The sequence below is a fragment of the Planobispora rosea genome (assembly GCF_014648175.1).
Taxonomy (GTDB): Bacteria; Actinomycetota; Actinomycetes; order Streptosporangiales; family Streptosporangiaceae; genus Planobispora; species Planobispora rosea.
In genome coordinates this window covers 57,421-114,799 of sequence record NZ_BMQP01000002.1, presented here as the reverse complement: position 1 = coordinate 114,799, position 57,379 = coordinate 57,421, and the positions used below count along the sequence as shown (strand labels likewise).

The 57,379-nt window shown below is 71.6% G+C and carries 49 protein-coding genes and 1 riboswitch (2 of these 50 running past the window's edge); of the genes, 17 read left to right on the top strand and 32 right to left on the bottom strand.

The window, feature by feature from the left end; translation table 11 throughout:
- Positions 1-96 carry the 5' portion of a sensor histidine kinase gene (locus IEZ08_RS02360; protein WP_068922948.1) on the bottom strand. The gene continues 1,233 nt to the left of window position 1, outside the view, so the window shows 96 of its 1,329 coding nt (coding positions 1-96); its start codon is at positions 94-96; its stop codon lies off the left edge, out of view.
- A gap of 272 nt (positions 97-368) precedes the next feature.
- On the opposite strand from IEZ08_RS02360, the gene lon reads away from it, so the two are divergent.
- From lon to IEZ08_RS02345, 3 genes are all read left to right on the top strand, one after another.
- Positions 369-2,753 (top strand): endopeptidase La, encoded by a 2,385-nt coding sequence (lon, locus tag IEZ08_RS02355; RefSeq protein ID WP_068922949.1) that lies wholly within the window; start codon positions 369-371, stop codon positions 2,751-2,753.
- A gap of 301 nt (positions 2,754-3,054) precedes the next feature.
- Positions 3,055-5,844: an ATP-binding protein gene (locus IEZ08_RS02350; protein ID WP_189241559.1), complete on the top strand. Its 2,790-nt coding sequence runs from the start codon at positions 3,055-3,057 to the stop codon at positions 5,842-5,844.
- 134 nt (positions 5,845-5,978) lie between these two features.
- Positions 5,979-7,172 carry a cytochrome P450 gene (locus IEZ08_RS02345; protein WP_068922951.1) on the top strand — a complete coding sequence of 398 codons (1,194 nt, stop codon included), beginning with the start codon at positions 5,979-5,981 and terminating at the stop codon, positions 7,170-7,172.
- Between the two features lie 228 nt (positions 7,173-7,400).
- On the opposite strand, the gene IEZ08_RS02340 is transcribed toward IEZ08_RS02345, so the two are convergent.
- Positions 7,401-8,666, bottom strand: coding sequence for a serine hydrolase domain-containing protein (locus IEZ08_RS02340; RefSeq protein WP_084779990.1), 1,266 nt, complete (start codon positions 8,664-8,666; stop codon positions 7,401-7,403).
- Positions 8,667-9,347: 681 nt separating this feature from the next.
- On the opposite strand from IEZ08_RS02340, the gene IEZ08_RS02335 reads away from it, so the two are divergent.
- The 6 genes from IEZ08_RS02335 (at position 9,348) to IEZ08_RS02310 (ending at position 16,265) form a co-directional block, all read left to right on the top strand.
- On the top strand, positions 9,348-10,415 hold the full coding sequence (locus tag IEZ08_RS02335; protein WP_084779991.1) for a methionine ABC transporter ATP-binding protein: 1,068 nt from the start codon (positions 9,348-9,350) through the stop codon (positions 10,413-10,415).
- The gene (locus IEZ08_RS02330; RefSeq protein ID WP_068922952.1) at positions 10,412-11,068 is read left to right on the top strand and encodes a methionine ABC transporter permease; all 657 of its coding nucleotides are present in this window, start codon (positions 10,412-10,414) and stop codon (positions 11,066-11,068) included. The genes IEZ08_RS02335 and IEZ08_RS02330 overlap by 4 nt, the downstream gene beginning before the upstream one ends.
- Before the next feature lie 112 nt (positions 11,069-11,180).
- Positions 11,181-12,023 (top strand): MetQ/NlpA family ABC transporter substrate-binding protein, encoded by an 843-nt coding sequence (locus IEZ08_RS02325; RefSeq protein WP_068922953.1) that lies wholly within the window; start codon positions 11,181-11,183, stop codon positions 12,021-12,023.
- A gap of 275 nt (positions 12,024-12,298) precedes the next feature.
- The gene (locus tag IEZ08_RS02320; RefSeq protein ID WP_189241558.1) at positions 12,299-12,907 is read left to right on the top strand and encodes a hypothetical protein; all 609 of its coding nucleotides are present in this window, start codon (positions 12,299-12,301) and stop codon (positions 12,905-12,907) included.
- A 142-nt stretch (positions 12,908-13,049) separates the two neighbouring features.
- Positions 13,050-14,585 carry an acyl-CoA synthetase gene (locus IEZ08_RS02315; protein WP_189241557.1) on the top strand — a complete coding sequence of 512 codons (1,536 nt, stop codon included), beginning with the start codon at positions 13,050-13,052 and terminating at the stop codon, positions 14,583-14,585.
- A gap of 189 nt (positions 14,586-14,774) precedes the next feature.
- Positions 14,775-16,265 carry a S1C family serine protease gene (locus IEZ08_RS02310; RefSeq protein WP_229802866.1) on the top strand — a complete coding sequence of 497 codons (1,491 nt, stop codon included), beginning with the start codon at positions 14,775-14,777 and terminating at the stop codon, positions 16,263-16,265.
- A gap of 142 nt (positions 16,266-16,407) precedes the next feature.
- Here the strand turns inward: IEZ08_RS02310 and IEZ08_RS02305 are convergent, their stop codons facing one another.
- The 8 genes from IEZ08_RS02305 to IEZ08_RS02270 form a co-directional block, all read right to left on the bottom strand.
- Positions 16,408-17,145 (bottom strand): ABC transporter permease, encoded by a 738-nt coding sequence (locus IEZ08_RS02305; protein WP_068922956.1) that lies wholly within the window; start codon positions 17,143-17,145, stop codon positions 16,408-16,410.
- 13 nt (positions 17,146-17,158) lie between these two features.
- A complete protein-coding gene (locus IEZ08_RS02300; RefSeq protein ID WP_189241556.1) occupies positions 17,159-18,064 on the bottom strand; it encodes an ABC transporter ATP-binding protein in 906 nt (301 codons plus the stop codon).
- Between the two features lie 72 nt (positions 18,065-18,136).
- Positions 18,137-18,457 (bottom strand): winged helix-turn-helix domain-containing protein, encoded by a 321-nt coding sequence (locus tag IEZ08_RS02295; protein ID WP_068922957.1) that lies wholly within the window; start codon positions 18,455-18,457, stop codon positions 18,137-18,139.
- Positions 18,454-19,080 carry a hypothetical protein gene (locus tag IEZ08_RS02290; protein ID WP_068922958.1) on the bottom strand — a complete coding sequence of 209 codons (627 nt, stop codon included), beginning with the start codon at positions 19,078-19,080 and terminating at the stop codon, positions 18,454-18,456. The genes IEZ08_RS02295 and IEZ08_RS02290 overlap by 4 nt, the downstream gene beginning before the upstream one ends.
- Before the next feature lie 134 nt (positions 19,081-19,214).
- Complete coding sequence (cydC, locus tag IEZ08_RS02285) at positions 19,215-20,909, bottom strand: thiol reductant ABC exporter subunit CydC (RefSeq protein ID WP_189241555.1); 1,695 nt, start codon at positions 20,907-20,909, stop codon at positions 19,215-19,217.
- Positions 20,906-22,606 (bottom strand): thiol reductant ABC exporter subunit CydD, encoded by a 1,701-nt coding sequence (cydD, locus tag IEZ08_RS02280; protein ID WP_068922960.1) that lies wholly within the window; start codon positions 22,604-22,606, stop codon positions 20,906-20,908. Before cydD ends, cydC begins: the two co-directional genes overlap by 4 nt.
- A gap of 39 nt (positions 22,607-22,645) precedes the next feature.
- The gene (locus IEZ08_RS02275) at positions 22,646-23,404 is read right to left on the bottom strand and encodes a cytochrome d ubiquinol oxidase subunit II (protein WP_189241554.1); all 759 of its coding nucleotides are present in this window, start codon (positions 23,402-23,404) and stop codon (positions 22,646-22,648) included.
- A gap of 10 nt (positions 23,405-23,414) precedes the next feature.
- The gene (locus IEZ08_RS02270) at positions 23,415-24,608 is read right to left on the bottom strand and encodes a cytochrome ubiquinol oxidase subunit I (RefSeq protein WP_068922962.1); all 1,194 of its coding nucleotides are present in this window, start codon (positions 24,606-24,608) and stop codon (positions 23,415-23,417) included.
- Between the two features lie 111 nt (positions 24,609-24,719).
- On the opposite strand from IEZ08_RS02270, the gene IEZ08_RS02265 reads away from it, so the two are divergent.
- Positions 24,720-25,049 (top strand): helix-turn-helix transcriptional regulator, encoded by a 330-nt coding sequence (locus IEZ08_RS02265; RefSeq protein ID WP_141703863.1) that lies wholly within the window; start codon positions 24,720-24,722, stop codon positions 25,047-25,049.
- Between the two features lie 84 nt (positions 25,050-25,133).
- Here the strand turns inward: IEZ08_RS02265 and IEZ08_RS02260 are convergent, their stop codons facing one another.
- Positions 25,134-25,820, bottom strand: coding sequence for a permease prefix domain 1-containing protein (locus IEZ08_RS02260; RefSeq protein WP_068922963.1), 687 nt, complete (start codon positions 25,818-25,820; stop codon positions 25,134-25,136).
- 243 nt (positions 25,821-26,063) lie between these two features.
- Between IEZ08_RS02260 and IEZ08_RS02255 the strand changes: the two genes are divergently transcribed.
- Positions 26,064-28,424: an ExeM/NucH family extracellular endonuclease gene (locus IEZ08_RS02255; protein WP_189241553.1), complete on the top strand. Its 2,361-nt coding sequence runs from the start codon at positions 26,064-26,066 to the stop codon at positions 28,422-28,424.
- 89 nt (positions 28,425-28,513) lie between these two features.
- Here IEZ08_RS02255 and IEZ08_RS02250 read toward each other — a convergent pair whose 3' ends face one another.
- Positions 28,514-29,344: a metallophosphoesterase family protein gene (locus IEZ08_RS02250; RefSeq protein ID WP_189241552.1), complete on the bottom strand. Its 831-nt coding sequence runs from the start codon at positions 29,342-29,344 to the stop codon at positions 28,514-28,516.
- A gap of 218 nt (positions 29,345-29,562) precedes the next feature.
- On the opposite strand from IEZ08_RS02250, the gene trxA reads away from it, so the two are divergent.
- Complete coding sequence (gene trxA, locus IEZ08_RS02245) at positions 29,563-29,931, top strand: thioredoxin (protein ID WP_068922966.1); 369 nt, start codon at positions 29,563-29,565, stop codon at positions 29,929-29,931.
- A gap of 126 nt (positions 29,932-30,057) precedes the next feature.
- Here trxA and IEZ08_RS02240 read toward each other — a convergent pair whose 3' ends face one another.
- The 6 genes from IEZ08_RS02240 to IEZ08_RS02215 all read right to left on the bottom strand — a co-directional run bounded on the left by IEZ08_RS02240 (position 30,058) and on the right by IEZ08_RS02215 (position 36,187).
- On the bottom strand, positions 30,058-31,389 hold the full coding sequence (locus IEZ08_RS02240) for a class II 3-deoxy-7-phosphoheptulonate synthase (RefSeq protein WP_176728458.1): 1,332 nt from the start codon (positions 31,387-31,389) through the stop codon (positions 30,058-30,060).
- 11 nt (positions 31,390-31,400) lie between these two features.
- Positions 31,401-32,282 (bottom strand): AfsR/SARP family transcriptional regulator, encoded by an 882-nt coding sequence (locus IEZ08_RS02235; protein WP_189241551.1) that lies wholly within the window; start codon positions 32,280-32,282, stop codon positions 31,401-31,403.
- A 74-nt stretch (positions 32,283-32,356) separates the two neighbouring features.
- The gene (locus IEZ08_RS02230) at positions 32,357-33,430 is read right to left on the bottom strand and encodes a CU044_5270 family protein (protein WP_068922967.1); all 1,074 of its coding nucleotides are present in this window, start codon (positions 33,428-33,430) and stop codon (positions 32,357-32,359) included.
- 179 nt (positions 33,431-33,609) lie between these two features.
- Entirely contained in the window at positions 33,610-34,149 is a 540-nt protein-coding gene (locus tag IEZ08_RS02225) for an RNA polymerase sigma factor (protein ID WP_141703865.1), read from the bottom strand.
- Between the two features lie 110 nt (positions 34,150-34,259).
- The gene (locus IEZ08_RS02220; RefSeq protein WP_068922968.1) at positions 34,260-34,886 is read right to left on the bottom strand and encodes a peptidase inhibitor family I36 protein; all 627 of its coding nucleotides are present in this window, start codon (positions 34,884-34,886) and stop codon (positions 34,260-34,262) included.
- A gap of 74 nt (positions 34,887-34,960) precedes the next feature.
- On the bottom strand, positions 34,961-36,187 hold the full coding sequence (locus IEZ08_RS02215; protein ID WP_189241550.1) for an FAD-dependent oxidoreductase: 1,227 nt from the start codon (positions 36,185-36,187) through the stop codon (positions 34,961-34,963).
- Positions 36,188-36,361: 174 nt separating this feature from the next.
- Between IEZ08_RS02215 and IEZ08_RS02210 the strand changes: the two genes are divergently transcribed.
- Entirely contained in the window at positions 36,362-36,868 is a 507-nt protein-coding gene (locus IEZ08_RS02210; protein WP_068928691.1) for a GNAT family N-acetyltransferase, read from the top strand.
- 105 nt (positions 36,869-36,973) lie between these two features.
- A complete protein-coding gene (locus tag IEZ08_RS02205) occupies positions 36,974-37,249 on the top strand; it encodes a hypothetical protein (RefSeq protein WP_229802865.1) in 276 nt (91 codons plus the stop codon).
- Positions 37,250-37,327: 78 nt separating this feature from the next.
- Here the strand turns inward: IEZ08_RS02205 and IEZ08_RS02200 are convergent, their stop codons facing one another.
- The 12 genes from IEZ08_RS02200 to IEZ08_RS02145 form a co-directional block, all read right to left on the bottom strand.
- Positions 37,328-38,302, bottom strand: coding sequence for a phosphotransferase family protein (locus IEZ08_RS02200; protein ID WP_068922971.1), 975 nt, complete (start codon positions 38,300-38,302; stop codon positions 37,328-37,330).
- 99 nt (positions 38,303-38,401) lie between these two features.
- Positions 38,402-39,298 (bottom strand): aldose 1-epimerase family protein, encoded by an 897-nt coding sequence (locus IEZ08_RS02195; protein WP_068922972.1) that lies wholly within the window; start codon positions 39,296-39,298, stop codon positions 38,402-38,404.
- A 69-nt stretch (positions 39,299-39,367) separates the two neighbouring features.
- Positions 39,368-40,375, bottom strand: coding sequence for a LacI family DNA-binding transcriptional regulator (locus IEZ08_RS02190; protein WP_084780966.1), 1,008 nt, complete (start codon positions 40,373-40,375; stop codon positions 39,368-39,370).
- A 35-nt stretch (positions 40,376-40,410) separates the two neighbouring features.
- Entirely contained in the window at positions 40,411-41,835 is a 1,425-nt protein-coding gene (locus tag IEZ08_RS02185) for a GH1 family beta-glucosidase (protein WP_068922974.1), read from the bottom strand.
- Positions 41,832-42,713 carry a carbohydrate ABC transporter permease gene (locus IEZ08_RS02180; RefSeq protein ID WP_068922975.1) on the bottom strand — a complete coding sequence of 294 codons (882 nt, stop codon included), beginning with the start codon at positions 42,711-42,713 and terminating at the stop codon, positions 41,832-41,834. The genes IEZ08_RS02185 and IEZ08_RS02180 overlap by 4 nt, the downstream gene beginning before the upstream one ends.
- Positions 42,710-43,690, bottom strand: a complete 981-nt coding sequence (locus IEZ08_RS02175; protein ID WP_068922976.1) for a carbohydrate ABC transporter permease — start codon at positions 43,688-43,690, stop codon at positions 42,710-42,712. Before IEZ08_RS02175 ends, IEZ08_RS02180 begins: the two co-directional genes overlap by 4 nt.
- 80 nt (positions 43,691-43,770) lie before the next feature.
- Positions 43,771-45,111: an ABC transporter substrate-binding protein gene (locus IEZ08_RS02170; RefSeq protein WP_068922977.1), complete on the bottom strand. Its 1,341-nt coding sequence runs from the start codon at positions 45,109-45,111 to the stop codon at positions 43,771-43,773.
- An 886-nt stretch (positions 45,112-45,997) separates the two neighbouring features.
- Entirely contained in the window at positions 45,998-46,804 is an 807-nt protein-coding gene (locus tag IEZ08_RS02165) for a calcium-binding protein (protein ID WP_189241549.1), read from the bottom strand.
- 256 nt (positions 46,805-47,060) lie between these two features.
- On the bottom strand, positions 47,061-47,792 hold the full coding sequence (locus IEZ08_RS02160; protein WP_068922979.1) for a CHAP domain-containing protein: 732 nt from the start codon (positions 47,790-47,792) through the stop codon (positions 47,061-47,063).
- A gap of 16 nt (positions 47,793-47,808) precedes the next feature.
- Positions 47,809-47,949: riboswitch (cyclic di-AMP (ydaO/yuaA leader) on the bottom strand.
- A gap of 222 nt (positions 47,950-48,171) precedes the next feature.
- Positions 48,172-48,999 (bottom strand): aldo/keto reductase, encoded by an 828-nt coding sequence (locus IEZ08_RS02155; RefSeq protein WP_229802864.1) that lies wholly within the window; start codon positions 48,997-48,999, stop codon positions 48,172-48,174.
- Positions 49,000-49,004: 5 nt separating this feature from the next.
- Positions 49,005-49,583: a TetR/AcrR family transcriptional regulator gene (locus IEZ08_RS02150; protein ID WP_068922981.1), complete on the bottom strand. Its 579-nt coding sequence runs from the start codon at positions 49,581-49,583 to the stop codon at positions 49,005-49,007.
- A 15-nt stretch (positions 49,584-49,598) separates the two neighbouring features.
- Positions 49,599-50,471 (bottom strand): oxidoreductase, encoded by an 873-nt coding sequence (locus IEZ08_RS02145; RefSeq protein WP_189241548.1) that lies wholly within the window; start codon positions 50,469-50,471, stop codon positions 49,599-49,601.
- Positions 50,472-50,680: 209 nt separating this feature from the next.
- Here IEZ08_RS02145 and IEZ08_RS02140 point away from each other — a divergent pair, with 209 nt between their 5' ends.
- Both IEZ08_RS02140 and IEZ08_RS02135 read left to right on the top strand, forming a co-directional pair.
- Positions 50,681-51,721 (top strand): hypothetical protein, encoded by a 1,041-nt coding sequence (locus tag IEZ08_RS02140; RefSeq protein WP_189241547.1) that lies wholly within the window; start codon positions 50,681-50,683, stop codon positions 51,719-51,721.
- The gene (locus IEZ08_RS02135; RefSeq protein ID WP_229802863.1) at positions 51,718-53,037 is read left to right on the top strand and encodes a DUF6716 putative glycosyltransferase; all 1,320 of its coding nucleotides are present in this window, start codon (positions 51,718-51,720) and stop codon (positions 53,035-53,037) included. Before IEZ08_RS02140 ends, IEZ08_RS02135 begins: the two co-directional genes overlap by 4 nt.
- 321 nt (positions 53,038-53,358) lie before the next feature.
- On the opposite strand, the gene IEZ08_RS02130 is transcribed toward IEZ08_RS02135, so the two are convergent.
- Together IEZ08_RS02130 and IEZ08_RS02125 are read right to left on the bottom strand one after the other, a co-directional pair.
- Positions 53,359-54,702, bottom strand: a complete 1,344-nt coding sequence (locus IEZ08_RS02130) for an alpha-2,8-polysialyltransferase family protein (protein WP_189241546.1) — start codon at positions 54,700-54,702, stop codon at positions 53,359-53,361.
- A 70-nt stretch (positions 54,703-54,772) separates the two neighbouring features.
- On the bottom strand, positions 54,773-55,702 hold the full coding sequence (locus tag IEZ08_RS02125; protein ID WP_068922986.1) for a glycosyltransferase family 2 protein: 930 nt from the start codon (positions 55,700-55,702) through the stop codon (positions 54,773-54,775).
- 522 nt (positions 55,703-56,224) lie between these two features.
- Here IEZ08_RS02125 and IEZ08_RS02120 point away from each other — a divergent pair.
- Positions 56,225-57,379 carry the 5' portion of an RtcB family protein gene (locus IEZ08_RS02120; protein WP_084779994.1) on the top strand. The gene runs 399 nt beyond the window's last position, so 1,155 of the gene's 1,554 nt are visible here — the first part of the coding sequence; its start codon is at positions 56,225-56,227; its stop codon lies beyond the right edge, outside the window.

Below are 57,379 nucleotides of genomic sequence, written 5' to 3'. Positions count from 1 at the left end.
CGGACCGGCCCTGCCGGTCCACGCGGACGCGACGAGCGCGCGGGCCAGCCGGGCGAGAGGCCGCAGCCGTGCCCGCCGGGCGGGGGGAGAAGCCATCCGGCCAGTCTAGGGAGGTCGCCGGTCATCCGGATCACACCGTGGAGGGATCTCCCGCCTCCCTCCGGAGAGGGTCTCCCGTCCTCGGCGGGAGCCTCACGCCGGGGACGGTCGGAAACCCGTCCTCCGGGCGCCTCCTCAGGGCCTCCCCTGAAGCCTTCTCATACGACGATTACACAATTACGATCGCTCACAGCGAAACAGCTCAAGTCTGGGAACATCTAGGGACTCCTGTTAATTGAGTCTGTATAACTCAACCCCCTGGAGTGCAGATGAGTGAGAGCTTGATCCTCCCGGTCCTTCCGCTCGACGACGCGGTCGTGCTTCCGGGGATGGTCGTTCCTCTGGACCTGTCCGACAACGAGGTGCGCGCCGCCATCGAGGCCGCCCAGGCACTCGACGACAACAAGCCGTGGGTCCTGCTCGTTCCCCGGATCGACGGCAGGTACGGCCCGGTCGGCGTCCGGGCGATCGTGGAGCAGGTCGGCAGGCTGCCCGGCGGCGAGCCCGCCGCCGTGGTGCGCGCCGTCGACCGCGTCCGCGTGGGTGCCGGCACCACCGGTCCCGGTGCGGCGCTGTGGGTGCAGGCCACCCGGATCGACCCGGTCCCGGCGAGCGAGCGGGCCGAGGAACTGGCCAAGGAATACAAGGCGCTGACCACCACGATCCTGCAGAAGCGGGGTGCGTGGCAGGTCGTCGACGCCGTCAACCAGATGAACGACCCGTCGGTGCTGGCCGACAACTCCGGCTACGCCCCCTGGCTGAGCACCTCGCGCAAGGCCGAGATCCTCGAGACCCCCGACCCCGCCGACCGACTGGAGAAGCTGGTCGAGTGGGCCCGCGAGCACCTGGCCGAGCTGGACGTGGCCGAGACGATCCGCAAGGACGTCCAGGAGGGCATGGAGAAGCAGCAGCGCGAGTTCCTGCTCCGCCAGCAACTCGCCGCGGTCCGCAAGGAGCTCAGGGAGCTCAACGGCGACTCCGCCGAGACGGAGGAGGACGACTACCGCGCCCGCGTCGAGGCCGCCGACCTGCCCGAGAAGGTGCGCGAGGCCGCGCTCAAGGAGGTCGACAAGCTGGAGCGGACCTCCGACCAGTCCCCCGAGACCGGCTGGATCCGCACCTGGCTCGACACCGTCCTCGACATCCCGTGGAACGAGCGGACCGAGGACTCCTACGACATCACCGCGGCCCGCGAGGTCCTCGACGCCGACCACACCGGCCTCGACGACGTCAAGGACCGCATCATCGAGTACCTGGCCGTCCGCGGCCGCCGGGCCGCCAAGGGCCTGGGCGCGGTGGGCGGGCGCCGCAGCGGCGCCGTGCTCGCGCTGGCCGGCCCTCCCGGGGTCGGCAAGACCTCGCTCGGCGAGTCCGTCGCCCGCGCGATGGGCCGCACGTTCGTCCGCGTCGCCCTCGGCGGCGTCCGCGACGAGGCGGAGATCCGCGGCCACCGGCGTACCTACGTCGGGGCGCTGCCCGGCCGGATCGTCCGCGCCATCCGCGAGGCCGGTTCGATGAACCCGGTCGTGCTCCTCGACGAGATCGACAAGGTCGGCTCCGACTACCGGGGCGACCCGACCGCCGCGCTGCTGGAGGTGCTCGACCCGGCGCAGAACCACACCTTCCGCGACCACTACCTGGAGGTCGAGCTCGACCTGTCGGACGTGCTCTTCCTGGCGACCGCCAACGTTCTGGAGGCCATCCCCGGCCCGCTGCTGGACCGCATGGAGGTCGTCACGCTCGACGGCTACACCGAGGACGAGAAGGTCGCCATCGCCCGCGACCACCTGCTCCCGCGCCAGCTGGAGAAGGCCGGTCTCACCGCCGACGAGGTGACGGTCGAGGAGGAGGCCCTGCGCAAGCTCGCGGGCGAGTACACCCGGGAGGCCGGTGTCCGGTCCCTGGAGCGCTCGATCGCCCGCGTCCTGCGCAAGGTGACCGCCAAGGCCGCGCTCGGACAGGACGCGCTGCCGGTGTCCGTGACGGCCGGCGACCTGGTCGGCTACCTCGGCCGCCCGCGCCACGTGCCCGAGTCCTCGCTCCCGGAGTCCCGGCAGCGTACGGCGGTGCCGGGCGTGGCCACCGGGCTGGCGGTCACCGGGGCGGGCGGTGACGTCCTGTACGTGGAGGCGTCCCTGGCCGACCCGGAGACCGGCGACACGGGCCTGACCCTGACCGGCCAGCTCGGCGACGTCATGAAGGAGTCGGCCCGGATCGCCCTGTCCTACCTGCGCTCGCGCGGCGCGGAGCTGGAACTGCCGGTCTCCTCCCTCAAGGACCGCGCGGTGCACGTGCACTTCCCCGCCGGGGCGGTGCCCAAGGACGGCCCGTCCGCGGGCATCACGCTCACCACGGCCCTGGCCTCGCTGCTCTCCGGCCGCCTGGTCCGCAGCGACGTGGCGATGACCGGGGAGGTCTCCCTCACCGGCCGGGTGCTGCCGATCGGCGGGGTCAAGCAGAAGCTGCTGGCGGCTCACCGCGCGGGCATCACCACGGTGCTGATCCCGGCCCGCAACGAGCCCGACCTGGACGACGTCCCCCAGGCCGTCCGCGACGAGCTCACCATCCACGCGGTGAGCGACGTGCGGGAGGTCCTGGAGATCGCGCTCGCCCCGGCCAAGGTCGCCGAGCCCGCCGAGCCCGCCGCGGCCTGACGTCCCGCAGGGCGTCCCGACGTCTCACGGGAACGACGTCTCACGGGAACGGCCTGACGTCACGCGCGGACGGTCTGACCGCCCTGTGAGAACGACCCCCTCGAGGGGTAGGCAGGAACGGCCCGTCCTCCCCGGCGCGGGGGAGGACGGGCCGTCCGTGATCAGGCCCGTTCACCGCCCGGCCGCCTGACGACGCCCGGTGGGCCGCGTGGGGGAGCTGATCGCCGCCCGCCGACCGCGGCTGCGTAATGTGGCTGGTAGACCCGGATATGGGGGAAGAATCTCGGGGGAGATGAGATCCGTGGCGGCAACGAATCACATCCAGGACGTCCAGCGGCTGCGGACGCTGCACGCCACCGGCCTGCTGGAAGCGGACGAGGTGCCGCCGTTGGATCGGGTGACCCGGCTGGCGGTCCGGTGCCTGCAGGTGCCGGCGGCGATGGTGTCGCTGATCGACGCCGACTGCGAGGTCGTCATCAGCGCGGCCGGGTCCGCCCGTCCCAAGCGTCCCGGGCGGACGCCCTTGGTACAGACACTGTGCCGGCAGATCGTGGTCACCGATGCGCCGCTGACCGTGCCCGACACCCACGCCGACGCGCGCTGGCGGGAGATCGAGGCCGTCCGTGACGGACGGGTCGCCTCCTACGCCGGGATGCCGCTGAGGGCCGGCCGCGACCAGGTGCTGGGCGTGTTGTGCGTGATCGACGCCGAGCCCCGGCAGTGGAGCGGCGAGCAGCTGAGCGCCTTGGAGGATCTGGCCGCGCTCGCGGAGGCCGAGATCGCCGTGCGACTGGCGCGGGTCACATCGTCCGAGCCGTCTGAGCCGTCTGAGTCGTCTGAGTCGTCTGAGCCGTCCGAGCCGTCTGAGCCGTCTGAGCCGTCTGAGCCGTCTGAGCCGTCTGAGCCGTCCGAGCCGTCCGAGCGGCACGAGGGTGCGCAGGCGGTGCACGACATCGGTGACCGCTCCCGGGAGCGGCGCCGCCTCGAAGATCAACCCGTGTTCTGGCGGGCGCTGGTGGACAGCCTGAACGTGCGGGTCGGCGCCTGTGACAGCGACGGCCGGGTGATCGTGGTCAACCAGCCGCTGCGGCAGGTCTGCAACCAGAGCTCAGACCTGCATGTCCTGGAGATGGGCGAGGCCTTCGGGCTGCTGGCCGCCGACGGGCGCACGCCGCTGCGCGGCGCGCAGGTGCCGCTGGCGCGGGCGCTGGCCGGCGAACGTGTCGACGGCCAGCAGGTCGTCATGCGACCGCCCGGTGCCGCCGCGCGCCGGTTCACCGTCAACGGCCGGCCGATCGACACCCCCGACGGGCGGCGCCTGGGCGCGGTGGTGACCTTGGACGACATCACCGACCGGCACCGGGCCGAAGTGCTGCGCTCGGCGCAGCACGCCGCGGCCCGGGTGCTGGCCGACGCCGCCTCCAGCCAGGAGGCCGCCGACGGCGTGGTCGCCGCCGTCACCGAGGCACTGGACTGGGACTGCGGTGAATACTGGCAGGTCGATGACGACCGGAGCGGCATCACCCGGATCGGTTCCTGGAGCAGACCCGGCCGGGACCTGTCGGCCTTCACCGGTGACCGGCCGGTCACGTTCCCCCGCGGGAAGGCGCTGCCGGGGCTGGCCTGGGAGCGTGGTGAGCCGATCTGGATCACCGACCTGCAGGACGACCCCTGCGAGTTCTCCCGCAGGCAGGGCGCGCTGGAGGCCGGCCTGCGCTGCGTCCTGGCCCTGCCGGTGTGCAGCGGCGGCCACGCGCTGGGCGTGCTGCTGTTCGCCGCCGGCCATTCCCAGCCGCCCGACGACGACCTGGTCGAGCTGCTGGACGGGGTGTGCGCCCATATGGGCCGCTATATGGAGCGCCGCCGCGCCGAGGAGCTCACCGTCGCCCTGGCCGAGAGCCGCCGCCAGTTCGACCGGATCGTCAACCAGCTCACCGACAAGGCCTGGACCGTCGAGATCCGGCCCGACGGCACCGCCCGCCCGATCTATGTCAACACCGAGCACACCACCGCGTTCGGCGGACGGCTGCACCTCGATCCCGACGACGACTTCATCGCCGTCATGCTGCGTTTCGTCCACCCCGACGACCGCGACGCCTTCCTCGCCTACTGCGCCGAGCTCATCGCCGGCGACCAGGCCCAGCTGGAGTACCGGCTCATCGGCATGGACGGCGTCACCCGCTGGATCTGGAGCCGGGGCGCCCCCCGCCGCGAAGGGACGCGGCTGCTGGTGGACGGCATCTCCAGCGACGTCACCGAACGCCGCCAGATCGCCGAGGAGCGGGAACGCCTGCTCGATCAGCAGCGACAGCAGATGAAGCGGCTCCGGCAACTGGACGCGATGAAGGACGACCTGATGGCGGTGGTCAGCCACGAGCTGCGCAACCCCGTCGGCATCATCCGCGGCTACGCCCAGATGCTCGGCGAGGCTCCCGGCCTGCCGGAGGAGTACCGGGAGTTCATCGGGGCCATCGACCGCAAAAGCGAGCACCTTCAGCGCCTGGTGGACGACCTTCTGGATCTGGCCCGGCTGGAGAGCGGCCAGGTGAGCGTCGATGCGCGTCCGATGTGGCTGACCGGGCTGATCCGCCAGGCCGTGGATGAGCACCGGGCGGTCGCGGCGGCCAAGGGGATCACCCTGCAGATGGAGCTGCCGCACCACCTGCACGTGCACGCCGACCCGTTGCGGCTGCGACAGGTACTGGACAACCTGCTGTCGAACGCGATCAAGTACACGCCCGACGGGGGCACCGTCACCGTCACCGCCGACCATGACACCGACACCGGCACCGGCACCGGCACCGGCATGGAGGAGAGCCGGCAGGACGGACGCGAACGCGACAGGGCGGTCCTGGTGACCGTCGCCGACACCGGTATCGGCATCCCGGCCGAGCAGTACGGGCAGCTGTTCTCCCGGTTCTTCCGTTCCTCCACCGCGCGGGCGGCCAAGATCAAGGGCACCGGGCTGGGTCTGGCCATCACCAAGGTGATCGTGGAGGCGCACGGCGGGACCGTGACCGCCGCGCCGCGTGAGGGCGGTGGCACCGTCTTCACCGTCCGGCTGCCGGCCGAGCCGTCGGCATCGCAGTGAATCCGGCCGCCTCGGCCGTCGCAGGGCGCCTCGGCCCCTCGCTCCGGCACCCACCGATTGCCAATCCCAGCGCATGATCACGAAGATGGTGTTGTTCGGAGCCATCCGCTGACATGTCGTACAGAAGGCACTCGATGACCACCGAGATCGACATCTACCACCCCTCGCTGTATGAGATCGGGGTTCCCTGGGACCGCTACGCCCGGCTCCGGGAGAACAGCCCCGTCCACCGGCACGCCGAGCCCGGAGGGCCCGGGTTCTGGGCCGTCACCCGGCACGCCGACATCCAGCATGTCTCCCGGCATCCGGAGGTCTTCTCCTCCTACGCGGGCGGCATCATGGTGCCGGACCCGACCGAGGAGCAGCTCTCCCGGAACCGGCTCATGATGCTCTTCCAGGACCCGCCGGAGCACACCGCCACCCGCGGCATCGTCAACCGGGGCTTCACCCCCCGCATGATCGGCAAGCTCGAGGAGCACATCCGCGAGATCTGCCACGGCCTGGTCGGCGCCGCCCTGGAGCGCGGCTCGGCGGACTTCGTCGCCGACATCGCCGCGCCGCTCCCGCTGTACGTGATCTGCGAGCTGCTCGGTGCGCCCCCCGAGGACCGGGAGAAGATCTTCACCTGGTCGAACGCGCTCATCGGCGCCGACGACCCGGAGTTCGCCACCGGTGACCTGACGCCGATCTTCGAGCTGCTCAACTACGCCTCCGCCCTCGGCGCGCAGCGCCGTGCCGAGCCGCGCGACGACATCGTCAGCAAGCTGGTCGCCCCCGGCGAGGACGGCACCAGCATGGACGACCTCTCCCTCGGCGTGTTCGTGATGCTGCTGGCCGTGGCGGGCAACGAGACCACCCGCAACGCCGCCTCCGGCGGGCTCCAGGCGTTCTTCGACCACCCGGACCAGTGGCGGCGGCTGCTGGACGACCGATCGCTGCTGCGCACGCTCCCCGACGAGGTCGTCCGCTGGGTCTCCCCGGTGATCACCATGCGCCGCACCACGCTCACCGACACCGAGCTCGGCGGCCAGAAGATCCCGGCGGGGGAGAAGGTCGTCCTCTACTACCCCTCGGGCAACCGTGACGCGGACGTCTTCCCCGACGCGGACACCTTCGACATCGGCCGCGACCCCAACCCGCACATCGGCTTCGGCGGCGGCGGCCCGCACTTCTGCCTCGGCGCCCACCTGGCCCGCATGGAGGTCCGGGTGCTGTTCGAGGTTCTGGCCGAGCGTGCCCCGGACATCGCCCCCGCCGGGCGGGTGCGCCGCCTGCGCTCCAACTTCGTCAACTCCATCAAGGAGATGCCGGTTCGCCTGGACGGATGACGCATATGGACGAATCATCACGTCGATTGACCGGATGATTCGTCCACATCGTCATGAGCTCCGTGCTGTACGGCACCCCGCGGCTGGAGGCCGTGGATCACCCCGCTCCGCGACCCCTACCGCTGACGCGCCCCCGGTCGGAAGGCCGCGGCACCGGCCCTGTTCCGTATCGGCCGTGTTCCGTCAGTCCGCCGGTGGAGGGCGTGCGGCAGAGGGGGTGGGCTCCGCTCACTTCCCGCAGAGGGCGCGGTCGACCAGTTCGGTGGCGGCCTTCTCCTGAGCCAGTGTGCGGGAGTCGCCGAACTGCGAGGACATCGCCAGCACGACGCTGCGCCGGCCGTCGGCGGTGACGCCGGTGCGGGTCTGGTATCCGGGGTCGTCGCCGCCGTGGCTCCAGTAGACGCCACCGCACGACAGGGGGCGTGACATCACTCCCAGCCCGTAGCGCACGCCCGGCCAGGCCTCCTCGAAGGGCGTGGCCGGGACGGTGGCGCGCATCTGCTCCAGCGTCGCGGGTGACAGCAGTTCGCCGCCGGCCAGGGCGCGCAGGAACCGGTTGACGTCACCGGTGGTGGAGATGAGCCCGCCGGCCGCGTCGCCGTCGAAGTGATCGGTGACGTCCAGCGGCGTCTTCCTCACACCCACCATGTAACCCCTGGCGTGCGGCGAGGGGACTTTCACCGAGTAGCCCGCCCAGCGCGTGTGCCTCAGCCCGAGGGGCCTGCTGATGCGATCGCGGACCTCGGCGTGCCAGGGGTTCCCGGTGGCCTTCTCGATGATCATGCTGATCAGCAGGTAGCCGGTGTTGGAGTACATCCAGCTCTCGCCGGGAGCGAAGCCCGGCCTGCTCTTCATGGCCTTGGCCACGACCTGCTCGGCGGTGAAGGGGTCGTAGCGGTGCTTGAGGTAGTCCTCCACCGAGGCGAAGGACGGGTAGGCCTCGGGGATGCCGCTGGTGTGCTGGAGGAGGTGGCGGATCGTGATCGCGCCGCCGTCGTTGCCGTTGCCCCTCACCACGCCGGGCAGCCAGCGCTCGACGGTGTCGTCCAGGGACAGCGTGCCCTCTTCGACGAGCTGCAGGACCACGGTGGCGACGAAGGTCTTGGTCACGCTGGCGATCCGGGTGTAGCCGCCCGGCGGGACGGGCCGCCCGGTACGCAGGTCGGCGACGCCGGCGGTGGCGACCAGGCGGCGGCCGCCGGCGGTGACCACCTGCGCGTCGACGCCGATGACTCCGATCTTGCGGAGGGCGTCGACGTCGCGCTGGAGCCGGGCCCGGCCGTACGCGGGGGCGGAGGTTCCGGCCGCGGAGACCGGGGTGACGGTCCCGGGCGCGGACGCCGGGGTGACGGATCCGGCCGCGGAGGCGGGCGGGGAGGCGAGGGAGGCGGCCAGGGCGACGGTCGCGGCGCAGGCGGCGGAGAGTGCCGTGAGGCGGCGCCCGCGCCCGCTCGCCGCCCGCGTGCCGGAGCGCCGGGAAGCGGTGTGGTTCATGGAGTGGTCCCCCTCGTGGTCGGTGCCGGTCGTCCCGGCGGACGGTCCGACCCTAGGAAAGGAAGATCGTCCGCCGGATCGGCCATACGTCCGGGTCTGCATCGGCCATACGTCCGGATCCGCATCGGCCTGTGGGAGGAACGGACGGTCCTCGGCGCGCCTTAGGATGCGTCCCTCCGGCCCGGCCGCCGGCCGGAGGATCACCGGCGCCGTCACGGCTCCGCCTCCCCGGCGGGCGGGGTCACCCGGCGGCCCGGAACCGCGCGCGACGGGGGTGTCCGCGCGGTGCGGGCCGCCGGATGCCCATGAGTGTGATGAGCATCACGTGACCTGGGGGGAATGCCGGTGGAAGGCGTCGTGTTGAGGCAGACGTGAACGAGGCGCACGACATCCGGATGACCCCCGAGGGCCAGGTCATGTGTCGTGCCGCGCGCATGTGCGGGATGTCCCGCACGTGTTGCGCCATGGGCGGCATGCCCTCGATGCGCTGAAGCCGGTGACCCCCGCTCGCGCCGACGTCCCAGCCCGTTCCTCGCCGAAAAAGGTCCTCACGCCATGAGCTGCCCCGCGGACACCCTCGTCCTGCGCCGCCTGAGCCACCTGCCGTTCCCTCCCGGCACGCGCTAGCCCTTCCCCGCCTGACGTCTTTTTTCGTGATCTATTTCATGTTGGGGAACCGTTGTGATCGATGTGTCAGGCCTGCGCAAGGTCTATCGTGATCGGGGGCGTGAGGTCGTCGCCCTGGACGGCGTCGACCTCCACGTCAGCGAGGGCGAGATCTTCGGCGTGCTCGGGCAGAGCGGCGCCGGCAAGAGCACGTTGCTGCGCTGCGTGAACCTGCTGGAGCGGCCCACCGCGGGCACCGTCTCCGTGGCGGGCCGGGAACTGACCGCGCTCGGCGAGGCCGACCTGCGCCGGGCCCGGCAGGGGATCGGGATGATCCACCAGCACTTCGCCCTGCTGTCGTCGCGCACCGTCGCCGGGAACGTCGCCTTCCCGCTGGAGGTGATGGGCGTCGGCCGGGCCGAGCGGTCCAGGCGGGTGGCCGAGCTGCTGGAACTGGTCGGGCTGGCCGACAAGGCCGGGGCGTATCCGGGGCAGCTGTCCGGCGGGCAGAAGCAGCGGGTCGGGATCGCCCGCGCGCTGGCCGGCAATCCCTCGGTGCTGCTGTCGGACGAGGCCACCTCGGCCCTCGACCCGGGCACCACGCAGTCGATCCTCGCCCTGCTCAAGAACCTCAACCGCGAGCTGGGCCTGACCATTCTGCTGATCACTCACGAGATGCACGTGGTCAAGGGCATCTGCGACTCGGTCGCCGTCATGCGCGACGGGCTGATCGAGGAGTCGGGCGGCATCGCCGAGCTGATCGCCCGGCCCGGCTCACGGCTGGCCGCCGAACTGTTCCCCCTGCCCGCCCCCGAGCCCGGAAATGTCACGATCACCTTCACCGGACGGGCCGACGAGCCCGTGGTATCGGAGGTCGTGCGCAAGTTCGACGTGGACGTGAGCATCCTCGGAGGGGCGCTGGAGGAGGTGGCCGGCGTCTCGGCCGGGCGGCTCAGGGTCCGTCTCACCGGGGACGAGCGCGCCGCCGCCCTCAGCTATCTCGCCGAGCGCGGCCTTCTGGTGGAGGAGGCCCCGGTGAGCGTGCGGGGCGAGCGGGCCGATGCGTACAACCGCGCCGATGGGAACAGTCGAACCGGCGGAAACGGCACCTCGGTCACGGGGCCGGCGAAGGAGACCCGATGACCTGGGATGAGATGGGCCCGCTGCTGTGGGAGTCGACCGGGCAGACCGCCCTGATGGTCGTCTGGTCCACGCTGTTCACCGTGCTGCTCGGGCTCCCGCTCGGCGTCGCGCTGGTCGTCACCGACCGGGGCGGGCTGCTGCCCTCCCCGCTGCTCAACCGGGTGCTCGGCCTGATCGTCAACGTCGGGCGGTCACTGCCCTTCATCGTCCTGATGATCGCGGTCATCCCGCTGACCCGGCTGATCGTGGGCACCACCATCGGCACCTTCGCCGCCGTCGTCCCGCTGACCCTCGGCGCGGCGCCGTTCTTCGCCCGGCTGGTGGAGACCGCGCTGCGCGAGGTCGGCCGGGACACGGTGCAGGCCGCCCAGGCCATGGGCGCGGGCCGCTGGACGATCATCGGCAAGGTCCTCCTGCCCGAGGCCAGGTCCGGTCTGGTCGCGGGGCTGACCGTGACCGTGGTCGCGCTGATCTCCTACTCGGCCATGGCCGGGGTGATCGGCGGAGGCGGCCTCGGCGACCTGGCCATCCGGTACGGCTACCAGCGCTTCGAGACCACCCTCATGGTGGTCACCGTCATCGTGCTGATCGTCATCGTCCAGCTCGTGCAGACCCTCGGCGACGCCATCGCCCGCCGCCTCGCGCGCCACTGAGCGGACCGCCGAGCAGCCCGCCGAGCACGCCACCGACACCCTCACTCTTCCTTTCCCCGGGACCCCGTTACGAGCGGGTCCCGGATCGCACAGCTGAAAAGGAGCGCACACCATGCGCAGGTTCTTCGCCATCGCATCCGCCGCCACCGCCCTGGCGCTGGCCCTGACCGCCTGCGGCTCGACCGAGTCCGGCACCACCACCGGGTCCGCCACACCCGCGGCGGGGGAGACGTTCAAGGTCGGCGCCACCCCGGTCCCGCACGCGGCGATCCTGAAGTTCGTCAAGGACAACCTCGCCGCCAAGCAGGGCCTGGACCTGGAGATCGTCGAGTTCACCGACTACGTCCAGCCGAACGTCCAGCTCAACGACGGCCAGCTCGACGCCAACTTCTTCCAGCACCGGCCGTACCTGGACGACTTCAACGCCTCCAAGGGCACCAAGCTGACCTACGTCAAGGACGTGCACCTGGAGCCGCTGGGCCTCTACTCCAAGAAGATCAAGGCCGCCGCCGAGCTGGCCGACGGCGCGACCGTGGCCGTGCCCAACGACGCGACCAACCTGGGCCGGGCGCTGAAGCTGCTGGCCGACAACGGCGTGGTCACCCTCAAGGAGGGCGTCGGCACCGCCGCCACCGAGCGCGACGTCACCGGCAACCCGAAGAACCTGACCTTCCAGCCGCTGGAGGCCGCCCAGCTGCCCCGCGCGCTGGAGGACGTCGACGCCGCCGTCATCAACGGCAACTACGCCATCGAGGCCGGTCTCAAGCCCGCCGCCGACGCGCTGGTCCTGGAGAAGGCGGAGGGCAACCCGTACGCCAACGGCCTGGTCGTGGCCGCGGGCAAGGAGCAGGACCCGCGCGTGGTCAAGCTCGCCGAGCTGCTTGCCGGTCCCGAGGTGAAGAAGTTCATCGAGGACACCTACAGCGGCTCGGTCATCCCCGCCGCCGCCCAGTGACCGCCGCCGCCCAGTGACCGCCGCCGCTCAATGACCGGCTCCGCCGGGTGAGGCGACCGCTCCTCGCTGTGATCAGCTGATCGTTTCCTCCGGCGGACGCGGGAATAGCCAGGTCGTGCCAGGATTTTCCCGATCTTTATCAGAAAAGATCGGGAAAATCCGTCTATCGGATTATCGGCGTGGCCTGGTGCTTAAAGCGGATTGAAAGTGGACGGCAATCGCCGGGTCGTACAACGGGAACGTCAGAAAATCCTCATTCCCGAGAGGACCCCTCGATGCGATTCGTCACCCGTTTCCTGGTTGGCGCGGGGGTGGCCACCCTTCTGGCGCTGGGCGCTCCGGTCGCCGCAAATGCCTCGACCGAAACAGCGGCAGCTCCCGCCAAGGCCACCTCGACCGTCACACCCCCCTACTTCCACGACACCTGGGGACCGTACTACTCCGCCAACCACAAGGCCGAGGCCGAGGGCGAGGTCACGGTCCACAAGAACTCCTACAAGAAGTGGTACTGGAAGAAGTACTCCAAGGTCGTCAAGAAGTGCTACTGGAAGAACGGCAAGAAGAAGTGTGTGTGGGTCAAGACCTGGCACAAGAAGAAGGTCTGGAAGTGGGTCCACGACTACCCCTTCACCGTTGACAGCAAGCTCACCAACCACAAGTGGTGGGGCAAGTGGAGGTTCCACTGCGCGTGGGAGACCTTCAAGGTCGTCAACTTCGACGACTCGGTCTACTACAAGAGCTTCAAGAACTGCACCAAGCACTCGAAGTACTACTCCTTCGACGGTAAGGACGCCAAGGCCATCTACGTCCAGGTGGGCCGCGGCAACCCGAACGAGCCCAAGGGCTACTTCGGCGGCTGGGAGCACGTCTACAGCCAGGCCTGACCGAAGGCGGCCCGGCCGCGACGTCCGGAGCAGCAGGCCATCACCCACAGGTGCGGAGCCGCGACCCCTCCACGGGGGGCGCGGCTCCGCCGTGTAAGCGGACACTTCTCAGCGGGGAACGAACCGAGTAGCGTTCGGTTTTATGCACCCCGGAGCCATCGCAGCAGCATCGCCGGACCGACCCGCTGTGATCATGGCGGGTTCCGGCAAGGTCGTCACCTACCGCGAACTCGATGAGGAGTCCAACCGTCTCGCCCACCTGTTCCGCGCCGCCGGGCTCCGCCCGGGCGACCACATCGCCTTCATGCTGGAGAACCATCCGCTGTTCCTGGCCGTGGCCTGGGCGGCGCACCGCTCCGGTCTCTACTACACCGCGATCAGCCCCCGTCTGAAGACCGACGAGCTCGCCTACATCGTCGACAACTGCGAGGCCCGGGTCTTCATCTCCTCGGCCGCGCTCGCCGACGTCGCCGCCTCCATCGCCGGCGCCACCCCCCGGGTCGAGCTCCGGCTCATGCTGGACGGCGTCGCCCCCGGATTCGCCTCCTACGAGGAGGCGGTCGCCCCCCACCCGGCCACCCCGCTCCAGGACGAGTGCCAGGGCGCGGACATGCTCTACTCCTCGGGCACCACCGGCCGGCCCAAGGGCGTCAAGCCGTCCCTCTCCCGGGCTCCCCTGGACACACCGGGCCCGCTGCTGCAGCTCATCCAGTTCCTGTTCGCGCCCTCGGCCGACAGCGTCTACCTCTCCCCGGCCCCGCTCTACCACGCGGCGCCGCTGCGCTACTGCATGACCTTCCAGCGTCTGGGCGCGACCGTCGTGGTGATGGAGCGCTTCGACCCGGAGCGGGCGCTCGCGCTCATCGAGAAGTACGGCGTCACGCACGCGCAGTGGGTGCCCACCATGTTCATCAAGATGCTCAAGCTGCCGCAGGAGGTCCGGGCGAAGTACGACGTGTCCTCGCTGAGGTGCGCGATCCATGCCGCCGCGCCCTGCCCGATCCCGGTCAAGGAGCAGATGATCGACTGGTGGGGCCCGATCATCCACGAGTACTACGCGGGGACCGAGGGAAACGGCTTCCTCTACGTCGGCTCGGAGGACTGGCTCAAGCACAAGGGCACCGTCGGCCGCCCGCTCCTGGGCGTCGTGCACGTCTGCGACGAGGACGGCAACGAGCTGCCGCCGCGCGAGCACGGCACGGTCTACTTCTCCGACGGGCCCCAGTTCGTCTACCACGGTGACGAGGAGAAGACGAAGGCCTCCCGGGACCCGCAGGGACGCGGGTGGACGACCCTGGGCGACATCGGCTACGTCGACGAGGAGGGCTTCCTCTACCTCACCGACCGCCGCTCCTACATGATCATATCTGGCGGGGTGAACGTCTACCCGCAGGAGGCCGAGAACGTGCTCGCGGTCCATCCCGAGGTGGCCGACGTGGCGGTCTTCGGCGTCCCGGACGAGGAGATGGGCGAGCAGGTCAAGGCCGTCGTCCAGCCGCTGTCCATGGAACGGGCCGGACCGGGGCTGGAGGCCGAGCTGATCGAGTACTGCCGTGCCCGGCTGGCGCCGTACAAGTGTCCCAAGTCCGTGGACTTCCGCGAGGAACTGCCCCGGCACCCCACCGGGAAGCTCTACAAGCGGCTGCTCCGCGACGAGTACTGGACCGCCAAATCATGATTTTTTAGTTTCCGTACGGCACGCGCCCCGTCCCCTGAGCACGGCGGATAAAGCCCCCGTCAGGGGACGCGGATCATCACGATCATCCTCTTAAGCAGTGTTTATGCGCTCCCAGGCATCGTGGATGTCACCGGAGGAACCGGTCGTCACCGTGGCGTCCACGGGTGGACGTAGGACATGGGGGATGACATGAACGACAACAAGGACGAGCGGGACATCACTTCGGCGCAGGACTCGGTCCCCGCGCAGGACGCCACTGCGGGGCGGGGGACCCCGGGCAACGCGGGCTGGACCCAGTTCGGCGCGGTGCCGCCCCGCGCTGGCGGCTTCCGCGCCGGCCAGGACGGCGGGAACCGGGACGGCGGGAACCGGGACAGCGGGACGGAGCCGACGCTGGTCCACCCCGTCCCGGGACACCCCGGCACCGAGCAGGCCGCCGCGTCCCGGCACACCGTCGAGCAGCCGATCTTCGCTCCGCCCGCCGCCGGCCCGGTCACGGAGCCGCCGGCCGCGCACCCCTCCGGGGCGCCCGGGGTTCCCCCGGTCGCGGTGGTGCCAGCCCAGCGGATGCGGCTGAGCGCCGTCCAGAAGCTGGGCGCAGGTCTGGCGCTGGCCGCCATGGCCGTGGGCGGCGGGGTGGCGGGGGCCTTCGCCGCGACCGCCTTCGACGACGGGACCCCGGTCGCCGCCTCCTCGGCCCCGCTGGTCAACCCGGTGGGCAACACGGCCACGGTCGCCGACGTCGCCAAGGCCGTCCAGCCCTCAGTCGTGTCGATCGAGGTCAAGGGCGGGAACGGGAGCAGCGAGGGCTCCGGGGTGGTCCTCTCCGCGGACGGGATGATCCTCACCAACAACCACGTCGTGGACTCCGCCGCCCAGGGGGGCCAGCTGACCGTCAAGTTCAGCGACGGCAAGACCGCCACCGCCAAGGTGGTCGGCACCGACCCCGCCACCGACCTCGCGGTCATCAAGGCGGAGAACGTCTCCGGCCTGACCAAGGCCGCGCTCGGTGACAGCGACCAGCTCCGGGTCGGCGACTCCGTGCTCGCCATCGGCAGCCCGCTCGGGCTGTCCGGCTCGGTCAGCGCCGGGATCATCAGCGCGCTCGACCGGACCCTGAACGTCGGCGGCGAGCGGCGGCAGCAGCTCCCGCCCGGCTGGGGCGGCGAGCAGCCGGGCAGCGGCGGCAGCACGGCCACCACGATCGGCGGGGCCATCCAGACCGACGCGGCGATCAACCCCGGCAACTCCGGCGGCGCGCTGGTCAACGCGAGCGGGCAGGTGATCGGCATCAACACCGCCATCGCCACCAACGGCGGCGAGGGCAACATCGGCGTCGGCTTCGCCATCCCGATCAACACCGCCAAGCAGGTCGCCCAGCAGCTCATCGAGACCGGCAAGGTCACCCACGCCTTCCTCGGCGTGAGCATGGCCGACGCCATCGGAGACGCGGGCGGCGCCATGGTCCAGCAGGTGACCGAGGGCAGCCCGGCGGCGCAGGCGGGCCTGAAGCAGGGCGACCTGATCACCAAGATCGGTGACACCGTGGTCGACGGCTCGTCCACCGTGGTCGGCGTGATCCGCGGCCTCAAGCCGGGGGACAAGGTGGTCCTCACCTACGTCCGCGACGGCCAGACCCACACCGCCACCGCGACCCTCGTCGAGAAGACCGGCGAGTGAGGGCGCAGGCGCCGCCGGACCGTTGCGGGGTCCGGCGGCGCCTTCTTCTTCACCCCGGCGGGCGGTGCCGTGCTGTCTTCGCCCCGGCGCCGCCTCGGGAGAATTCCACCCCGGCGCCGTTCCGGGAGAACCCGGCGCCTTCTCAGGAGAAGCGGCGGCCCTCGTCACGGCGGTAAGCCCACACGGCCAGGGCCCCCGCGATCACGATCCAGACGCCGAACATGACCATCGCCAGGGGCCGGGGGGTGCCGTACCCGACCGCCGCCCAGACCAGTTCGGCCGCCCCCCGGGTCGGAAGGAAGGGCGCGACCGCGGCGATGAACGCCGGGGGGTCCATCGGGTTCGTCAGCAGGCCGCCGCCCACCGCCATCGGGAAGAACACCAGCTGCACCACCGCGACCGCGGCCTTGAGCGGCAGCGCGTAGCCGATGAACAGCCCGAGCAGCTGGAACGGGATCGACCCGACCACCAGGGCGCCCAGGCCCAGCAGCAGCTGCACCGGGGTCGCGGTGGCCTCGGTGAGGAACACGGCGATGGCCAGCACCGGCAGGATCCCGATGAGCGTCATGCCCAGCGCGGTGAGGACCCGGGCCCCGAACCGCGGCCACGGCCCGGCGGGCAGGGTGCGGGTGTAGGGGTCCCACGGCTGGGCGCGGTCCTCGGCGACGCCTATGCCGTGGGTGAACAGGCCGCTGGTCATGACCGAGAAGATCATCATCGACGCGGCGGCGATCGTGGCCCCGACGGGATGGTCCCCTGCGGCGGGGACCACGAAGAAGAGCATCGCGGCGGCGGGGAAGAAGGCATTGCCGACCAGGGCGATCGGCACGCGGACGGTCTCCAGGAACTGGTACCGGGCGTGGGTGAGCAGAAGTGCCATGACGTCGTCCTCCTCAGGCGGCCCGGGACTCGCGGGCGGTGATGGTGATGAACGCCTCCTCCAGGGAGGTGGGGCGGATCTCCAGGTCGGAGAAGGGGACGTCGGCCCGGACCAGGGAGCGGACCAGGGTGTCGGCGTCGGTGGTGAGCAGGTGGGTCCGGGCGCCGTCGCGCTCCGTGCTGAGCACGCCGGGCAGCTCGGGGAGGCCGGGGAGGTCGTCGCAGGTCAGGGTGACCCGGCGGACGCCCGCGATGTCGCGTACCTCCGCGGTGGTGCCGTCGGCGAGGATCCGGCCCTGCCCGATGACCACGACCCGCTCGGCCAGCGCCTCGACCTCCTCCAGGTAGTGGCTGGTCAGCACCACGGTGCCGCCCTCGGCGTGGAAGTGCCGGATGGCCTCCCACAACGAGCGCCGCGCTTCGACGTCCAGGCCGGTGGTCGGCTCGTCGAGGAAGACCAGCCGGGGGGAGCCGACGAACGCCAGCGCCACCGCGAGCCGCCGCTTCTGCCCGCCCGACAACCCGCCGATCTGCCGGCGCTCCAGCCCGGACAGGCCGAACCTCTCCAGCAGTGCCCCGCGCTCGACGCCGCTGGGATAGTGGGCGGCGACGAAGTCGACGACCTCACGGACCCGCAGGTTCGCCGGGAGTCCCGTCTCCTGCGGGGTGACGCCGATGCCGCGCCGCCGCGCGGGGTCGGCGGGGGAGCCGCCGAGCAGCTCCACCCGGCCGGAGCTCGGCCTGCGCAGCCCGACGAACAGGTTGATCAGAGTGGACTTGCCCGCGCCGTTCGGGCCGAGCAGGCCGACCAGCTCGCCGGAGCGGATGTCGAGGGAGAGGCCGTCCAGCGCCAGCACGTCCCCGTAGCGCCGGCTCACCTCGACGGCGCGCGCCAGGGTCTCCTCCGTACGCGTTGCCATGGGCGCGGTCATGCGCTCTGCGGTGGGTTCCGCCATCGACGGGACTTCCTTTCGGGGAGGGGGAGAGAAAGGTCAGGTATCGCCGGGCGCCGGCGTTCCGGCCGTGCCCAGCAGTTCGCGGATCGCCGCGGTGTACTCCTCGAAGGCGAGGCGGCCCCGGCGGGTGAGGGCGACGTAGGTGACGGGGGTGCGGCCCTTATGGGTTTTGACGATCTCCACGTATCCGGCCTCCTCAAGCTTGCTCAGGTGCACGGAGAGGTTGCCCGCCGTCATGCCGAGCAGGTCCTTCAGGCCGGGGAAGGTGATCTGGTCTCCCTGGGCCAGGGCGTTGAGCGTGACCACCACCCGGAGCCGGGCCTGCGCGTGGATCACCGGGTCGAGTTCCGGCGTCATCGGCGGCGCCTCCGGCGGGACACGAGTCCGGTGACGATGGACCCGCCCCCCGCCCCCACCGCGATCAGCAGGGCGTGCCAGCCCGGACCGGCGGCGGTGCCGACCGCGTTGAGCACGGCCACTCCCGCGCCGAGGACGAACATCGGCCGGATCGGCCAGACGATCCCGCTCACCATGTAGAGGATGGCGACCACCATCATCGACAGGCTCGCCCACAGCAGGCTCCGTTCCGGGCCGGGCAGCAGGGATCCGAACCTGACGGCGATCATCCACATGGCGAGGAAGCCGAAGAACCAGGTCAGGCCGTACAGGGAGCCGCGCTCCTGGGAGGCGCCGTGCACGGGGCTGCGCAGTTGCCAGACGGTGAACACGCTGACCAGCATGGCCAGGGCCATCAGCCCGGTCAGCAGCGCCATCGCGACCGTGATGGGGATCCGCGCGTACGGCGTGCCGGACAGGCCGTGGTGCAGGAAGAACGCGCCGAACCCGACGAACCAGGCCGCGCCCCACGCCAGGTGGTGCAGCGTCATGTCGGGGATGAGCCGCTTCGCCACCACCGTCTCCTGCTGCTCGATCAGCCGGAGCGTCTCTTCCGGGCTCAGGGGCCGCTCGTCTTCGTCCATGGCTCCTCTTGGAGAATCAAATGAGTTTGTATCGCAAACCTATTGGTTTGAACTGTAAACCACACTGCGATACCAACTCAAGGCCCCGCCGCGCCGAGGCCGGGATCTCCGGGGGAACGGTCCCCGGGTACGGCCTACCGCCGGGAGACCAGCGCCTCCGAGCGCCACAGGTCCCGGTAGTAGCCGGGGGTGTTCACCAGCTCGTCGTGGCCGCCCCGCTGGACGACCTCGCCGTTCTCCAGCACGACGATCTCGTCCACCTCCTCCAGGCCGCGCAGCCGGTGCGTGACCAGCAGCGTCGTCCGACCCCGGGTGGCGTCGAGCAGGTCGGCCATGAGCGCGTCGGCGGTCTCCTCGTCGAGGGCCTCGGCGGGTTCGTCCAGCAGCAGCACGGGAGGGTCGTTCAGCAGCGCCCGCGCCAGCGCCAGCCGTTGCAACTGGCCGCCGGAGACCGTCCGCCCGTCCTCCCCGAGCGGGGTGTCCCACCCGGTGCGCTCCACCCACGTCTCCAGCCGCGCCCGCCGTACGGCCTCGGCCAGCTCCTCCTCGCCGGCCTCGGGCCCGGCCAGCCGCAGGTTGTCGCGGAGCGAGGCCTGGAACACGTACGGATCCTGCGTCAGTCCCGTCATCACCCGCCGGACCTCGTCCGAGGGCAGCTCCCGCAGATCGACCGCCGGACCGTCCTCCCCGCGCAGCCGGATGGCGCCGGACTCGGGCTCGACCAGGCGCATCAGGGCCGCCAGCAGGGTGCTCTTGCCCGCGCCGCTCGGGCCGACGACCGCCACGCGCCTGCCCGGGGTGAGGGTCAGGCTGACGCCGTTCAGGGCGGGGGAGCGGCCGGGGGCGTGCCGGACGACCAGGTTCTCGACCTCCACCGTCAGCGGGCCGCCGGGAACGGCCGCCGGCCGGCCGGGTTCGGTGACGGCGGGCGGGGTCGCCCGGACCTCCTTCAGCCGGCGCAGCGCGGCGAGCACCCCGGTCATCCGCTCGGCGGAGGCGGCCATCGGCAGGACGGGCTCGAAGGAGACCAGCGAGGTCAACGCCAGTACGGCGGTCGCCACGGTCCCGGCGTCCGCCGCCCGGGCCACCAGCACCACCCCGGCGACGGTCAGCCCCTGGGCGAGCACCCCCAGGAAGGCGGCCACCGCGTTCACCCGGGCCTGGCCCCGTTCCAGCGCGGCCAGCCGGGCGTCGGCCTCGGCCGAGGCCGCCAGCGCCCGGTCGCTCGCCCCGTAGGCGGCCAGGTCGGCCGCCCCGTGCAGCAGGTCGGCGACCCGGGCGGCGAGCTCGGCCCGGGCCGGGGCGAGCCGCGCCGCCCGGCGCCGCGTGACGGCGGCCACCCCGGAGGGGAGCGCGACCCCGGCGATCAGCAGTCCGGACAGCAGCACCAGCGCCGCCGCCGGGAGCAGGAAGAATCCGATCGTCACGGCCGCGATCCCGGTCACCACCGCCGCGATCGCCGGGAGCAGTCCTCTGACCAGCAGGTCCTGGACCGCGTCGGTGTCGTCGACCATCCGGCTGAGCAGATCGGCCCCGCCGTGGCCGCGCGGCCCCGCCGGGATGAGCGCCCGGTAGAGCCGCTCGCGGGTCGTCGCCTGGGCGCGGAGCGCGACGTCGTGCCCGGCCAGGCGCTCGCCGTACCGGAAGACGCCCTTGCTCGTGGCGAACGCGCGCACGCCGACGATCGCGACGCTCAGCGCCGCCAGCGGCGGCTGCTCGGCCGCCCTGGTGATGAGCCACGCCGCGGATCCGATCAGCCCCAGCCCGGCCAGCTCCGCCGCGGCTCCGGCCGCCGCCGCCAGGGCGAGCCGCCCGTTCATCCGGTTCATCGCGACTCCCCGATCATCATCGTCGAATCCGACACGACCCGGCCGTCGGCGATCCGGACCACCCGGCCGGCCAGGTCGATCATCGCGGGCCGGTGGGCCACGATCACCGCGGTCCGGTCCTCGGCGAGCTCCCGGGTGGCCGCGACGATCGCGGCCTCGCTCCGGCCGTCGAGACGCGCGGTCGGCTCGTCCAGCAGCAGGACGTCGGCTCCCGGGCGGCAGAACGCGCGGGCCAGGGCGACCCGCTGCCGCTGCCCGGCCGACAGGTCCGCGCCGCGTTCGCCGAGGACCGTGTCGTACCCCTCCGGCAGCTCCGCGACGAACCCGTCCGCGTGCGCGGCCCGCGCGGCCGCCCGGACCTCCTCGGCCGTCGCGGCGGGCGAGCCCAGCCGGATGTTGTCGGCCACCGAGACGGCGAACAGGTGCGGGCGCTGCGGGACGAAGGCCAGACGCCGCCGCCAGGCGTCGCCCGCGGCGAGCTCCGCGAGCTCGACCCCGTCGACCAGCACCCTCCCGCTCTCCGGGGTGACGAAACCGAGCAGCAGGTGGAGCAGGGTGCTCTTGCCCGCGCCGCTCTCACCGACCAGCGCCACCCGCTCACCGGGGGCGATCACCAGCGAGACGTCCTCCAGCGCCGCCTCCTCACGTCCGGGATAGCGCACGGTGACGTTCTCCAGCCGGATCTCCGGCGCCCCCCGCCGCTCTCGCGGCGCCGCTCCGCCGGCCTCGCGCGCGGTCGCGCGCACGCCGTCCCCGCCGGTCCCGCTCTCCCCGTCCAGTACGGCGAACGCCTGGTCGGCGGCGGCCACGCCCTCCATCGCGGCGTGGAACCTGTTGCCCATGGTGCGCAGCGGCAGGTACGCCTCCGGGGCCAGCAGCAGCACCAGCAGCGCGGCCGTCAGGTCCAGCGTCCCGCCCAGCAGCCGCAGGCCGATCGGGACCGCGACCAGGGCCAGCGACAACGACGCGGCCAGCTCCAGCACCAGCGACGACAGGAACGCCACCCGCAGTGTGCGCATGGTCGCGGCCCGGTGCTCGTCGGCGACCCGCCTGATCACCTCCGCCTGGTAGCGGGCCCGGCCGAACGCGCGCAGCGTCGGCAGGCCGCGGACCACGTCGAGGAAGTGCCCGCCGAGACGGGACAGGGCCCGCCACTGGCGTTCGGTGACGGCCTTGGTGTGCATGCCGACCAGCGCGCCGAAGATCGGGATCAGCGGGAGCGTGACGAGCACGATCACCGCGCTGGCCAGGTCGGCGGTGAACAGCCGGACGAGTACGGCGACCGGCACGACGCCCGCCACCGCGACCGACGGCAGGTAGCCGTTCAGGTAGGGGTCGAGGGCGTCCAGGCCCCGGCCGGTGAGTGTCACCAGCTCGCCGGAGCGGTGCGAGGTCAGCCGGGCCGGGCCCAGGTCCCGCAGCCGCGACAGCAGCCGGTGGCGCAGGACCGACTTCACCGCGGTCGTGGTGCGCCCGGCCGCCACGCCCTGGAGCAGGACGAGCACCCCCCGGGCCGCGACGACCAGCGCCAGCGGGAGCAGGGCCGCGGCGGCGAAACGCCCGGACAGGACACCGGCCAGCAGTTCCGCCTGGACCAGGACGAGCAGCCCGGCGAGGACCGCGGCGGCGAGGCAGAGGGCCAGGTGACGGCGGACGGCTCGCTCGCTCCGCGCCAGCCGCAGAAGATCCTTGTGCATGCGTGCCTTACGAGGGTGTCCGGGGTCCCGGGGGAGTCCCTAGAAGAAGGACGGAGTGCGCTCCGGCGCCCGCCCGGGACCGAACGTGCGCCATACCCATACTTGCCCACCGAGCATGATCGGTGTGAAGGGCAGGATCATGAGACTGAGCACATTCAGCGTATCGGCGGGGGCGGTGTGCCCCAGGAGCCAGGGGGCGGCCCCGGCCAGCAGCGCCGCGGCGGGCGCGGCGGCCACGCAGGCCGAGACGAGCAGCGCCCTGCCGCTGCGGCGCGCGCCCGTCACCCCGCCGGGCAGCCGCCAGGAGGCGAAGGTCCACCCGTGGAAGGCGAACGCCGCGGCGATCGCGGCTCCGCCGGCGAGCCCCAGCGGAGTGATCGACATCCCGTTCGCCAGGGCGACCAGGGCGGCGCCCCAGCTGAACGCCAGGCCGTACGACCCCAGGCAGATCGCCCCGTCCCACCCGGCGCGCCAGGCGCGGCCGTCGGCGCGGCGGCGGAACCAGAGCCCGGCGTCGCGCACGATCCACGAGACCAGCAGCGAGACGACCAGCGGGTAGAGGCCGAACAGGACCTCGCCCTCGGCGCGCGGGTAGACGCCGAAGAGCACGCCGGCCACCGCCACCAGCCAGACCTCGTTGGCCAGGATGTACGGCGCCATGGCGGCCACGACGCGGTCGCGGCCCTCCTGGGACCGGCCGAGGACCGGCAGGAGCATGCCGAGCCCGATGTCGAAGCCCTCCAGGGCGAAGTAACCGAGCAGCAGGACGGCGAAGACGCCGAACCAGAGGATGTCCACGGGTGCCTCCTTACAGGCTCAGCGCGGCGGCGCGGTCGGGGGCGGCGTCGGGGCCGGAGCCGGGAGCCGCGCCCAGGGAGACGGCGGCCGGGCCGCGCCGTACCGTGCGGGCGATCAGGGCGTAGTCGGTCACCGCGAGCAGGCCGAGCACGGCGGTGAAGGCGATCAGCGAGGTGGTGACCATCCCGGGGGTCAGCCCGGGGGACATCGCGTCGGCCACGGTCAGCTTGCCGTGGACCATCCAGGGCTGGCGGCCGGCCTCGCGGGCCAGCCAGCCGAGGATCGCGGCGATGAACGGCAGCGGGATCATCAGCATCACGATCGGATGCGCCCACCGCCAGCGCGGCAGCCAGTAGATGACGGGCAGGAGGAAGAACAGCACGACGAACTGGATCAGCTCCCCGATCAGGATCATGAAGCCGAGGCCCGCCCCGGCCAGCGGGTTGTCGTCGAACTTGCCCGGCTGGTACTCCCCGACCGGGCCGAACTGCGCGAAGCCGAAGGCGACCGTGACCACGACGCCGATCGCGGCGACGACCACGCCGAGCCGGAGGGACGTGGTGAAGAACTGCTGCTCGGAGGTCCGGCGGAACAGCCGGTAGGCGCTGGCGCCCATGACCACGGTGCCGCCGGTGATCAGGGCCGCGCCGACCACGTGGGGCAGGGCCATGGTGAGCAGGGGGTTGGTGAACAACGCGGTCGAGTCGACCAGCTCCAGGTGGCCGCCCCGGTCCACGGCGCCCGCCGGGTTCTGCAGGAAGGCGTTCGCCGCCATGATCCAGAACGCCGAGGCGTAGGCGGTCAGCGTGACGATCCAGATGCACGCCAGGTGGAGTTTCGGGGGCAGGCGGTGCCAGCCGAAGATCCACAGGCCGAGGAACGTGGACTCCAGGAAGAAGGCGCCGAGCGTCTCGATCGCCAGTGGCGCGCCGAAGACGTCGCCCGCGTAGTGCGACAGCCCGCTCCAGTTCAGGCCGAACTGGAACTCCATCACCAGGCCGGTGACGATGCCGAGGGCGTAGTTGATCACATAGACCTGGCCCCAGAAGCGGGCCATCCGCATCATCGTCGGCCTGTCGCGGAACGTGCCGATGGTCTGCATGATCGCGACAAGGGGTGCCAGGCCCAGCGTGAGCACGACGAACAGGAAGTGCAGGCTCCCCGTCACCGCGAACTGCGTCCGGGCCAGGTCGAGCACGTCCATGACGTCACCTCCGTTGTTATGCCTGTCTACTTGTAGGCACTCTATCTATAGACAGCCTACATGTAGAACAGCTACATGTAGGCTGTCTATCGGAGAGGTAGGGTGAGGGACGTGAACACCGACGCGCTCCGGGGGCACATGGACGCCCTGCTGCTGTCCGTACTGGAGAGCGAGCCCCTGCACGGTTACGCGATCATCGAGGCGCTCCAGGAGCGCAGCGGGGGGACGCTGACGGTGCCGACCGGCACGGTCTACCCGGCGCTGCGCCGGCTGGAGCAGGCGGGCTACCTGGCCAGCGAGTGGGCCACGGTGGGCGGGCGCAAGAGGCGCACCTACCGGCTGACCTCCGCCGGCCGTACGGCCCTGGCCGGAGAGCGCTCGGCCTGGCAGCGCTTCACCAGCGCCATCGGAAGCGTGCTGGAGCCGCGCCCCACCAAGTGAGGGCCGTGCCCCACCAAGTGCCCCGACAAGTGCCCCGCCAGGTGCGGGCCGTGCCCCCGCGACGTCCCCGCGACCGGGTCGCCGTCAGGGCCGGATCCGCCCGGCGGAGGCCGTCACGCCGATGCAGCGGGTCGCGCAGTAGACCTGCAGGCCCCACACGCCGTAGCTCAGCGCCGAGGCGGCGAGGCCGGGAGTGTAGTCGGAGAAGCCGAACGACCTGCCCGAGCCGTACATCAGGGCCCAGCACAGCACGAGCATGACCGGCAGCATGGCCCAGACGAACATCCCCAGCGCCCGGGTGACCAGCCACGGCCGCCGGATCCTGCGCCGTCCCCGGCCGAGCGCGAGCAGCGCGAACGCGCCGATCACCCCGATGCCGAGCTGCGTGATGTCCACGGCGCGGGCCACCGGCACGAACCAGCCGGGCTGGGCCGCGTAGGAGATCGTGTCCACCGGGAACACCCGCCAGATCGCGGTCCACATGACCGCGGTGAGCGGAACGGAGAGGAAGAGCAGGGCGGCGAGCCGGCGGCCCGCGGCGACGGACAGCTCCCGCTGGTAGCCGGGGGCGATCTCGGCGATCGTGCCGAACTCCTCGACCGCGGCGCGCTCGGCCTCGGACCGGTCCAGACCGTCGAGCTCCAGGGCCTCGGCGGCGTCGATCAGACTGTCGCGCGCCTCGGTGACCAGATCGCGCTTGGGGCCCCGCGGCCCGTCGAGGGCACGGCTGAGACCGGTGACGTAGTCGTCGATGACCCCGCTGCCCGCCATGCTCTCCCCAGGTGTGCGCTCCCCCTCCGGGGTATCCGGCACCCATTCTGGCCGACATGGGGGATCGCGCGCATCGGGGACGACCCTGAGATGACCCGGAGCCGCCGCCGGGCGACCGGGCTAGGTCAAGGCAAGCCGACGTTCCATACAGCGGATCGACATGAAGTGTCAATATTCCTAATTTCACCTTCCGTCCACTTATAGGCGGACGTAAGGCGATTAGATGGGCTCTACGCTCCTGCCATGCGTGTTCTATCCCGGGCGCTCGCCGCCTTCGCGGCCGTCGGCGTCACCGCCGCCGGTGTCGCGGCACTCACCTCAACCCCGGCCCTCGCCGCGCCGGGCACCGTCGTCATCAGCCAGGTCTACGGCGGCGGCGGCAACAGCGGCGCTCCGTTCACCAACGACTTCGTCGAGCTGTTCAACCGGAGCTCTGCGCCCGTCACCCTGGACGGCTGGTCCGTCCAGTACGGCAGCGCCACCGGCACCGGCACCTTCGCCGCCAACACGGCGGCGCTGTCCGGCACCCTCGCCCCCGGCCAGTACCACCTGGTACAGCTCGCCGGCGGAGCCAACGGCGCCGCGCTGCCCGCGCCCGACAGCACGGGCACGATCAACATGAGCGGGAGCTCGGGCAAGGTCGTCCTGGTCCGCTCCGCCGAGGGCCTGGCCTGCAACGGCGGCTCCGTGCCCTGCACCGCCGAGCAGACCGCGCTCATCGCCGACCTCGTCGGCTACGGCACCGCCAACTACTCCGAGGGCACCGCCGCCCCCGCCCTGTCGAACACCACCGCCGGGCTGCGCAGGGCCGGCGGCTGCACCGACACCGACGCCAACGGCGCCGACATCGAGGCCGCCGCCCCGGCGCCGCGCAACCGGGCCGCCGCCCCGGCGCCCTGCGGCGACGTCGACCCGACGCCGACGCCGACGCCGAGTGTGACGCCCACGCCGAGCCCGACGCCCACCACGGCTCCGTGCGAGACCCCGGCGACCCACCAGATCGCCCAGGTGCAGGGCAGCGGCGACGCCAGCCCGCTGGCCGGTCAGACCGTCCGCGTCGAGGGCGTGGTGACCGCCGACTTCCAGCAGCCGAACCAGCTCAACGGGTTCTTCCTGCAGGACCCGACCCCGGACGCCGACCCGGCCACCTCCGAGGGCCTGTTCGTCTTCGCCCGCGCATCCTTCAAGGACGTCAAGGCCGGCGACCGCGTCCTGGTCACCGGCAAGGCCGTGGAGTTCAACGGCTGGACCGAGATCTCCCCGGTCACCGCCGTGGACGTCTGCGGCACCGGCACGATCGCCCCGGCCAGGCAGAACCTGCCGCGCGCCGAGGGGGTGACCTTCGAGCCGGTCGAGAGCATGCTCGTCACCTTCCCCGAGCCGCTCACCGTCACCGACCACTACAACCTGGGCCGCTACGGTGAGATCAATGTCGCCGCCGAGGGCCGCGTGTACCAGCCGACCGACCGCCCGGGAGTGGACGCCGCCAAGGACGCGCGCCGCACCCTCCTCGTGGACGACGGCTCCACCGTGGAGAACCCGCCGGTCATCCCGCACACCGAGCCGCGCGTGGTCCGGCTGGGCGACACCACGGTCGGCCTCACCGGCGTCCTGGGGTACGGCTTCGGCAAGTACCGCCTCCAGCCGACCAAACCGGTGACGTTCCTGCGCACCAGCCCGCGCCTGCCCAAGCCGCTCCCGGTGATCGGCAACGTCAGGGTGGCGAGCTTCAACACCCTCAACTGGTTCACCACCCTCGGCTCGCGCGGCGCGAGCACCGCCGAGGAGCAGCAGCGCCAGCTGACCAAGCTGGTCGCCGCCCTGAAGGGCATGGACGCCGACGTGGTCGGCCTGATGGAGGTCCAGAACAACGGCCAGACCGCCGTCCAGGCCCTGGTCGACGCGCTCAACGCCGAGGTCGGCGCCGGCACCTACGCGGCGCTGGCCCACCCCTACCCCGGCACCGACCTCATCCACGTCGCGATGATCTACAAGCCGGCCGAGGTGGAGCTCGTCGGCCAGGCGCAGTCCTCGACCGACCCGGTCTTCCGCCGGCCCCCGCTGATCCAGACGTTCCGCCGGGTCCAGGGCGGCCAGCCGTTCACCGTGCTCGTCAACCACTACAAGTCGAAGGGCTGCGACGAGGACGCCACCGGTCCCGACGCCGACCAGGGCGACGGGCAGAGCTGCTACAACGGCGAGCGCGTCCGCCAGGCCCAGGCCACGCTCGGCCTGATCCAGAGCCTGAACCTGCCCAACCCGCTGGTCCTGGGCGACCTCAACGCCTACGGCGAGGAGGACCCGATCGACACCCTGGAGGCCGGCGGCCTGACCAGCGTGACCAAGAGGTTCGTCCCCGCCCCGCTGCGCTACAGCTACCTGTTCGACGGCAAGCTCGGCGAGCTCGACCACGCCCTGGTCGGCAGGCAGCTGCTCAGGCGGGTGACCGGCGCCACGATCTGGCACATCAACGCGGATGAGCCCAGGTCGCTCGATTACAACCTGGAGTACAACCCGCCGGGCCTCTACGAGCCCAACGCGTTCCGCTCCTCCGACCACGACCCCGTGATCATCGGCCTGACCCTGCCGGGCGGCAGGAGATAGCGGAAGGTCCCCGAGGCCGTGAGAAGGGCCCGCCCCGCCGTCCCCGGTGGGGCGGGCCCGCCCCCTTCACACCCCGCACCGGCAGCCGATCAGCCGCGCGACCCCCGGCGGCCGAGACCCCGGACGCGTACGGGCGGCTGGCCGGCCTCGCGCTCGATGAGGGCGAGGGCGCCGTACCCGGAGCGGATGTGACCCAGGCACACGACCTCCGTCGGGCCGACGGCCGCCCGGTGCGGACGGTGCATATGGCCGCAGAAGTGCCAGCGGGGCCGGACGCGCTCGCACAGCGCGCGCAGTTCGGGGCGGCCGATGTGGGCTCCCAGCCGCGGGGCGACGCCCGCGGGCCAGTCATGGGTCAGCAGGATGTCGACCTCCCCCGCCTCCTGCGCGGCGAGACCCACCCGCTCCACCTCCTCCCGCGTGTAGTAGGTGCGGTCCTTGGCCGTCTCCCGGCGGACGCCGGGGACGTCCGTGACGCGGGCGGCGTAGATGCCCGACAGGAACGCCACCCGCAGCCCCGCGACCTCGCCGACCCCCGTCCGGCCGAGGAAGCAGGCGGCGCCGCCCCACCGGCCCGGCCCGGCCTCGTCCAGCGCGGGCCACGGTTCGTGGTTGCCGCCGATGAAGTACAGCGGCGCGCCCAGATCGATCGCACCCTCCATGACACGGGGGAAGTCGCCGGGTCCGCGACGGCCGGGAGTGTCGCCGGGGCCGCGACGTTTGGCCCGGGCCTGGGCTCCGGCCGCGTCGGCCTCGTCGCGGTGGGGCTCCAGGTCGCCGACCGAGAGGATGGCGTCCAGCGGCCCGTGGTCCCGCCGTACGGCGGCCGACCACCGGGCGAGCGTCTCGAACTCGCCGTGCACGTCCCCGACGACCAGGACCCGGGTGGGCCGGGCGTCCGTCTCGTCACCGCGCGTCATGCCGCACACCTTCCGCAGGATCCGCTGAGGTTACGCGGGTCGGCTGCCCGGACACCGTCCGTTCAACGGGGGAGGGGGAGGGTTTTTTCAGCTCGGCAGCCCTTTCTCCGTGGTCATTGACCCCCTGTTTTCCTTCCGGGGGTGAGGGATGGAATGCTCAACGGGGGTACGGGGTTATGCGAGCCGTACAGACGCCGGAGAGTAAAGAGGAGCCAGTAGTGGCGACCATCGCGGTAACCGAGAAGAACTTCAACGAGATCGCCGACCAGGGGATCGTCCTGCTGGACTTCTGGGCAGCCTGGTGCGGGCCGTGCCGGACGTTCGGACCGATCTTCGAGAAGGCGTCCGAGAAGCACGGCGACATCACGTTCGGCAAGATCGACACGGAGGCCGAGCAGGCCCTGGCCCAGGGATTCGAGATCACCTCGATCCCGACCGTCATGGCCATCCGGGACGGCATCGTCGTCTTCGCCCAGCCCGGCGCACTGCCCGAGCCCGCCCTGGAGGACCTGATCAGCCAGGTCCGCGCCCTCGACATGGACGCGATCCGCGCCGAGCTCGCCAGCGAACTGGGTGCGCAGAACTGACGCGCCGACGGGCGCCACGCGGGCGTCTCCCGCGAGGGACGCGTCCCGGACGGGGAGACGATCGTACGGCGCCCTCCCCGGGCCGCCGGAGTGTCACCCGGGGGACCTGAGGAGGGCTCGCAGGAGTCAGGCGGAGCGGTAGAGCTCGGCCACCCGGAAGGCGAGGTCCAGCGACTGGCCGCGGTTGAGGCGGGGGTCGCAGGCGGTCTCGTAGCGCAGCGCCAGATCGTCCTCGACGATCGCCCGGCCGCCGCCCACGCACTCGGTGACGTCGTCGCCGGTGAACTCGATGTGGATGCCGCCGGGGTGCGTGCCGAGCGCGCGGTGCACCTCGAAGAAGCCGGCCACCTCGTCCAGCACGTCGTCCAGGCGCCGGGTCTTGTGGCCGCTGGGCGCCTCGAAGGTGTTGCCGTGCATCGGGTCGCAGATCCAGGCGACCTGGGCGCCGCTGGCCGTGACCTTCTCCACCAGCTCGGGCAGGTGCTCGCGGATCTTCGTGGCGCCCATGCGGGTGATGAAGGACAGGCGGCCCGGCTCGTTGTCCGGGTTCAGCTTGCCGATCAGCACGAGGGCGTCGTCGACGCTGGTGGTCGGGCCGAGCTTCACCCCGATCGGGTTGCGGATGTTCGCGAAGAACTCCACGTGCGCGCTGCCGAGCTGGCGGGTGCGCTCGCCGATCCAGACCATGTGCGCCGACACGTCGTACGGCAGGCCGGTGCGCGAGTCGATCCGGGTGAGCGCGTGGTCGTAGTCCAGGATGAGCGCCTCGTGCGAGGAGTAGAACTCCACGGTGTGGAACTCCTCCGGGTCGGCCCCGCAGGCGCGCATGAACGCCAGCGCCTGGTCGATCTCACGGGCGAGCTGCTCGTAGCGCTTGCCGGCCGGGGACTCGGCCACGAAGTCCTGGTTCCAGGCGTGCACCTGGCGCAGGTCGGCGTAACCGCCCTTGGTGAAGGCCCGGATCAGGTTCAGCGTCACCGCCGAGGAGTGGTAGGCCTGCAGCAGCCGCTCGGGGTCGGGCGTGCGCGCCTCGGGGGTGAAGTCCAGGCCGTTGACCATGTCGCCCCGGTAGGCCGGGAGCTCCACGCCCTCACGGATCTCGGTGCCCTTGGAACGGGGCTTGGCGAACTGGCCGGCCATCCGGCCGATCTTCACGACCGGAACCTTCGCGGCGTAGGTGAGCACAATCGCCATCTGCAACAGCGTCTTCAGCTTGTTGCGCACGGCGTCGGCGGTCGCCCCGGCGAAGGTCTCGGCGCAGTCGCCGCCCTGCAGCACGAAGGCCTCGCCCCGGGCCACCGCCGCCAGCTCTGCCTTGAGGTTGTCGCATTCGCCGGCGAACACGAGGGGAGGCAGGCCCTCCAGCTTGGTGACGACCCGCTCCAGTGCGCCGCGGTCGGGCCATTCGGGCTGCTGAGCGGCGGGCAGCCGCCGCCACGAATCGAGGTTGTTGCTCACGATACGACAGGCTATTGCACCCTGCCCGGCGAACCGACCCTGATGTCCACGGAGTGAGAAGGTCTTTTCCCCTGGTGAGATTCCGTGGGGGGTCTCGGACCCGGGAACGACGGGGGCCGGGGGCTCGGGAACGAGCCGCCGGACAGGATCGTCGCCTCCACGGCGCGGAGCTCCGAACCCGGTTCGAGGCCGAGCTCCCGGACCAGGTGGCGGCGGATCCGGTGGTAGGCGTCCAGAGCCTCGGCCTGCCGGCCGGACCGGTAGAGCGCGAGCATGAGCTGCGCGTGGAGGTGCTCGCGCAGCGGGTGCTCGGCGACCAGGCCCACCAGCTCGGGGATGAGCTCCGCGTTGCGGCCGAGGGCGAGGTCGGCGTCGAGACGGAGCTCCACGGCGCTCAGGCGGATCTCCTCCATCCGGTCCACCTCCGGCTGGAGCGCGGGCTCGTCCTCCATGCCGGTGAACGGGCGGTCCCGCCAGAGCGAGAGCGCCGAGCGCAGCCGTTGCGACGCCCGGTGCGGATCGCCCGCGCCGAAGGCCGCGTGGCCGTCCCGGACGAGGTCGGCGAAGCGGTGGGCGTCGATCTCCGGCGGCTGCGCGTGCAGACGGTAACCGGCGCCTCCCTGAGTGACGATGCGATCCCGGCCGAGTGCGCGGCGCAGCCGGTGCACGTAGAGGCGAATATTGCTGGCCGCCGACGGGGGTGGTTTTTCGCCCCATAGGGCATATGTCAGACTCTCGGTGGAGAGTATCTTTCCCGGGCGGCAGAGTAATACCGCGAGGAGCAGTCTCTGCTTGTTCGTGCCCAGCTCAACAGGGCCTTCCTCGGTTCTCGCCGCGAGCGGGCCGAGAATGTGGAAACGCACTCCTGCCCCCGGATGATGATCGGACAGCATGGGGAATTACATCAACAGGGGTTATAGCAAGAGTAATTTCAAATGTAAAAATCAGGAGTCCGAATCATGTTCATTCATCGGGGTGTCGGTGAAATGCTCTTCCCGGCGTCCAGGAACAGGGTGTAGGAGATGATCGAGGGCACCGGCAGGTCCAGCTCGCCCGCCGTCGCGGTCAGCGTCCGCTCCTCGCCGAGCAGCTCGCCGGTGCGTCCGTCGAAGATCAGGATGTGCCGGTTGGGCAGCCCGCCGTGATCGGACTCCAGGCTGACCGCGACTCCCGGCCGCCCGGCCCGGTCGACGACCGTCCCCTCGTATCGCAGGTCGGCGAGCCCGGAGAGCAGCCGCAGCACCCCGGCGCGGACCGCGGGACGCACCGGTTGCTCGCGGTAGAGGTCGGCGATCGTGACGAGCAGCTCCGCCGCGCCGCTCTCCGGCGGCCCCGCCCATCCCAGCGCGGCGCTCAGCCGCTCCGCGTCGGGGACGAGATCGCCGGGCCTCCAGCGCGGAGGCAGGTCCAGCGTCTCGTCGGAGACCTGCGGTTCCAGGCCGGGGCGTCCCTCGGCCTCCCAGGCGGCCCGGCTCTCCTCGGACGGGAACTCCGGGTGGGAGGTGACCGTGCGGATGCGGCCGGGCCTGTCCTGCGCCGTCCAGCGCTCGGTGAGGACCGGCACGACCGCCGAGCGCACGCTCCGGCCGTTCACCACCGAACCGAGGTGCCAGCCGCGCGTCCTGGTGTAGAGATAGCGGCCCGTGCCCGTGTCGTCGGGCAGGCGGGCGGCCCGGTCGGCGATCTCCAGCAGCGCCTCGTGCGCGGACCTGGTCCCGGTGCCGCTGTAGGCGAGCGGTGGCGGCGTCGCGGCATGGGCGGTCGCCGTCCGGTCCAGGGTGGACAGGACGGCGACCGCGGTCGCCGCCGCGGCCGTGGCCAGCCCCGAGATCAGCATGCGGCGGGCGAGGGCGGGCGCCCGTGATCCGCCCCTCGTCGCGGGCACGGCGGTGAGATGGATCGGGGGCGTGTGGTCCGGAGCGGGGAAGGCCGCGAAGACGGTGGAGAGCGTGGTCCGCCGTACGGCCGGGTCGCCGCGGACGGCGGCGGCGGGGTCGTGCGGACCGAGCAGCTCCCGGAGCGCGGTGATGTCGGACTTCACTGACAGGACTCTCTCACTGGCGGGTCTCCTTCACTGACGTGCCGCTTTCACGAGGGGGTTTCCTTGGCGGGCGTGCCGCTTTCATGAACGGGTTTCCTTCCGACGTCCCGCCTTCATGAACGGGCCTCCTTCACGGGCCGCCTTCCTTCACGGGCGGGTCTCCACCGGGGGCGGGTCTCTCACCGGCGGGCCTGTGTGCGGACCGGCGGGCCGAGCGCGCGGCTCAGTCTCTTGCGGAGCCGGTGCAGGCGGACGTGCACCGCGGCGGTGCTGCATCCCAGCACCGCCGCGGCGCCCCGCGCGTCCAGCCCTTCCCAGGCGACCAGCCGGACCAGCTCCCGGTCGTCCGGGCTCAGGCCCTGCAGGGCCTCCATCGCGGCCTGCCTGCGGGTCACCGCGTCGGCGTGGTCGGGCTCGGTCTGGGCGGTCTCGGCGAGTGCGGTCAGCAGGTGCTCCCGGCGCTCGTCGGCCCTGCGGCGGTTGGCGATGATGTTGCGTGCGACCGTGTAGAGCCAGGGAAGCTCGTTCTCGGGGAGCTCCCCTGCCCGGCGCCATGCCACGGTGAAGGTCTCGCTGACGACCTCCGCCGCGTAGTCGGGTCCCACCCGACGCCAGGCGTAGCGCAGCACCTCGTCGTAGTAGCGGCTGTACATGGCGATGAAGTGGTCGCACTGCCCGCCGCCGGTGCTCGCGGGGGCCGGCGGGATTCCGCCCGTCACACTCTCTGCCTGTTGGCGCACACTCGGTCTATGTCGCGGCACCGCTGATTCTTTCCGCTCGCGTGGAAAACGCGGGGCGGCACGGCCCGCCGTGCCGCCGGGGTGGCAGGTCAGCCGTGGATGTCGGTGGCGGCGTCGTTGAAGGATCCGATGGAACCGGACCGGGCGCAGGCCGCCATGGTCATGCTCCGGCCGGAGCCGTTGCGCAGGGACGCGCCGTCGCGCTTGCGGCCCCCGGAGCAGTTCTGGTTGTTGTGCCAGGAGGAGACCTGCCGGGCGAAGCCGTACCGGGCCAGGCCCACCCACCGCTCGTCGCGGAACTGCAGCCGGCGGCCGTCCCAGGCGGGGTGCTCGTAGACGCACACCCACCCGGCGGGGCAGTCGGCGGTGCCGAGGACGGTGGCGTCCCCGGCGCTCCCGCCGTTGCGGACGCCGACGGCGTTGGCCTCCCGGTAGGTCCCGTAACACGTGACGGCGGCGGACAGGACGGCGCAGGCCTGGGCGCCCTCCCAGCTCCGGGACAGGTCGATCGTCCTGTCCCCGTAGGCGGCCGCGCCGTTCGGGGCCGGACCCGTGGGAGCCACGCTCCCGGGGACGGTGCTCCCGGGGACGGTGCTCCCGGGGACGGCGTCCCCGGGAGCGGCGGAGTCGGCGTGGGCCGTGAAGGCGGCACCGCCCGCGGTGGCGACGGCCATGCCGAGGAACGCCCTGAGGAGAGCGCGTGCGGGTCCGTTCATCGATGTGTTGCTCCTCCTGGTCCGGCGGGGCGGCGGTCCGCCCTCGCCGGACCAGGGTCGCGTGGTCGTGTACATCACCTGTATCGCGCGCGTATATCCGCCTCGGGGGTGCGCACGTGCTCGGGGCGGACGCCCAGCCCGACGAAGCGCCGGGCGAGGGGCGCGATCAGCGGGAGCCGGGAGATGTCGCGCGGGAGCCGTACGGGCCTGGAGCCGTCGGTCAGGACCGGGCGGATCAGCCGGTTCTGGACCATGCGCTGGGCGAACTGGGTGATCACGGTCGGCGGGGTGCGCCGGCGCTGGACCCGGGCCAGCAGGGACTCGGGGATCTCCTCGCCGCTCAGCAGCGGTCCGGCCAGCAGGTTCGCGGCGGCCACCGCGTCCTGCACGGCCAGGTTGATGCCGACGCCGAAGACCGGGGACATGGCGTGCGCGGCGTCGCCGATGACCAGCAGGCCGGGACGGTGCCAGCGGCGCAGCCGGTTGAGCGCCACCGACAACACGCTGACGTCCCCGAAGTCCCCGATCAGCTCGGTGCGGTCTGCGAGGTAGGGCAGCATCCGCGCCACCGGCGCGCGCAGCGCCTCGATGCCCCGGCCCTTCAGAGCCTCGAAGCCGCCTTTGGGGATCACGTAGGCGAGCTGCCAGTAGCTCTCCCGGTTGATCGAGACCATCAGGTGGCCGGTGGAGACCCGCAGGAACGTCTCGTCGGGGTCGGCGGGCTCCCGGGGCAGCCGGAACCAGACCACGTCCATCGGCGCGCCGTGCTCGACCGGCACCAGCCCGGCGGCCCGGCGTACGTCGGAGTGGCGGCCGTCGGCGGCCACGGTGAGCGTCGCCCGCAGCTCGTGCTCCCCTCCGGCGTCGCGGTAACGGAGGCCGCGCACCGCGTCGCCCTCCCGGATCACCCCCGTCACCTCGGTGTTCATGAGCAGCCGGAAGCCGGGGTAGCGGGCGGCGGCGGTGGTGATCAGGTTGAGGAAGTCCCACTGCGGGACGAACGCGATGTAGGGATAACGGCTGCCGAGCTTGCTCAGGTCGGCGAGGGGGATCACCGCGTCGTCGGTGTGGATCTCCATCCGGCGGGTCTTGCGGTGGGGCAGCCGGTGGAACTCCCCGGCCAGGCCGAGTTCGTCGAGGACCTCCAGGGTCGAGGGATGGATGGTGTCGCCCCGGAAGTCACGCAGGAAGTCCCCGTGCTTCTCCAGCAGCGTCACCTGGACGCCGGACCGGGCCAGCAGCAACGCGAGCACGGCCCCCGCCGGGCCGCCCCCGGCGATCACGCATGTGTTCCTACTCATAATTCATCACCCAATGAAATTATTGCACGGGGTCTCCCGGAAGGGAATGGCCGTGCGGGCCCCGCTGCCGGGAGAACGGCGTGCGGGAAGAGTGGCGTGCGGGAAGAGTGGCGCGCGGGGAGATCCGCCTGGCGGATGACGTGCCATCGCGTGTGATGCGGCATGGTGGCCGTTGTGACCGTTTACGAGACAGAACGCCTGATCATCCGCGAGTGGACCGCCGACCCGGCCGACCTCGACCGCATGACCGACATCTACACGCGTGAGGAGGTGACGCGCTGGTTGCCGCCCTTCGAGTTCGACGCGGTCAGAGCGGTGGAGGGCTGGCGCGCCCTCCATGAGAGGGACCGTCGCTACGGCTCGTGGGCCGTGCAGGTGCGGGAGAGCGGCCTGGCGGCCGGGACCGTGCTGTTCCGCCCGATTCCCGGTGGTGACGGGGAGGTCGAAGTGGGCTGGCACCTGCACCCCGACTCCTGGGGCAACGGCTACGCCACCGAGGCGGCCCGCGGGGCGGTGGAGCGCGGCTTCGCCGCGGGGCTGGAAGAGGTCTACGCGCTCGTGAAGCCGGACAACGAGGCGTCCAGGGCGGTCTGCCGCAGGCTCGGCATGGCCTCCCTGGGACTGACCCGCCGCTTCTTCGATCTGGAGGCGGAGATGTTCCGTCTGCCCAGAGAGGCCTGATTTCATCACAGAGTGCGCATGACCGGTTACGTATGAGGAGTGAGGGGTAGCGATAGGGACGAACCACCATCGGGGGGATGAGAAATGATCAGTATGCTTCACCGGATGGGCGTGAAGTCCGGGATGATGTACACCGCTGGGATCGCGTCGATCGGCCTGTCGTTCGCATCGTGGCTGACCTCCAAGAACGTCGAGAACGCCAGCCTCGCCCGGGCGGACCGCTGGGGCATCTTCATCGGCGAGTGGGCGCCGACCTTCTTCGCCATGGGCGTGGCGCTGCGTATCGAGGAGACCCAGCAGGACAACACCCGGCTGACGGAGCGGGAGATGTTCGACAGCTCCTACGCCGAGGGCCGGATGCCCTCGCACGCGCGGATGTAGCCGGGGCGGCGCAGAGACGGGCCGCGCTCCGCCAGGGGAGCGCGGCCCGTCTCCGTGCCCGGCTCCGGCCGGGGCTGCTCAGAGGGAACCGAGATCCCGGACGAGCGAGGCGGTGCTGAGGTCGCGCAGGCGGGCGTACTCCTCCTCCGGATACTGGCGCGGGCCGTTCTCCACGAGAAGGATCAGGGAGAGGTAGATCCGGTAGAGGGTGATCCGGACGCGGGCGCCGTCGTCGAACGGCACGACCCCGCCCGCCTCCCGGTAACCGGTCACGATCGGGTCGTCCTCCTCCAGCGTGCCGAAGATCGTCGGGGTGACGAAGTCGGCCAGCGGGTCGCCCCAGAACGCGCGCTCGTGATCGATGATCGCCTGGATCCGGGGCGGGCCGCCGTTCACGGAGGCGGGGGTGAGGAAGACGTTTCCCGGCCAGACGTCGAAGTGCACCAGCGCGGGCGCGGTCACCTCGTCCAGGGCCCACGAGGCGGACTCGACGGCCGCGGCGACGGAGGCGGGGGAGACCGGGAGCGTGATGGAGTAGCGCAGCGCGTCGTCCAGGAGCGCGCCGATCATCGTCCGGAAGGCCGACCGCCAGCTCGGCCCGGTCAGTTCGGCGTGCGGGTAGCCGTACACCTCGCCGGTGACCTCGTGCAGCCGGGCCAGATGGCCGCCCAGCTCCCGCCGCAGGACATCGGAGGGGGCCTCGGGGGCGTGGTTCCACGCCACCCCGTCCAGCGCGGACAGCACCAGGTAGTCGCCGCCGAGCACCGGGTCGTCGAACCCGGCGCACAGCAGCTCGGGGCCGGGCAGCGCGGCCGTGCGGTAGACCATGGCCTCGGCGCGCAGCAGGTTCCGTTCGTACCGCAGCTGTTCCAGCTCGGGCGGGGGAGCCAGCTTGAGCACCACCTCGCGGCCGTCGTCCAGGGCCAGCCGCCAGACCGCGTTGGCGAAACCGTCGGTCAGCTCGGCCGAGGAGACGACCCCGGCGCCCACGGCCCGCCGGAGCAGGGCGTCGAGCTCGGCCGCGGAGAGCTGTCGCTTGGTCTGGCTGTGCATGGCCTCACCTCGAAGGCGGTGGTCGGGGCGCCGGGGCGGGGGAGAGGGAGCGGCCCGGGAGATCGTGGGACCTCAGGGGGCGTCACAGGGCCGGGAACGTCACAGGGGGGAGATCGTCCAGGAGCGCTCCGCCTTCTCGCCGGGCTGGAGCACGATCAGGTCGGTGCCGGAGTTGAAGGCGTCCGGCGGGCAGGTCATCGGCTCCACGGCCAGCCCGGCGTAGCCGAGCCCGGTCCCGGTGCACACCTGCACCCACGGCATCGCCGCGGCCTCCCAGCGGATCTCGACACCGCCCTCCGGCCCGCGCACCCGGATCCGGGCCAGCCCGTCGGCGCCCGCGGCCAGCCCGGTGAACGCGTGGTCCACCGGGACGCCGCCGATCACTCGCGGGACGCGGAAGTCGTACGGCGTGGCGGAGACGTCCTCCAGGGAACGGGGCAGCAGCGCCTCGTCCACGAGCAGCACGCGGTCCGCGGGCAGGTGCAGCTCGTAGTCCTCGACGGTGTCGCCGGCCAGCAGCCAGGGGTGCGGGCCGCAGCCGTACGGCGCCGCCGCGGTCCCGGTGTTCTCGGCCGTCAGCGTGGTGGTCAGCCCCTCGGGAGTGAGGGAGTAGGTGACCTGCAGGGCCAGCGTGAACGGGTATCCGGGGGTGGGGGCGATCGTGTGCGCCAGCCGTACGAGACCGTGCTCGTCGTCGGCCGCGGGCCACTCCACCGCCTCCCACGCCACGTCGGCCACCAGCCCGTGCAGAGCGTTTCCGAGGTCCTCCTCGTTCACCGGCAGGTGGAAGGTCTCGTCGCCGAAGCCGTAGCGGGCACCGCCGACCCGGTTGGGCCACGGGGCCAGCAGGGTGCCGCTGTAGCAGGGGATCGGCCCGTCTGCGGGCCAGCTCGCGACCAGGTCGCGCCCGTCGTGGCGGAGCACGCGCAGGGCCGCGGCCCGCTCGGTGATCTCGGCGTGGAGGGCGCCGCTGCGGAGGGTGAACTGCCGGGACACAGGGATCCTTTCCGGGGAGGGGAAGGGGGAGGGGGCGTCAGCCGCGCGACCGGGCCGCCGGGATCACGATCACGCGGATTCCCGCTCGACCAGGTGGGTGTCCAGGATCACCACGGGCTGCTCCAGGTGCTCGCCGTTGATCCGGGAGACGAGCAGGTGGGCCATCTGCCGGCCCATGGCCTCGGTGGGCTGGTGCACGCTGGTGAGGGCGGGGACGGAGTGCGCGGCGGCGGGGGAGTCGTCGAAGCCGATCACCGCGACGTCGCCGGGGATGTCCTTGCCCTCCTCGCGCAGCACTCGCATCGCGCCCAGCGCCATCGGGTCGGAGGCGGTGAAGACCGCGTCCAGGTCGGGATGGACGGCCAGGAGTCCTCGCATGGCGGCCATGCCGCTCTCCTCGCTGAAGTCGCCGTAGGCGACGATCTCCGGTACCCCGGTGGCGAGCAGCGCGTCGCGGTAGCCCGCCAGACGGTCGACGCCCACGCCCATGTCCTGCGGGCCCGCGATGGTGGCGATCCGGCGCCGGCCCTTGGCCAGCAGGTACTTCACCGCCTGCCGGGCACCGGCCCGGTTGTCGGCGTCGACGTAGCTGTAGGGGTCGAGGCCGAGGGGACGGCCGCCGATGACGGTCGGCACGCCCATCGCCTCCAGCCGCCCGGGCAGCGGATCGGCGCCGTGCAGCGAGATCAGCAGCACCCCGTCGACGTGCTGCCCGGTCAGGTAGAGCTCCAGCCGCTCGTGCTCCTGCGCCGACTGGGCCATGGCCAGGATGAGCTGCAGGCCCGTCTCGGACAGCGCCGAGCCGATGCCGCGGATGGTCCCGGCGAAGTACGGTTCGTCGAAGACGCGCAGTTCCGACTCGGAGACCACCAGCGCGACGGTGTCGGTGCGCCGGGTGACCAGCGCGCGGGCGGCCCGGTTGGGGACGTAGCCCAGTTCGTCGATCGCCCGGTGGACCGCCTCGCGGGCCTTCTCGCTCACTTTCGGCGAGCCGTTGATGACTCGCGAAACCGTGCCCCTGCCGACACCGGCCAGGGCGGCGACCGCCTCGAGCGTCGGACGACGGCCGCCGTTCATGTTCGCCCCCATGAAAGTGAATATTCGGTAGCGACTTATTGTGCCGGACCGTTCAGGCCTCCGCGCCTGATGGTCTCGGCATACCAGAGTGCGCTTTCCTTGGGCACTCTCCGCTGGGTCTCATAATCCACGTGGATCAGGCCGAAGCGCTTGCCGTATCCCCAGGCCCACTCGAAATTGTCCATCAGCGACCAGGCGAAGTACCCCTGGAGCGGGACTCCCGCCTCGATCGCGGCGTGGCAGGTGCGCAGGTGCGCGTCGATGTAGGCCAGGCGCTCGGGGTCGGACACGGTCCCGTCGCCGGTCATGACGTCGTCGAAGGCGGCACCGTTCTCGGAGATGACCAGCGGGACCCTCGGGTACTCCCGGGCCAGGCGGAGCAGGATCTCCTCCAGGCCGGAGTCGTCGATCTCCCAGCCCATGGCCGTGACCGGCCGTCCCCCGTTGACGAACGACACGTGCTCGCTGCCCACCCACGGGGAACCGGCGTCGGTGGGGGCCGCCGCGGCCGAGGCCGCGCCGCCGGGAACGCCCGAGACGGTGAAACGGCTGTAGTAGTTGATCAGCAGCATGTCCAGCGGGGCGGAGATCAGGGCCAGGTCGCCCTCCTGGGCGAAGCCCGCCATCGAGCCGAGGTCGGTCAGGACGTCCTCGGGATAGCGGCCCTTCAGCAGCGCGTCCAGGAAGAACCGGTTCTGCAGCCCGTCGATGCGGCGGGCGGCGTCCAGGTCGGCCTCCGAGCCGGTCTGCGGCGAGATCGCGTAGAGGTTCACGCAGCCGCCGATCCTGGTGTTCCTCCCCTGGGCCCGCATGGCCTGCACGGCCAGGCCGTGCGCGAGCAGCAGGTGGTGGGCGGCGAACATCGCCTGCGCAGGCTCGCGCCGCCCGGGGGCGTGCTCACCGGAGGCGTACCCGAGGAAGGCCGCGCACCACGGCTCGTTGACCGTGCTCCAGTTGCGGACCCGGTCGCCCAGCGCGTCGTGCACGAGGGCCGCGTACTCGGCGAAGCGGTGAGCGGTGTCCCGCGACGGCCAGCCGCCCGCGTCCTCCAGCGCCTGCGGCAGGTCCCAGTGGTAGAGCGTCACCCACGGGTCGATGCCCTTGGCGAGCAGCTCGTCGACGAGCCTTCTGTAGAAGTCGAGCCCCTTGGCGTTGATCGGACCGCTGCCGTCCGGCTGGACCCGGGGCCAGGAGATCGAGAACCGGTAGGCGCCCAGTCCCAGCTCCGCCATGAGCGCGACGTCGTCGCGGTAGCGGTGGTAGTGGTCGATGGCCACGTCGGCGTTCTCGCCGTTGACCACCCGGCCGGGCTGCCGGACGAAGGTGTCCCAGATGGAGGTGCCGCGGCCGTCGTCGGTGACGGCGCCCTCGATCTGGTAGGCGGAGGTGGCCGCGCCCCAGACGAAGTCGGTCGGGAAGAGCAGGACCGGGCTCTGAATATGCGTCTCTTGCGTGGTCACGCCTTGACCGCACCTTCCATGAGGCCGCCGACGATCTGGCGGCCGAACACGACGAAAACGATGACGAGCGGGAGGACCGAGGCCGCCGTGCCGGTGAAGAGCATGACGTAGTCGGTGCCGTGCGCCTGGTTGAGTGCGGCGATCGAGGTCTGCACCACCGGGTTGTCCGGGTTCAGCACGATCGACGGCCACAGGAACTCGTTCCAGTTCTGCATGAAGGTGAGCAGCGCCAGAACCGCCATGCCGGGCCGTACGGCGGGCAGGATGACGTTGAAGTAGATCCGCATGGTGGAGGCGCCGTCGACGCGGGCCGCCTCGACGAGCTCGTCCGGCACCGCCTGGGAGGTGTACTGCGTCATCATGAACACGCCGAACCCGTTGACCAGGAAGGGCAGGATCACCGCCTGGATCTGGCCGGTCCAGCCCAGGGTCACCATCATCTCGTAGAGCGGGACGATGCCCATCTGCTGGAGCGGGACCATCATGGTCAGCAGGATCGAGCCCAGCAGGATCTTGCTGCCCCGGAACCTCAGCTTGGCGAAGGCGAAGCCGGCCAGGGTGGAGATGAGCACGACCGAGACGGTCACCGTGGTCGAGATGATGATCGAGTTGATCAGGCCGGTGCCGAAATAGGCGCTCTCGTTCTCGAGCAGCCGCTGGACGTTGTCGCCGAGGTTGCCGCCGGGCAGCAGCGGCGGCGGCGTGTCGAGCGCCTCGTCGTTGCTCCGCGTGGCCATGACGAACATGTAGTAGATCGGGAAGGCCGACAGCACGAGCGCGAAGACGAGGACCGCCTTCGTCAGCGGGCCCGCGTCCCAGATGCGGTTGGCCGCCGCCGCGGGCGCCGCCGGGCGCCGCCGGGATTGGATCGCGGTCACTTGTTACCCCCGATGCGGCGGGTGAAGGAGTAGTTGATCAGGATGCCGATGAGGATCAGCGCGAACAGCATCCAGGCGGCCGCCGAGGCGTAGCCCATGTCGAAGTCGCGGAATCCCTCCTTGACGATGAACATGGCCACCGTCTGGTACTGGCCGGTGGCGCCTCCGGCCATCGTCGGGTTGCCCTCGAACATGACCGGCTCGGCGAACAGGGTCAGGCCGCCGATGGTGGAGACGAAGACGACGAAGATGAGCGTCGGGCGGAGCATCGGGACGGTGATCTGCCAGAACTGCCGGCGGGGCGAGGCGCCGTCGAGGGAGGCGGCCTCGTAGAGGTCCTTGGGGATCGTCTGCATCGCGGCCAGCAGAATGATGGCGTTGTAGCCGGTCCACCGCCAGTCGATCATCGTGGCGATGGCGATCCACGCCGACCAGCTCTGGTTCTGCCACTCGATGGCCTCGACGCCGAACAGGCTCAGGACCCAGTTGACCATTCCGTAGTCGCGGCCGTAGAGCTGGGTGAAGACCACGGCGACCGCGACGACCGAGGTCACCAGCGGCAGCAGGATGCCCAGGCGGAAGAACAGCCGGCCCCGGATGCGCTTGTTGAGGGCGTTGGCGAGCAGCAGCGCCATGACGAGCTGCGGGATCGTGGCGATGACGAAGATTCCGACGGTGTTGACCACCGCGTTCCAGAAGGCCTCGTCGGCGATCAGCTCGGTGTAGTTGTCGAGCCCGAGGAAGGTCTTGTCCCCGGCGAGCTCCCAGTCGTGCAGGGACACCCAGAGGGTGTAGCCGAGCGGGAAGAGGCCGAAGAGCGTGAAGAGCAGGAAGTACGGTGAAACGAGGAAGTAGGGGGTCGCCCGGAGGTCGAACCTGGCGAGCCCGTTGCCGCCCCGCTTCGCGCCCCGGTTCCCGGAGGACCGGCGGGGGCCGGTCTTCCGCGCCGGAGCGGGGGCGTCGACGTTGAGGGTCATCGGTCAGCCTTTCAGCGAAGGGCAGGGCGACGGGCCCGGCGGCGGGGTGGCCGCCGTCGGGCCCGTCGGGGGAGAGGGGGTCAGCCCGCTGCCTTGGTGCCGGCCTCGATGAACTTGTCCCAGGCCTCGGCGTAGGGGATCGAGCCCTTGTCCATGCCCTCCAGGACCTTCTCCGCGGCGGTCTTCACCTGGGCGTGCTTCTCACCCAGGAAGACCGGGAGCAGACCCTCGGTCGAGGCGCCGAAGATCTTGCCGACCGGCGCGTCGTTGAAGTACGGGTTCGTCTTGTCCGCCACCGCCGGGTCCTTCTGCGCGACGAGGGAGCTCGGGAAGGCGTTGGCCTCCTTGAAGGCCGCGATGTGGCCGTCCTTGCCGGTGAGGTAGTTCAGGACCTCGGCGGCCTCCTTCGGGTGCTTGCTCTGCGCCGGGATGGCCAGGTAGGAGCCGCCCCAGTTGCCGGCGCCGCCGGGAACCGCGGCCACGTCCCAGTTGCCCTTGTTCTCCTCACCGGCGTTGCCCTCGATCACGCCGACCATCCAGGCGGGGCAGCCCATGACGGCGAAGGCGCCCTTCTTGGTACCGGCGTTCCACTCGTTGGTGAAGGAGGCCAGCTTGGCGGTCAGGCCCGCCTCGCTGAAGGACTTGACGGTGTCGAACGCGGTCTTGATGGCCGGGTTCTTGTCGATGACGAGCTGGTTGTTGGTGTCGAAGTAGGCGATGTTGCCGTTCTTCGGCGCCTCCTGCGACAGGATCGTGTTGTAGAGCGTGTTCGGGCCGTCGAGGAACTTGGTGCCCGGCACCTTCTCCTGGAACTTCTTGCCGACCTCCATGAAGGCGTTCCAGTCCGGCCAGAGCTTGCCCACCTCCTCGCGGTCGCCCGGCAGGCCGGCCTTCTCGAACAGGTCCTTGCGGTAGCACATGGCCATGCCGCCGATGTCGGTGCCCAGGGCGAACAGCTTGCCGTCCTTGTTGATGCCGTTCTCCCACTTGGCGGCGGGGAAGTCGGCCTTGCGGCTGTCCAGGCCGTACTGGCCGAGGTCGGTGAAGAACTGCGGGCGGGCCTTCATGAGGCCCATGGCGCCCTCGTCGATGCCGACGATGTCGCCGGTGCCGCTGCCGGCCTGCAGCTTCTGCAGCAGCTGGGGCAGGTAGACGTCCTCGAACCGGTCGGTCAGGTTCTCGTGCTTGACCTGGATGTTCGGGTGCTCGGCGTTCCACTTCTTGACGGCCTCGCCGTAGCCGAAGTTGTTGCCGCCGCCGAAGGTGTGGACGGTGATGGTCACCGGCTCGGCCGGGGCGGAGGAACCGCCGCCGGCGTTCGTGGCGGCGGGCTCGTCCGAGCCGCAGGCGGTGAGGGCCATGGCGCTGGCCGTCAGAACCGCGATGGCGGCGAGCTTGCCCTGCCGCTTGGTGTTCAACATTCCGGACCCCTCTCAGGTGGTCGCCCGAATCGATGGGAGGTGGCGCCGCAGACTGTCCCCGACAGCTCAGTCCGCGGCGGGTGGTTCGTCAGCGTGTTTGGGAGCGCTCCCACGAAGAGTGGACGAAGTGCCACGCGGGCGTCAATATCTCGAAACTCAACCGTTACATCGCGGCTACATGCTCGGCTCAGAGAGCTCTTAACTATGGCAAAGGCCCCAAATGAGTTGTTGGGAGCGCTCCCATAGCGCGAGGTGTCATCGGGGTGCTTCCCGCCTCATATGCCGCCCTGAGGACCTGTGATCACTGTGAGTGCAGACGTCGCGAGCGGCTCGTGCGTGGCCGCGCGCACGGGGCGTCGCGGTCGCCGGGGCGGCCAGACGGCTCGGCGGCCGAGCACCCGAGCCGGCGGTGCGGGGTGGGTGGAGGTCGTTCTCCGGAAAGCCCGGCGAGCCGGCATCGGATAACTGAGATGAACTTATGGCGAAATAAAATAAAAAGGAGACTTCCGCTGGTGAACCCCTGAAACGCCGGTCCCAGGCCGGAGGCTCCCTGCCGGGATGGCGGGCCCTCCTGGCCTGGAGGTACGGCGGACCTCGCGGTGACCGGCCGTGATCACCCCGGCCTCCTCGGGCGGGGTGACGGGGAACGCGCCGGGCCGGGACGGACGGCCGGCGGAAGCGGGAGGGCACCCGATGGGCGACGATGATGACGTCGGCGCGAATTCTCGTGATAAATGGTATTCGGCCGCCATTTTCCGCTTGCGAAGACAGGGGAAATGGCGGATGCCAATGGTCCCGCGAGCGGGGAGGCCGCTCGCGGGGTGTGGGGTGGGACGGTGCGGCGCCGTGCCGGGGTGCGGTTCCCGGGGGAGCGCACCGGCTCGGGTCAGCTGTTGACGGTCTCGCAACCGGTCGGCTGGTCGGCCGCGTCGGCGTCCGCGATGTCGCCGGTGCCGGAGCCGCAGCTCACCGCGGCGTCGAAGCCTCCGTCGGCGGCCACGATACGGTCGTTTCCGCCGTTGGCGGTGAGACGGTCGTTGCCGCCGAGACCGTTGATGATCTCTGGCGCGTTGTCGCCCTCGATGGTGTCGCCGAACCGGCTGCCCACGACGACCTCGACGTCACCGAGCACCTTGTCGCGGTCGATGTTCCCGCCGGCGTTGCGTCCGTCGTTGTTGACGGTGTCCTTCCTGATGAAGACGCCGACGTTCGCCTGGGCGTAGCTGACCATGTCTCTGGATCCGGCGTCGCCCTGGTAGGTGAGGGTGGTTCCGCCGCCGGTGGACAGTCCCGCGTTGAAGACGTCGGAGCCGTCGCCGCCGCTGACCGCGCCGGTGAGCGGGACGCGGGCGGTGAAGGTGTCGTCGCCGCCGCCCAGGTTCGCCGACAGGCCGGTGACGCCGGTGCCGCAGTCGACCACTTTGGCGTTGACCTGGGTGCAGCCCTTGCCGGGGGTGGCCTTCAGGGTTCCGGTGGTGTTGGTCACGCGGAAGACCGAGCCCGCCTTGAGCACCTCCACGGTGTCGTTCACCGCGGTGGTGCCGGGCACGATCGTGATGGCGCCGGACACGCGCTCGACGATGAGGTCGCCGGGGGCGATGGCGGCCTGACCGGTGCCGGGGATCGCGGTCAGGGCGGCGACGAGGCCGCCGAGCATGGTCAGGCGCATCGCGCCCCGCTTGAGGGTGTTCATGTGCGGTTCCTTGTGTGAGATGGGGTGGCGAGCGGGTCAAGTCGAGTCCTGCTCACCTTTCGTCCTCATGGTCGGGGAGGAGGACGATCCGTCTCTGCGCAAAACTGCACGCTTGCCGGGCCTTCCGGCAGGTAAAGATCCACACTGTGATCTCGGGCACCGCCGCGGGGGACCGGTCGGCGTGCTCCGCCGGCGGCTCTGAAACCCGCGAGGGGTACGGCTCGCATGAGCCGTACCCCTCGCGCGGTGGATGCGATCAGCCGCTGTAGACCGGGTAGCCGTACCCGACGACCTGCCACTTCGGCCGGACCCGCTGCTCGACGTTGCCGTTGCCGGTGTTGCCCTCGATCGTGGTGATCGTGCCGTCGCCGTTGTCCCTCTTCACGAAGCCGACGTGGTCGATCCCGTAGACGCTCTGGCCGCCCTTCCAGTCGAAGAAGACGACCGCGCCCGGCTCGGCCTGGGTGCCCCAGTGCCCGTTGTTCCTGAACCACTGGGCGTGGGTGACGGTGTAGGCGTCCCAGCCGACGGTGGGGCGGATGCCTGCCTGCGCGCCGACCCAGGAGACGAACATGTCGCACCAGGGGGCGTTGGCGTACCCGTTCACACTGCCGCCGTCGCGGGCGATGGTCTCCTGCACCCGGGGAGAGCTCATGTACCAGGAGTGGAACTTGGTGCCGCCGCCGGCGGCGTTCTCCGTGATCCCGATCTGCTGCTCGGCGATGGCCAGCAACTGCCCGGCCGAGACCTTGGGCAGCCCTTCGGCGATGACCTGGAGGCGGGTCTTGGGGCTGGCGGCGGGCGATTGCGCCGTCCGGGCGGCCTGGGACGCCCCGGTGGCGGGAGCGTTGAGGGGCCGGCCCGTCCCGGTGTCGGCGAGCGCGGAGGGAGCGGTGGCGGTGCCGCCGGTGAGCGCGACCGACATGCCGACCGCGACGCGGGTCAGGTGGCGCTTCTTGGGCGGGGGAACTCGGCGGTGCTTGCCCATGGAGGGATACGACTCCTTGCTCGGCTTCCAGTGCCTACCGGGTTAGCTGACGGGTTCGGGCTGGGAAGTGCCCTACGGCGCGCAGGCGCGCCGATTCACCCCGGGGAACACATGGGTTCCCGGCTCCGCGGGTTCGCGGATTAGGCGTCCGTGCTCATCCCATCGGCGGGCGGGCCGGTGGGATGAGCGGCGCACGGGCAAGGTCTGGCCAAGCGGAGGGCGGGAACGCCTCTCGGCGTCCCCGCACGCTCCTGCTGTCGACAAAAAAGTGTAAAAGTCCTGGAAAATGGGTTGATGTGGGGCTGGGCCGGCCGCCGGAGACCGGGACCGGGGCCGGGGCCGGGGTCGGGGCCGGGAACAGCCTCCTCCGGCCGGACGGTCAGCCCGCCCGGTTGAAAGCGGCGGGATCCGGGCCCAGGCGCGTGCCGCTGTCCAGCCCGGCGATCGCCGCCATGTCATCGGCGTCCAGCTCGAAGCCGAAGACGTCGATGTTCTCCGCGATGCGGGACGGCGTGACCGATTTGGGGATCACCACGTTGCCCAGCTGAAGGTGCCAGCGGAGCACCACCTGGGCCGGGCTCCTGCCGTGCTTGTCGGCGAGCTTGCCCAGGACCGGCTCGTCCAGCAGCCTCCCGCCCTGGCCGAGCGGGCTCCACGCCTCGGTGACGATGCCGCGGGCGGCGTGGTACTCCCGCAGCTCGGCCTGGGGAAGCATCGGGTGCAGCTCGATCTGGTTGACCGCGGGGACGATCTCACTCTCCCCGAGCAGCCGTTCCAGGTGCTCCACCGGGAAGTTGGAGACCCCGACGGCCCGGACCCGGCCCTCGGAGTGGAGCCGCTCCAGCGCCCGCCACGTCTCCACGTACTTGTCCAGCGCGGGGAGGGGCCAGTGGATCAGGTAGAGATCGAGGTAGTCCAGGCCGAGCCGGTCCATGCTCGCGTCGAAGGCGCGCAGCGCCGCGTCGTGACCGTGGTCGTCGTTCCAGAGCTTGGTCGTGACGAACAGCTCCTCGCGTGGCACGCCCGACTCGCGTACGGCGCGGCCCACGCCCTCCTCGTTGCGGTAGAGCTTGGCGGTGTCGATGCTGCGGTAGCCCGCCTCGATGGCGGCGGTCACCGCCGTGTACGCCTCGGCGTCGGGAACCCGCCAGACGCCGAAACCGAGCTGTGGCATCCGCACGCCGTTGTTGAGAGTGACGAAGTCCATGCTTTTTATGATCCCGTACCGGCCCAGGAGCGGATCAGGGGGAGCAGCGTCCCGTCGACGGCGCCCTCGACGAACGTCCGGTCCAGCGGTTCGCCGGTGATCAGCAGCCGGTGCCAGACCAGCGCCTCGACCACCGTCCTGAGCCGCGCCGGATCGATCGCGCCGGCCAGCTCGCCCCGCTCCCGGGCGCGGTCGAGCAGCGGGACGGTGCCGGTGATGTCGGGGCGGTGCACGTTGTCGCGCAGAGCCCCGGCCAGGTTGGGGTTCGTGAGCAGGCCGGGGAGGAGCCCGACGATCATGCTGTGCTTACGCCGCAGGACGTCGCAGAAGCCGGTGACCGCCTCGACGAGGTCCTCGCGCATCGTCCCGGTGTCGGGCGGCGCCGGGACATCGAGCTCCAGATGGTTGCAGACCAGGTCCACCACGAGCGCCTCCTTCCCCGGCCACCTGCGGTAGATCGTGGCCTTGCTGGCGCCGGCGCGTCTGGCGATCTGGTCGACGGACATCCGCTCGAACCCGACCTCCGCAAGCAGTTCCTGCGTCGCGTCGAGGATGGCGCGCTCACGGGACGGGTCAAGACGCAAAGTGCCTCCGAATGCCTAGACGTGCGGGTCGAACATCTCGAATCGTACGCCGGTGAGCTCCTCCGACGTCTCCCAGAGCCGCCGGGCCACGGCCTCGTCCAGCGCGTGGGGCCTGGGCCGCAGTTCCCTGGGACCGGGACCGATGAACTGGCCGCCGCGGACGGCCGGGGAGGTGGCCGCGTAGAGAGAGGGGACCGCGCCCTTCTCCGCCGACTGGATGAAGAGCCGTCCCAGCGTCATGAACGGCCGGGTGAACACCCCCAGCTTCACGATGCCGGTGAGCGTCGTGCCGGGGTGGACGGCCACGCTGAGCAGACGTCCCTCCGCCCGGCGGTGGAGCTCGCGGGTGAACAGCAGGTTGGCCAGCTTGGAGCGGCCGTAGGCGGAGAACCTGTTGTAGCCGTGCTCCAGCCCGAGGTCGTCGAAGTCGATCCTGCCGAGGGCGTGCGCGTCGCTGGAGACGGTGACCACCCGGGCGCCGGGCCTGGCCAGCAGCCGGGGCAGCAGGAGCCCGGTCAGCGCGAAATGACCCAGGTGGTTGGTGCCGAACTGCGTCTCGAAGCCGTCGGCGGTGGTGCTGCGGGGGATCAGGCCGACCCCGGCGTTGTTGACCAGCACGTCGAGCGGTTCGTCCACGGTGGCGGCGAACTCGCGCACCGATTTCAGATCGGCCAGGTCCAGCCGCCTGAGCTCGACGTCCGCCTCCGGGACCTCCGCCTTGATCGCCTCCAGCGCGGCCCGGCCCTTCGTGAGATCGCGTGCGGTCATGACGACCCGGGCGCCGTGCCTGGCCAGTTCCAGGGCGGTCGGCACGCCGATGCCGCTGTTCGCCCCGGTGACCAGCGCGGTGGAGCCGGTCAGGCGGGGGATGTCGGCGGGTGTCCACATGGTTCGCTCCTCGTCATGCGGTGATTAGTGTACGGAACCGTTTCGTACACCACGCTAGGCGGCCGCGGCCCGGTGTGCAACGGTGTGATCCGGCAGAGCCTCGCCGGCGGCCGGCGGTGTCCCGACGGAGTCGGGCAGGGCACGGTGTGGTCCGGTGTTCACCTCCGGTTCCCGGCCGCGTAAGGCCGCCCGGCTACGGTGGGCGGGTCGTGAACGGGTCATCGCCCGGCGTGGAGGAAGACGGTCGAGACCACGCGCGGGAGCAGGGTTCGGCCGTTGCCTGGGTGGAGTCCCCGCTGCAGATGCTCTGCGCGGTGGAGGCCCACCACGCGGGACTGCTGGGCGCCCGGACCAGACTGCTGCCCCGGGCGAAGCTGCGCCCGCTCGCCGTCACCCGGCGGGAACTGGGGCGGCTCTCCCTGCCGGAGGGCCTGGAACTGGCCGAGCCCGAGCCGGACATGCCGCGGCCCGGGCGGCACACGACCTGGGTGGTCGGCGACGCCTTCTCCGGGAAGGTCCAGCTCGCCTGGATCACCGCCTTCCCGCGCCGCGTCGTGATCGTCGATGACGGGCTGGCCACGATCAGGCTCCTGGAACTGCTCTCCGGGCGCGTGGGGGCGCCGCTGCTGCGGGCCCGCGCCACCGCCGGGCCGCTGCGGACCGTGCTGGGCGTCGCGGCCGGTCTCCGGCTCCGGCTGGCCGCCCGCTCCGGCAAACTGTCGATCTTCACCGCGCTGCCGGTGCCCGACGCGCTGGCGCGGGCCGTCCGGGACACCGGGGCCGAGCTGGTCACCCACGAGTTCGCCTGGCTGCGCTCCCAGCCGCTGCGCCGGCCCCGCCCCGAGGAGCGCACCGTCGTCCTGGGCACCTCGCTGGTCCGCAACGGCCTCATCCACCGCGACCGCTACTTCACCTGGCTGGCCGGTCTCGGCTCGGACGGGCCGGTCGCCTACTTCCCGCACCGGAGGGAGGATCCCCAGGACCTGGCCCGGGTCCGGGAGCAGCCCGGGATCACCGTCTACGACGGCGGGGTGCCCGCCGAGATGACCCTGCGCGGGCTGGCCGCCGAGCAGCGGGTGCTGAGCCTGCCCTCCACCGCGGTCACCTCCCTGCGGGTCCTGCTGGGGGCGCGGGGCGTGGCGGTGGAGACGGTGGAGGTCCCCGACGAGTGGTGGACCGCCCAGGCCGCCCCGTCGCTGCGCTCCCATCTTTCGATGTTCGCCCATCACGACACTGGAGTCAGCAGTTGAAAGTCCTGGCCGTGGCCGACTCGGATTCCTACCTGAAGTGGGCCGCCTGCCTGCTGGGTGACCTGCCCGAGGGATGCACGACGGAGCTGGCGGTGATCCGCACACCCATCACACCGTCCCCGGCGCAGATCCACGCCGCCGTGGCGGGGGCGCCGTGGTTCCGCCCGGCCGCGCCCGAGGCGCAGGGCGGAGGCGGGCCCGGGGCGCAGGGCGGAGGCGGGCCCGGGGCGCAGGGCGGAGGCGGGCCCGGGGCGCAGGCCGGAGGCGGGCCCGGGGCGCAGGCGGGCGACCCGCCGGTGTTGTCGGCTCGGGCGCTGCGCCGTACGGCCGAGCGATTCCGGCCCGACGCGATCCTGCTGGCCTGTACCGGACCCGTGGTGGACATCCTGGCCGCGGACGTGCTCGCGGGTCTGTCGCCGAGACCGGTGTTCGTCTCCGGACTGCCCGGCGTCTCGATCCCGGCGACGGAGAAGGCCTGGCTGTTCCGGAGCGGATGCGAGCTGTTCGTGCTGCACAGCGGGCGGGAGGTGCGGGAGTTCACGGAGGTCGGGCGGCGGCTGGGCGGCGGCGGTCAGGTGGGGCTGGCCCGCCTGCCCTTCCTGCACGAGAGCGGCGAGGTCCCCGTCACCGGGCCGCGCAACCGGATCGTCTTCGCCACCCAGGCCAAGGTGCCCAAGCGGCGCGAGGAGCGCGAGCGCATCCTGGCCTCCCTGGCCGAACTGGCGGGACGGCGACCGGACCTGGACGTGGTGGTCAAGCTCCGCGCGCTGGACGGGGAACGGCAGACGCACAACGAGCGCCACCACTACCAGCGCCTCTGGCGGGAGCTGGGCGGGAGCGAGGACGCGCTCCGCTTCGCGGTGGGGCCGATGCACGAGCACCTGGCCCACGCGGCCGGGTTCGTCACGGTCAGCTCCACCGCGGCGCTGGAGGCGATCGCCCAGTCCGTTCCGCTGCTGGTGCTCTCGGACTTCGGGGTCAGCGCCGAAATGATCAATCTGGTCTTCGAGGGCAGCGGCGTGCTCGGCACCCTCGACGACCTGTCCCAGGGACGTTTCCACACCCCGGACGCGGAATGGTGCCGGGCCAACTACTTCCACGCCGGCTCGGAGAACGACTGGGCGAGCAGGCTGGTCACCCTCGTCGGCCAGGCCCGCTCGGGCCGCCTCGAACCGGCCCGCTCACTGCTCGACGGCCCGCAGCACGCCGCCGCCCGCCGCCGCGCCCGGCTCCGCGTCGAGGTGCCGCCCAAGGTGCTGCGCGTCGGCTACCGGGCCAAGCGTCGGATGCGCCGCTACCTGAAGGCACTGGGGTGAGTCCGGGGGAGCACGACGGGATATTCGCTCCACACCGTTCCCGGCGGAGGCTGTCGTGGTCGCCATGGAGCGCTTCGCCGCCTGGCGCATCCGCCGCTGAGGGCCGGCTCGCCGTCCGACACCGGGCCGCGGGCGGCACCGCGCGGGCATCGCGCTGTGCGAGCACGCCTTCGGCGAGATGCGGGCCCTCGAAGCCGAGGTGGTCGAGATCGGCACCGGTGGCGTTATCAGCCCGGGTGGGTGCCGTCGCCGTACGCCCGGGTTGATCGCGCCTCGCCGCGCACCCGCGCCCCGCCCGGCCTGAGGCGCGTCACCGGTGCCCTACGACAGTGCCCGGGACAGCCGGCGGCGGAGCCGGCCGAGGGTTCCGGGCACCGCCGCGGCGAGGGACGGCGGGGTGGGGGGGAGAAGGTCCAGGGCGGACAGGCGCTGGCGCTTGAAGTAGCGGGCGGGGCCGTGGGCGGACAGGTAGTCCTCGGCGGTGCCGCGCAGGTCCGGGTAGGCGTCGCTCTGCATGCAGTAGCCGACCGCGTGGACCAGGCCCGGCAGGTCGGCCTCAGGGGGTTCCTCCAGGGATCCGTCGGTCCCCAGGCGGGGCAGGAGGGCGTCGGTGATCGTGACGGGGATGCGGTTGCTGTTCTCGTACGGCGCCAGCCGCTCCAGCACCAGCTCCCCGCCGACGGTCGCCGCCGGCAGGCCGAAGTGGCGCCGGGCGGTGACCAGCGCGGTGGAGAAACACCCGACCACCAGCTCCGGCCGCAGGGCCGCGAAGGACGATTCCGCCGGGACGGTCCCGTCCGCCACGTCGAGCCGGACGCCCAGCTCTGCGGCCGTCGCGCGCAGTTCCCGCGCGTGCCGGCGGCCGGCGGCCGGATGCGGCTTGAACAGCACGGAGCCGAATCCCCGGGCCGCCAGGCCGCGCAGCATGTCCGCGTGGAGCGCGGTCTCCTCCTCGGGGGTGACGATGTCGAGCGCCGACAGGTACTGGCCGAGGATCATCGCCCGGCCGCTCTCCGGCGCGCTGCTCTCCGAGGTCCCGTTCGCTGACGCGCCGTTCCCCGCCGCGCCGGTCTGCGATGCGGCGGAGACTTCGGTGAGAACCCGGAGGAACGCCTCATCCCCGATGATCCGCGCGGGCACGCCGTACTCCGACAGCAGCAGCGGTGACAGACCCGGCACCAGGTCCAGGTGGAGCAGGCGGGTGATCCGCCCGGCGATCTCGGTGGGCAGCGGGTCACGGGTCGGGCCGTAGCTCATCAGGCCGTCGGAGTAGACCGTGATCGGGCAGTCCCGGATCAGTCCGGCGATGGTCCGCGCCGGGGGGACCGCGACGGACTCCACGATCAGCTCGTCCGGGCCGTCGTCCAGGGACAGGTGGGAACGGAGCAGACGGCCGATCATCGGCACCTCGACGACCCGGGCCTTCCAGTCCGACGGGTGCAGCGGCGCCACGATCTCGTTCCACGACCACACCTCGTCGAAGCGCGGGCGCAGCGCGGCGAAGCCGGGCGCCCGGTCCAGCGACGGGGTGATCTCCGGGATGGCCGCGTTGGTGGAGACCAGCAGGATCCTGCGGTCCTCGTGCGCCCCGAACACGCCCTCGTCCAGTGCGGCGGCCAGCGTCATCGCGCCGAACAGCGTCGAGGCGTAGAACAGCTGTGTCATCGGTTTTCTCCGCTCGTCGCCGGTCCGGGCCGGTGGGCCGGGGCCGTGGACTCCGGTCGTGGTGGGCAGGTCACCGGGCCTCCAGCAGCCGGCGCAGGATCTCGTCGCGTTCGGGGTCCAGCCTGGTGGCCGCCAGCAGGTCCGCGGGGAGCCGCCGCAGGGCGTCCGCGCCCCGCCGCTCGAAACGGGCGCGCAGCTCCGGGGTGAAACGTTCGCCGAGCTCCAGATGGTGGGCCAGCAGCGCGCAGAACTGGCGGACGGCCTTGGCCCCGAACTCCTCCGGCAGGTCGTCGAAGACCAGCTCGAAGGCGTCGAAGAAGTGCAGCTGGCGCTCGTCGCCGATCTGGGTCAGCGAGCCGGGCACCATCCGCCGGTAGAAGAGGCCGGTCAGGGAGACCACCGCGAACGAGCTCGCCTGAAGGTGCAGCCGCCAGATCCAGGGGCGGTCCTCGGCGGTGTGCAGGCGCCCCGGGAAGGTCAGCAGCTCGTCCAGGTCGCGGCGGTAGATTCCGGCCCAGGCGTAGGGATAGTCGACCATGGTCTTCGACCGGGCGGGCAGGATGTGCTCACGCGGCTTGAGCACGGTCTCCCGTACGGCCAGCGGCGCCCGGTGGATCACCCGCTTGCGGCCCTCCGCCTGCACGTGGTCCACCCGGACGAAGTCGCAGCCGAGCCGCTCGATCGCGCCGACCAGGTCGGCGAGGTAGCCGGGGGCGAGCCAGTCGTCGCCGTCCATGAAGGTCACGTAGCGGCCGGAGGCCAGCGAGAGCCCCAGATTGCGGGCGTCGGCCAGCCCCGTCGGGGTCTCGTTCCGCAGCACGACGAGGCCGGGTAGGTCGTCGCGGAAGTCCTCGATGACCTGCCCGGTCTGATCCACCGATCCGTCGTCCACGATGATGAACTCGAAATCCCGGTGCGCGTTCCCGGCCAGCGAGGTCAGCGCGTCGGAGATGTAGAGCTCGGCGTCCCGCACCGGGACGACGACCGACAGCTTGATCAAGTTCTTCCCTCACGGGTCTCGGCACGGGTGCGGACGCCTGAACCGTAGCGATCTCTGAAGTGTCCGGGCTGAACGCGCCGGGACGCGGCGGTGAACACTCGGGGACGCGGGCGGTGCGGCGGTGCGGGCGGCAAGGGCCACGGGCCGGTAGAGGGGTACGGGCCGGTAGAGGGACGTGGACGGTAAAACCGGTTGGGCCCGCAGGACGCCGCTGTTAGCGTTGGTCCCACCTCGCGGCTGCTGAACCCCGGGGAGTCCGCCGCCGGTCCTGACACCGGCGCGCCGTCCGGCGTGCCCGCCGGTTCTCCGCGCCATCGGTGCGGTGGCGCGACCCGTTCGCGAAGCCTGCCCGGATCGCATCCCGGCTCCCCTGCGCAAAAGCCCGTCCGAAGCTCGTTGACGGAGTCCATCCACGCAGTTCGTTGACGGAGCTCGTGCACAGGGCTCATCCGGAGCCCGTCGACCGGGGGACCCGCCCTTTCCGCACCGGGCCCCTCCATCAGCAGCCCACAGGAAGGCCACATGGCGAATCACCGACGGCACGGCCCCGCCGTGCCCCAGCAGGACCCGCGACTGGTCCGCACCGACGACGACTGGCTCCACCTGCCCAACCGGTGGGGCATCCCGGTGGACATCTGCGCCGGGACCGACGTGCCCATCGAGTCCGGCGCCGTCGACGAGATACTCACCGTGCTGGAGACCGCCGACACCCTGGAGCGGCTGGGCGCGGTCACCGGCCACACGGGGGCGGAGATCGACCGGGTCGTGCTCACCCCCGACGTCCACAAAGGCGCCGGCATCCCGATCGGCACGGTGCTCCAGACCCGCGGGGTGCTCATCCCCCAGGCGGTCGGCAACGACGTCAACTGCGGGATGAGGCTGGAGACGACGTCGCTGACCGTCGACCGGGTGCGTCCCCGGCTGGACGCGCTGGAACGCCGGCTGCGGCATCTGTTCTTCGAGGGCGGCCGGCGCATCGCGCTGTCCGGCGTCCAGCGGGAGGCGCTCCTGCGCGAGGGGCTGCCGGGACTGCTCGGCGCCGGGGCGCCGTCCGCTCCCGGGGCGCCGCAGGCGGACGGGGTGTGGAGGGCGCTGCGGCCCGGTGACGCGGCGCCCGGCCGGATCCACGGAGCGCACTGTCCGGCCGCGACCGCGGACGCGTTCCGGGACTGGATCCACAGCGCGGGCGGCACCAGCTACGACAGCGTCATCGGCAGCGTCGGCGGCGGCAACCACTTCGCCGAGCTGCAGTACGTCTCGGCCGTGCACGACCGCCAGGCCGCCTACGCCTGGGGGTTCGGCCTCGGCCAGGTGGTGCTGATGGTGCACAGCGGCTCCCTGTCGCTGGGGCAGCGGGCCAACGCCGTGGGGCTGGAACGGGCGCGGGCGGCCTGGCCCGGCGGGGTCCCCCTCCCGGGCAACAGGATCATCCCCATCATGCCGGGGGAGCGCTCGGAGCCGGCGCGGCGCCGCTACCTCGACGCGTTCGGCAACGCGGCGAACTTCGCGGTGGGCAACCGGTTCTTCCTCGCGCTGATGATGCGCGCCGGGCTGGCCGCCGAGTGCGGGGAACTGGACGGGGAGCTGGTGTACGACGCCCCGCACAACCTGCTGTGGCGGTACGGGGACGAGCGGGTCGTGCACCGCAAGGGCGCGACGCCGGCGGGTGGGTACGCC

Bases quoted from the DNA above. Each gene is read 5' to 3' on its own strand.
- lon (WP_068922949.1), top strand. From the start codon at position 369: ATGAGTGAGAGCTTGATCCTCCCGGTCCTTCCGCTCGACGACGCGGTC.
- IEZ08_RS02345 (WP_068922951.1), top strand. From the start codon at position 5,979: ATGACCACCGAGATCGACATCTACCACCCCTCGCTGTATGAGATCGGG.
- IEZ08_RS02340 (WP_084779990.1), bottom strand. From the start codon at position 8,666: ATGAACCACACCGCTTCCCGGCGCTCCGGCACGCGGGCGGCGAGCGGG.
- IEZ08_RS02330 (WP_068922952.1), top strand. From the start codon at position 10,412: ATGACCTGGGATGAGATGGGCCCGCTGCTGTGGGAGTCGACCGGGCAG.
- IEZ08_RS02325 (WP_068922953.1), top strand. From the start codon at position 11,181: ATGCGCAGGTTCTTCGCCATCGCATCCGCCGCCACCGCCCTGGCGCTG.
- IEZ08_RS02320 (WP_189241558.1), top strand. From the start codon at position 12,299: ATGCGATTCGTCACCCGTTTCCTGGTTGGCGCGGGGGTGGCCACCCTT.
- IEZ08_RS02315 (WP_189241557.1), top strand. From the start codon at position 13,050: ATGCACCCCGGAGCCATCGCAGCAGCATCGCCGGACCGACCCGCTGTG.
- IEZ08_RS02310 (WP_229802866.1), top strand. From the start codon at position 14,775: ATGAACGACAACAAGGACGAGCGGGACATCACTTCGGCGCAGGACTCG.
- IEZ08_RS02305 (WP_068922956.1), bottom strand. From the start codon at position 17,145: ATGGCACTTCTGCTCACCCACGCCCGGTACCAGTTCCTGGAGACCGTC.
- IEZ08_RS02300 (WP_189241556.1), bottom strand. From the start codon at position 18,064: ATGGCAACGCGTACGGAGGAGACCCTGGCGCGCGCCGTCGAGGTGAGC.
- IEZ08_RS02295 (WP_068922957.1), bottom strand. From the start codon at position 18,457: ATGACGCCGGAACTCGACCCGGTGATCCACGCGCAGGCCCGGCTCCGG.
- IEZ08_RS02290 (WP_068922958.1), bottom strand. From the start codon at position 19,080: ATGGACGAAGACGAGCGGCCCCTGAGCCCGGAAGAGACGCTCCGGCTG.
- cydC (WP_189241555.1), bottom strand. From the start codon at position 20,909: ATGAACCGGATGAACGGGCGGCTCGCCCTGGCGGCGGCGGCCGGAGCC.
- cydD (WP_068922960.1), bottom strand. From the start codon at position 22,606: ATGCACAAGGATCTTCTGCGGCTGGCGCGGAGCGAGCGAGCCGTCCGC.
- IEZ08_RS02270 (WP_068922962.1), bottom strand. From the start codon at position 24,608: ATGGACGTGCTCGACCTGGCCCGGACGCAGTTCGCGGTGACGGGGAGC.
- IEZ08_RS02260 (WP_068922963.1), bottom strand. From the start codon at position 25,820: ATGGCGGGCAGCGGGGTCATCGACGACTACGTCACCGGTCTCAGCCGT.
- IEZ08_RS02255 (WP_189241553.1), top strand. From the start codon at position 26,064: ATGCGTGTTCTATCCCGGGCGCTCGCCGCCTTCGCGGCCGTCGGCGTC.
- IEZ08_RS02250 (WP_189241552.1), bottom strand. From the start codon at position 29,344: ATGACGCGCGGTGACGAGACGGACGCCCGGCCCACCCGGGTCCTGGTC.
- IEZ08_RS02235 (WP_189241551.1), bottom strand. From the start codon at position 32,282: ATGCTGTCCGATCATCATCCGGGGGCAGGAGTGCGTTTCCACATTCTC.
- IEZ08_RS02220 (WP_068922968.1), bottom strand. From the start codon at position 34,886: ATGAACGGACCCGCACGCGCTCTCCTCAGGGCGTTCCTCGGCATGGCC.
- IEZ08_RS02215 (WP_189241550.1), bottom strand. From the start codon at position 36,187: ATGAGTAGGAACACATGCGTGATCGCCGGGGGCGGCCCGGCGGGGGCC.
- IEZ08_RS02205 (WP_229802865.1), top strand. From the start codon at position 36,974: ATGGGCGTGAAGTCCGGGATGATGTACACCGCTGGGATCGCGTCGATC.
- IEZ08_RS02200 (WP_068922971.1), bottom strand. From the start codon at position 38,302: ATGCACAGCCAGACCAAGCGACAGCTCTCCGCGGCCGAGCTCGACGCC.
- IEZ08_RS02190 (WP_084780966.1), bottom strand. From the start codon at position 40,375: ATGAACGGCGGCCGTCGTCCGACGCTCGAGGCGGTCGCCGCCCTGGCC.
- IEZ08_RS02175 (WP_068922976.1), bottom strand. From the start codon at position 43,690: ATGACCCTCAACGTCGACGCCCCCGCTCCGGCGCGGAAGACCGGCCCC.
- IEZ08_RS02170 (WP_068922977.1), bottom strand. From the start codon at position 45,111: ATGTTGAACACCAAGCGGCAGGGCAAGCTCGCCGCCATCGCGGTTCTG.
- IEZ08_RS02165 (WP_189241549.1), bottom strand. From the start codon at position 46,804: ATGAACACCCTCAAGCGGGGCGCGATGCGCCTGACCATGCTCGGCGGC.
- IEZ08_RS02160 (WP_068922979.1), bottom strand. From the start codon at position 47,792: ATGGGCAAGCACCGCCGAGTTCCCCCGCCCAAGAAGCGCCACCTGACC.
- IEZ08_RS02155 (WP_229802864.1), bottom strand. From the start codon at position 48,999: ATGGACTTCGTCACTCTCAACAACGGCGTGCGGATGCCACAGCTCGGT.
- IEZ08_RS02145 (WP_189241548.1), bottom strand. From the start codon at position 50,471: ATGTGGACACCCGCCGACATCCCCCGCCTGACCGGCTCCACCGCGCTG.
- IEZ08_RS02130 (WP_189241546.1), bottom strand. From the start codon at position 54,702: ATGACACAGCTGTTCTACGCCTCGACGCTGTTCGGCGCGATGACGCTG.